This is a genomic window from Halomonas sp. TP35, from assembly GCF_052375975.1.
Classification (GTDB): Bacteria; Pseudomonadota; Gammaproteobacteria; order Pseudomonadales; family Halomonadaceae; genus Vreelandella; species Vreelandella citrativorans.
Genome location: NZ_JBQSUZ010000018.1, coordinates 1 through 57,671, shown reverse-complemented (window position 1 = coordinate 57,671; position 57,671 = coordinate 1). Strand labels below are relative to the sequence as shown.

The window sequence follows — 57,671 nt, the reverse complement described above, 5'->3', positions numbered from 1 at the left end:
GGATGAGTTGCGAGTTCGCTATTTAGGCAAAAAAGGCGAAGTAACGGCTTTGCTAAAAGGGTTAGGCAAGCTAACAGCCGAAGAGCGCCCGGCTGCTGGCGAGCGCATTAACCAGGCCAAGCAAACATTGGCCAATGAAATTGACGCTAAGCGGCAGCAGCTTGAAAACGCGGCGTTGAATGCGCGATTGGCTGCTGAGCGCATCGATGTTACGTTGCCGGGCCGTGGTCAGGCCAGTGGTGGCCTGCATCCAGTGACGCGCACGCTTGAGCGTATTGAAAGCTTGTTTACGCGTATTGGGTATGACGTCGCGGTAGGGCCAGAAATTGAAGATGACTATCACAATTTCGAAGCGCTCAATATTCCTGCGCACCACCCGGCACGTGGCATGGCGGATACGTTCTATTTCGATGCGACGCGTCTGCTAAGAACGCACACATCTCCCGTGCAAGTGCGGACGATGAAAGAGAGCGAGCCGCCCATTCGTATTGTGTGTCCCGGGCGTGTTTATCGTAGCGACTCTGACTTGACGCATACGCCTATGTTTCACCAAGTGGAAGGACTGCTGGTGGACGAAGGAGTTAGCTTTGCCGATCTAAAAGGCACGATCGAAGACTTTCTGCAGGCTTTTTTTGAGCGGGACGATCTTTCTGTTCGCTTCCGCCCTTCGTATTTCCCATTTACCGAGCCTTCTGCTGAAGTCGATATCCAATGCGTTATGTGCAGCGGTTCAGGCTGCCGTGTTTGCTCGCATAGTGGTTGGCTGGAAGTAATGGGTTGCGGCATGGTGCATCCTGAAGTATTCCGTCACTCGGGCATTGATACTGAACGTTATACCGGCTTTGCCTTTGGTATGGGCGCTGAGCGCTTAGCGATGCTACGTTACGGTGTAAACGACTTGCGCCTGTTCTTTGAAAATGACCTGCGCTTCTTGCGCCAATTTGCTTAAGACCGCTGCCGAACACAGGAACGATCATGAAATTCTCAGAACAGTGGCTGCGCGAATGGGTATCACCGCAGCTGGACACGCAGGCGATTGCTGATCAGATCACGATGGCCGGCTTAGAGGTCGATGCAGTTGAAGCCGTAGCCGCTGCGTTTAGCGGCGTTGTCGTTGCTGAGGTGCTTACCAAAGAGAAGCACCCGGATGCCGACAAATTAAACGTATGTACCGTTAGTGATGGCTCGGGTGAGCCGGTGCAGGTGGTGTGCGGTGCAGCAAATGTTGATATCGGCCAAAAGATTCCCTTTGCTCAGGTGGGTGGCGTGCTGCCGGGCGATTTCAAAATCAAGAAAGCCAAGCTGCGCGGTGTAGAGTCACGCGGCATGATTTGTTCAGCATCGGAGCTTGGGCTTGAGGAAGAAACCTCGCCTGGTATTCTGGTGTTGGCTGATTCTGCGCCTGTTGGCGTCGATTTTCGCGAGTATATGCACCTCAATGATATGACTATTGAAGTGGATCTTACGCCTAACCGCGGAGATTGCTTAAGTGTTAAAGGCCTTGCCCGTGAAGTGGGCGTGCTTAATCGGTTAGCCGTAACGCCGCCGGTCATAGAATCTATCCCGGCCGTAATAGATGACACCTTTGCTGTTAGCGTTGAAGCACCCGAGCAGTGTCCTCGATATGTGGGTCGCCTAATCAAGGGCATTAATGTACAAGCGGAAACACCGCTTTGGATGGTAGAGCGCCTGCGTCGTAGCGGTATCCGTTCCATTGATCCTGTGGTGGACGTTACCAATTACGTCATGCTGGAGCTTGGCCAGCCGATGCATGCGTTTGATCGCGATAATCTGAACGGTCGCATCGTTGTACGCATGGCGAAAGAGGGAGAGCAGCTAACCTTGCTGGATGGGCAAGAAGTTGCCCTGCGCCCCGGTACATTAATGATTACCGATGAGGCGGGGCCGCTCGCCATGGCAGGTGTCATGGGTGGAGAGAATTCTGGGGTTAACGAAACTACCCAGACAATTTTTCTGGAGTCGGCATTCTTTACGCCACTGGCGATTGCGGGTAAGGCGCGCTCTTACGGTTTACACACCGATGCGTCACACCGGTTTGAGCGTGGCGTGGACCCTGAGCTTGCTAAAGCGGCCATTGAGCGTGCAACACGCTTGCTGTTGGATATTTGTGGCGGCCAGCCTGGCCCTGTCACTGAATGCGTCAGTGAAGAGCATGTGCCTGCTTCTCGCACTATTTTGCTGCGTGAAGCGCGTTTGGAAAGCGCGCTCTCCAAGAAACTGGCCAATGAAGATGTCACCGACATTCTGACGCGTTTGGGTCTTGAGGTGAGTCAGCAGGCTGAAGGCTGGTCGGCTGTTGCACCCAGTTGGCGTTTCGATGTCGCGATTGAAGAAGACCTAATCGAAGAGATCGCCCGAATTCATGGCTACAATAATCTGCCCGTTCGCCGCCCGGCTGCACGGTTAGCGCTGCGCTCTGCTGATGAAGCAACGCTCACCCAAGCCCAGCTGCGTCGCCAAATGGTCGCTCGTGGTTTCCAAGAGGCGATTACTTATAGCTTTGTTGCTCCCGAGCTTCAGGCCGCTATATTGCCTGATGCCGTCTCTCCGGTACTTGCTAACCCCATTTCAGCTGATCTATCGGTGATGCGGGCCAGTCTTTTCCCGGGGCTGGTGCGGGCCATGGAGCATAACTTAAACCGTCAACAAACCCGCGTTCGCCTGTTCGAAACGGGGCTGGTATTTAATGGCGAGCTGGATCAACTGTCCCAGATTCCCATGATGGGGGCGTTAGTCTGTGGTAGTCGGGAAACGGAAGGCTGGGCAGGTTCTAAAGAGCGTATCGACTTTTACGATCTCAAAGGGGATCTTGAAAGCCTTCTAGCCTTGGGTGGCAATCTTGATGCGTGGCGCTTTGAGCCAGCCGAGCATCCGGCGCTTCACCCCGGCCAGAGTGCTGAAATACAGTACAACGGCGAGCATGCCGGCTGGATTGGAACTTTGCACCCGCAAGTGCGCGCAAAGCTGGGCCTTAAAGTGGATGCGGTACTCTTTGAAGTACGCCTGGATACGTTAAGCCAAGGGCAGATTCCGGCCTTTGAAGCGTTATCACGTTATCCTGAAGTGCGACGCGATCTGGCGTTTATCGTAAAACAAGCGGTGCCCGTTCAGGCTCTACTGGATTGCGCTAAAGAAAAAGCCGGTGATTACTTAAAAGACATTACGCTATTTGATGTCTATGCTGGTAAAGGCGTGGCGGACGACCATAAGAGTATTGCGTTAGGCTTGACCTGGCAGCATCCTTCACGCACGCTAAACGATGAAGAAATCAACCAGTTGGTAGATTCCATCGTGACACAAGTGCGTGTCCAGTTGGAGGCTGAGCTACGCGGCTGACAATAATATGCCACGACACGGCGCTTATCACGTTCTTGGCAATGCGTTTGCTACAAGGAGGGTCCTATGGGTGCGTTGACCAAAGCAGAGCTGGCAGAGCATTTACATACTGAGCTGGCACTGTCTAAACGAGAAGCAAAAACCATGGTCGAAGCTTTTTTCGAAGAGATTCGAGCCTGCTTACGAGAAAATGAACAGGTTAAGCTGTCTGGGTTTGGTAACTTTGATTTGCGTGATAAGCGTGAACGGCCGGGCCGTAACCCAAAAACCGGTGAAGAAATACCTATTTCTGCCCGCCGTGTAGTGACCTTTCGACCAGGTCAAAAATTAAAGCAGCAAGTCGAGCACTATGTGAAAACCAAATAGTCCTTGATGTTAATGGCCTATCCATAGAGTCGTTTTCGCTATATAACGGAGTGCTTTTGGGCGCTCCGTTTTTTTATGCGTCACAGTGTGTACCGTCTTGTCTGTTCATTTTCGAAATGTGCCGTATAAATGAAATATGTTAATATTCCTGCAAATTCAACGGCTATTTATCAACGCCGTGACACTTAATAGGGGATAGCAACAATGCCTCAACTGAACATATTGGTTGGCACCATGTATGGCGGTGCGTTAGATGTGGCTGAGCAGGTAAAACCATTATTCGAGCAAGCGGGCTTTGCCGTTAATATTGTTGAGCAGCCGACGCTTGATGATCTAACGAGCGATGAAGATCTTTCATTATTCGTGCTCTCTACCACTGGCAGTGGTGACTTTCCCGGTAATTTTGTGCCCTTTGTGCGCAGCTTAAAAGATAAAAGCCCAGCACTTACGACATTACGCTACGGCATGATTGCGTTAGGCGACAGCTCCTACGGTGATACTTACTGTGGTGCGGGTAGGGCGCTTGATGCGTTACTCGAAGACCATGGGGCACGCCGTTTGGGTGACCGGTTGGAAATTGATGCCATGGAAACATTTATGGCAGATGATGCCGCAGTGCCGTGGGTCGAGACGTGGATTGAAGAGCAGCAGTTAAAGGTAGCCTAAGCAATGCAACCGATGCCTTTTTCAGCAGAGCGCGTTAGTGTTGCGCTTGGTTTATGCGTGGTGATGTTGGCGTCTTTGCCGCGTTTTATGGTGGGCGGGCACAGCACCCGTCAGACGCTTATCGTGATGGGTGTCGTATTGGTCGCTGGCGCGGCGGTAGCGCAATGGCGTTTACTGCCGCATGATGCGCGCAAGCAATTACCTCGGCTTTGCCTGCGGTTGGTGCTCATGCTGTTAGCGGGTGCTTTAGTCATGGGGGCTTGGCACGCGCTTTTTACCACATGGATCAGCTGGGAAGTCTTTATCTCTCATGCCGCTACCTGTGGTCTTTTAATGCATGCGATAAGTTTATGGTGGCGCCCTAAACGCCATAAATAGCCCATTTAGGTCCAAAACCCTTGGATAAAATCGATAGTATACTCACCCAGTAGGTTCCATTGCTGCTCCGTTTCAACGCCTTCGGCGACCACCTCCATACCTGGCTCACGAGCAAGGCTTGCAATCGCCGCAACGATAGCGCGGCTGTTGTGCTCCTGCGGATGCAAGGCCTCAATAAAACTGCGATCTATTTTTAGGCTTTGGGCCGGAATATAATGCAAGTAGCTCAGTGATGAGTAGGGCCTTACTGAGCAATATTTGATGCGGCGTGGTATGCGCGGGTGATGTCATAAATTCGGCGATCGGCCGCATAAGAATCGAGGGCGTGCTGAAATTGATCATCAAGGCGTCATGCTCTGTCCAGACACCTAACGCTTGGTGGTTCTCCACAATGACAATAGAGCTGCAGAGGCGCTTCGCCATACATTTTGCCGCTTGGCAAAGCGGGATGTCGGGTGTGCAGTGCAAAATGCTGGTTTGCATAATGCGTGAAATAGGTAAGTCTTGCTGAATAGTCATGAGTATCGTTACGATAGCCGGTAAAGGTTGCTAAGTGGCAGGTAGCCTATCGTAATGAGCAAGTAATTCTTTGTCCGAGGTCTAAAAGTAATAAATTAGTCACTTATTCCCTTGTAATTAACCGCTGCGCCCCCATCTTGCGAGCATGGCGCTTGCCACCGTGCGCTAGGGTTCTTAAAATTGCCCCTTGGAATTTATTTAAACACTGTTAATACAACGCCCAGCCGCTAGAGGACAATTCATGCAAGTTTCCGTCGAGACGACCTCCCAGATCGAACGCCGTATTTCTATCCAAGTACCGGCTGCCGAAATCGACGAGGCTGTCAGTGCTCGCCTGATAGACACCGCGAAAAACGTGCGACTGAATGGTTTTCGCCAAGGCCGGGTGCCAATGTCTGTTGTCCGTCAACGCTATAGCGACAGCGTTCGCAGTGAAGTGGTGGGTGAGGTAATGCGTGAGCGTTACGTACGTGCCATCACCGAAGAAGGTCTTAACCCGGCTGGCTACCCTCAGATTGAGCCGCAAATTAATGAAGCCGGTAAAGATCTTGAGTTCGTAGCGGTCATGGAAATTTATCCGCAGATCGAGTTGACCTCTATCGAAGGCACTGACGTTGAGCGCCCGGTAGTTAGCGTAAGCGATGCTGACGTTGATGAAATGATCGAGACGCTGCGTAAACAAAATGCCGATTGGCAAGATGCGGATACACCGGCAGCAGATGGCGATCAGGTAACGATTGATTTTAAAGGTTTCCTGGGCGACGAGCCGTTTGAAGGCGGTAGCGCTGAAGGTCACGAGCTGGTGATTGGCTCCAACAGTTTTATCCCAGGCTTTGAAGAGCAGCTAATCGGTGCCAAGGCTGGCGAAGAGAAAACCATCAAGGTGACTTTCCCGGAAGATTATCAGGCCGAGCATCTGGCAGGAAAGGAAGCCACCTTCAATGTAACGGTGCATAAAGTCAGCACGCAGAAGCTGCCTGAAATTGACGCTGCTTTCATTGAGCGCTTTGGCGTAGACGATGGCGACCAGGATAAATTCCGCGCTGAAATCAAAAAGAACATGACGCGTGAGGCGACCCAAGCCGTTGATAATCGTGTTAAGCAGCAGGTGCTGGACGCGCTTAAAAAAGCCAACGACATTTTGGTGCCAAGCTCGTTAGTTCAGCAAGAAACGGATGCAATGAAGCGTCAGGCCGCTCAACAGTTTGGCCTTGGTGAAGACTTTGATGTTAGCCAGCTGCCCAATGAGCTTTTTGAAGAGCAGGCCAAGGGCCGCGTTCAAGTAGGTCTTTTGCTGGCTGAAGTGATCAAGGTCAATGAGCTTGACGCTGACGATACTGCGATTAAAGCAAAAGTTGAAGAGCTGGCCGAGCAGTACCAGGACCCGTCTGAGGTTGTTGAGTACTACATGGGCGACGACCAACTGAAAACGCAGGTGAAATCTGCCATTCTCGAAGAGAAAGCGGTCGATAAACTGCTTGAGCAAACGAACGTTAAAGACGTTGAAATGTCTTACCAGCAAGCATTGGCTGCCGCTCAGCAGCAGGCTGCACAAGACGAGGGTGCTGAAGAAGGCGAGAAAGCAGACGCCTAAGTATCCCATCAGCGCGGCGCACCGTTTTTGGTGCGCCTTTCCCTTATCGGACGCAAGGAATCACCTAAATGAGTGGATTTGATATTCAAAACGCCGGCGGTTTAGTGCCCATGGTGGTTGAGCAGAGCGCCAAAGGGGAAAGAGCCTACGATATTTACTCGCGTCTGCTAAAAGAGCGTGTCATTTTCCTGGTAGGCCCTGTTGAAGACTACATGGCTAACCTTGTGGTCGCTCAGATGTTGTTCCTTGAGTCGGAAAATCCCGACAAGGATATCCATCTTTATATCAACTCGCCGGGTGGCTCGGTAACGGCAGGCATGTCGATTTATGACACCATGCAGTTTATCAAGCCTGATGTATCAACCGTATGTATTGGCCAGGCGGCCAGTATGGGCGCGCTGCTTTTAACAGCAGGTGCAGAAGGTAAGCGTTACTGCTTACCTAACTCGCGCGTCATGATTCATCAGCCGTTGGGTGGTTATCAAGGTCAGGCATCTGACATTGAAATCCATACCCGTGAGATTCTGGGAATCCGCGAAAAGTTGAATCAGATTCTTGCTCATCATACCGGTCAGGATCTGGAAGCGGTTGCCCGTGATACCGACCGTGACAATTTCATGAGCGCCAATAAAGCTCAAGAGTATGGCTTGATTGACGCAGTGCTGGATAAGCGGCCTACATCCTGATAGCGTGATGAGGTTTTGCTTTTCTAACGAGCTTTTATGGCGGTGCAAGCCGCCGCAGTGACAGAGGTACGCTAATGGCCGACGGCAAAGGCAAGGATGAAGGTGGCAAATTACTTTACTGCTCGTTCTGTGGAAAAAACCAGAACGAAGTACGTAAACTGATTGCTGGCCCGTCCGTATATATCTGCGATGAGTGTGTCGACTTGTGTAATGACATCATTCGCGAGGAAGTTCTCGAAGCCGATGCCGAGAGCGATGAGGAGCGTTTACCTACGCCTCGCGAAATACGTCATACCCTGGACGATTACGTCATTGGACAAGACCGCGCCAAAATGGTGCTGTCCGTAGCGGTTTATAACCACTACAAGCGTCTGAGACCGGACGTACGTGAAGGCGATGTTGAATTAGGTAAATCCAATATTCTGCTCATCGGCCCCACTGGTAGTGGTAAAACATTGCTAGCGGAGACCATGGCACGTTTATTAAACGTACCTTTCACCATTGCGGATGCAACAACGCTGACTGAAGCGGGCTATGTGGGTGAAGATGTTGAAAACATCATCCAGAAGCTGCTTCAAAAGTGTGACTACGATGTAGAGAAAGCCGAGCGTGGCATTGTATATATCGACGAAATCGACAAGATTTCTCGTAAGTCCGACAACCCGTCCATCACGCGTGATGTATCGGGTGAAGGTGTACAGCAGGCGTTACTCAAGCTTATTGAAGGCACTACGGCTTCAGTGCCGCCTCAGGGTGGCCGTAAGCATCCGCAGCAAGAGTTTGTTCAGGTAAATACCGGTAACATACTGTTTATTGTGGGCGGCGCTTTCGCGGGTCTGGACAAGGTTATACGCGACCGGGCTGAAAAGGGCGGAATCGGTTTTAACGCCAGCGTTAAGAGCAAAGAGTCAGCACGTGGTATCGGTGAGCTGCTTGCAGACGTTGAGCCGGAAGACCTGGTGAAGTTCGGTTTGATTCCAGAGTTTGTTGGACGTCTACCGGTCATTGCTACGTTAACTGAGCTTACCGAAGACGCGCTGATCCAGATTTTGACAGAGCCCAAAAACTCGCTCATCAAGCAGTATGGGAAGCTCTTCGAAATGGAAGGCGTGACGCTTGAGTTTAGAGACGAAGCGTTACGAGCGGTTGCTGCGAAGGCGATGGAGCGGAAGACAGGTGCACGTGGTCTGCGCTCTATCCTTGAGTCGGTATTGCTTGACACCATGTATGAAATTCCATCACTGGAAAATGTCAGCAAGGTGGTTATCGATGAATCGGTAATCACAGGTGAAAGCGAGCCGCTTTTGATGTACTCAAAGCAGGAAGACGCTCGCGTTGATGGCACGGATGGCTAGTAATAGGCCAACGGCGTGACTTCAGCCGCTTGCGCTAAACCAAGGGGTCGCCTAGGCGGCCCCTTGTTGTTCATGGGTGTCACTGCGTAGTTTGCTCTACACTGCGTAGTACTTTTCATACAGTGATGTACTTGCCTTGGTGTTCCATCAAGTACTCTTCCGATTTGTTGAGGAACGTCTGCGATGCAGCAGAACGCCGAACAGACTCAATGTCTACCTTTATTGCCGTTGCGGGACGTCGTCGTGTACCCGCAAATGGTTATCCCTCTGTTTGTAGGGCGTGAAAAGTCGATTCAGGCGCTTGAAGCTGCGATGGAAGCTGATAAGCGCGTATTGCTAGTGGCTCAGCGAGAAGCTGCCCAGGATGAGCCGGACAATGCCGACCTCTACGCCATGGGTACTGTGGCGGACATTATGCAACTGCTCAAGCTTCCCGATGGCACTGTAAAAGTGTTGATTGAAGGCAGCTTTCGCGCGGATGTACTGGACATCGAAGAGAACGAAGCGGGCTATACTCAAGCCCATCTTTCTCCTCGAGAGAGCGAGCCATTAACCAGCCGCGAGCAGGAAGCGCTGGTGCGCGTGCTGCTTAATCAGTTCGAACAGTACGTTAAACTGTCGAAAAAAGTGCCCAACGAGGTGCTTAACTCGCTTTTCGGGATTGAGGATCCAAGCCGGCTGGTGGACACCATCTGTGCTCATTTATCGCTAAAAATTGGCGATAAGCAGGAGCTTTTAGAGATGGATCGGGTGCGCGATCGTATTGAGCACCTGATGGCCTTAATCGAATCTGAAATTGATCTGCTTCAAGTAGAAAAGCGCATCCGCTCGCGTGTTAAAGAGCAGATGGAAAAGACTCAGCGCGAGTACTACTTAAACGAGCAGATGAAAGCCATTCAGAAGGAGATGGGCGAGCTCGACAACGTACCAAATGAAGCCGAAAAGTACGAGAAAGCGATCAAAGAGTCGGGCATGCCACAAGAGGCTGCCGATAAAGCGACTCAAGAGCTGAACAAGCTGAAAATGATGGCAGCTAACTCTGCAGAATCGACTGTCGTGCGCTCTTATCTGGACTGGCTGATAGCGGTCCCTTGGAAAAAACGTACGCGCGTGAAGCATGATCTTGTGAAAGCGCAAGAAGTGCTTGATGAGGACCATTACGGCCTTGAAGAGGTAAAAGCGCGCATCCTTGAGTACTTGGCCGTACAAAAGCGCGTACGCAAGATGAAAGGCCCTGTGCTGTGTCTGGTAGGCCCTCCTGGGGTGGGTAAGACCTCGCTGGGCCAGTCTATCGCGCGGGCGACCAATCGCAAGTATGTACGCTTGGCATTGGGCGGTGTGCGTGATGAGTCGGAGATTCGTGGTCATCGACGCACTTATATTGGTTCATTGCCCGGTAAGCTAATGCAGCGCATGAGCCGTGCTGGTGTCAAGAATCCGCTGTTCCTGCTGGATGAAGTTGATAAGCTCGGCATGGATCATCGCGGCGACCCAGCCTCAGCGCTTTTGGAAGTGTTGGATCCTGAGCAAAATAACAGCTTCAGCGATCACTATCTGGAACTGGATTACGATCTTTCAGAGACGCTGTTCATTTGTACGGCCAATTCGATGAATATTCCTGGCCCGCTTTTGGACCGTATGGAAATTATTCGTCTGCCAGGCTATACCGAAGATGAAAAACTGGCGATCGCCAAGCGTTATCTGTTGCCGAAGCAGCTCGCCGCCAATGGGCTGAAGACAGATGAGTTGGCACTTCAGGATGATGCGCTGCTGGAGCTTATTCGCTACTACTCGCGTGAAGCAGGGGTACGTGAACTTGAACGCCAGATTGCTAAAGTCTGCCGTAAAGTGCTTCGCGAACGCCTGGAGCATCAAGACCTTGAAGAAACGCAATTCCTCTCTGCTGAGCAAATTGAAGCCTATGCTGGCGTACGACGCTATAGCTACGGGCTGGCTGAGCAGGACGACCAGATTGGCCGTGTAACAGGGCTTGCGTGGACATCAGTCGGTGGAGAGCTTCTCAGTATTGAGTCTGTGGTTACGCCAGGTAAAGGACGAATTAACAAAACGGGTTCTCTCGGCGATGTAATGAAAGAGTCCGTTAGTGCCGCACAAACCGTTGTTAAGGCACGTGCTCACGGGTTCGGTATTGACCCTGCGCGTTTTGAGAATGAAGACCTGCATATCCATGTGCCAGAAGGCGCTACGCCTAAAGATGGCCCTAGCGCTGGTGTCGCGATGGTAACGGCTATGGTGTCGGCCTATACGCAGCGTGCAGTGCGCTGTGATGTGGCGATGACCGGTGAAGTTAACCTTCGGGGCGAGGTGTTGCCGATAGGCGGCCTGAAGGAGAAATTGCTGGCAGCTCGTCGCGGTGGTATAAAGACAGTCTTGATTCCTGAAGAAAATCGTCGTGATCTCAAGGAAGTACCGGAAAATATCAAGGGTGCGCTTGATATTCGTCCGGTACGTTGGATAGATGATGTGTTGGCGGTGGCGCTAGTGAGCGATGAAAACAATGATGGCACGCCTTTAAAAAGTACTGAAAAGGGTGCTGAAACATCGTTTACTTCCTCCACCGTAGCCAATACACACTAAAATTAAAGCCATTGGTCTTTAATTTTTACTTAAAGAATTTGCCCAAAGCCTTGTGCAGCGGGCATTCCACGGTGTGTTTGCTTGACAGGCGTTTCAAGGCATTGCTATAAAACGCAGCTATGCTTTGAGGTTGTACCTTCTGGTGGCCATGCCGTACAGAGCCATTTTTTTGAAACAGTTAAGGGGTGAAGTGTGAATAAGTCTGAGCTGATTGAAGCCATTGCCGCGTCTGCCGATATTCCTAAAGCAGCGGCAACCCGTGCATTGGATGCCATGGTAGAGTCTGTCACCGATAGCCTCAAAAAAGGTGAAAGCGTTTCACTGGTAGGTTTTGGTACCTTCGCTATTAAAGAGCGTGCTGCACGTACTGGCCGTAACCCGCAGACGGGCCAGCCTATCGAAATTAAAGCGGCGAAAGTACCTGGCTTCAAAGCAGGCAAGGCGCTGAAAGACGCCGTTAATTAATTGTTCTGTGTTTATGTAATCTAATGGGCGCATCGCATCCGCGATGCGCCCATGTTATTTTTTGGCCTGGTATTTAAGGGGTTATCCGAAAACGATTTCGGGCAACGTGAAGGTTTATTTATATGGCTGTGTTTATCTGAGGCTAGCATGCTGCAAAGTATTCGAAATGGCTCCAGAAGCTGGGGCGCCAAAATTATTATCGGTCTCATGGTGGCTGCCATGGCGCTGTTTGGAGTGGAATCACTGTTTAGTGTGTTTGGCAGCGATCCCAATGAAGTCGCAAGTGTCAATGGCCAGCCCATCATGCGTCAGCAGGTTGAGCTTGAGGTGCAGCGAGCGCTTCGGTCAGGCCAGGTTCCGCCGGAACAAGAGCGTGCGTTGCGCAATGATATGCTGGATCAGTTGATCACCCAGCAACTGCTTACTCAGTATGCTGATGACGGCGGGTTCTACGTCTCCGATGCACAGTTAGACCAAATTATTGTAGGCCTCCCCGAGTTTCATGATCAAAACGGTCATTTCTCGGCCGACATTTTCCGTAACCGGCTGGCGGGTGCAGGTTATTCACCTATCTCGTTTCGCCAGGACTTGCGCGTTGACATTAAGCGTCAGCACTTACAGCAAGGCTTGGCATTCAGCGATTTTAGCCTGCCCAGCGAGCAGGCCCGTTTAGCCGAGTTACAAAATCAGCAGCGCAGTTTTCGTTATGTGCTGATGAACAACGATGACGTAGACGTTGATATCAATGTCACAGATGAGCAGATGCAGGCTTACTACGATGCCCACCAGGAGCGTTTCGAGCGGCCTGAGCAGGTACGCGTTGAGTATGTGCTGATTGATCGCCAAGCCATGGCCGCTGAAACTGAAATTGATGAAGAGACGCTTCGCCAGGCGTGGCGTGAACAGAATCAAAATGCGGATCGGCGTATTTCACATATCATGGTGACCTTTGGTGATGAACGTTCCCGTGAAGAAGCACGCAGCATTGCTGACACTGCTTATGATGACCTGGAAGATGGCGAATCCTTTGCTGATACGGTACTTCGCTACTCTGATGACACGACAAGTGCAGAGGAAGGAGGAGACCTAGGCACGATCTCGCGCGGTATTTTTGGCAATGCATTTGATGAGGCTGCATTCTCTCTTGCTGAAGGCGAAACGTCGCAGGTCGTTGAAGTTGATGGTGCCTTCCACATCCTGCGGGTGACCGATGTTGATGCCCCCTCTTTTGAAGAGCAGCGTGACGTACTGCGTCAAAATGTTGCGTTAGGTGATGTTAACGATGCATTTAACGCCAAGGTTCAGCAGTTGATTGATCAGAGTTTTGCAGCGGATGATTTGCAAAGTGTTGCTGATCAGATTGATGTGACGCTAACGCAGACCGATTGGCTCGCGCGAGGTGAAGGTGAAGGTGTCCTGTCGGAGCCGGGCGTGCTGGATGAGGCCTTCAGCGAAGAGGTACTGAATGATGGCTATAACAGTGAAGTGATTGAGCTCGACGATGATCGACGCTTGGTCTTGCGTGTGGCCGAACACCGTGAAGCGACGTTGATAAGCTTGGATGACGTCCGTGATGAGGTAGAGCAGTCTGTTGCCGCACAGCAGCGTCAGCAAGCCATGCTTGAGCAGGCTCAAGCAATGACAGCTTCGCTTAATGCGGGTGAGACGCTCGACGTCAATTGGCTTGAAGCTACTAACGTTAGTCGTCAGCAGAATGGTTCTTTACCTCAAGGGGTGGTGTCGGAAGTCTTCCGTATGCCGAATCCGGATGAAGGTGAAAGCCAGTACCGGGCTGTTACGCTGTCGCAAGATGTTGCGGTCATCGCGTTGGATGACGTATCGGCTGGCGATGATAGTGATCAAATAGCGGGTTTTGTCGCGCAAATGGCTGAGCAGTTAAGAGCCCAGGCGGTGATCCAGGGCTTGATTGACACCCTGTATCAGGATGCGGATATCAAGCGCTAACGTTGTCAGGTATGAATAAAAAAGCCGATCATCAATTGATCGGCTTTTTTTGTGTTTGCTGAAGGCAGTTACGCCGCGGGCGGCGTGGCCAAGGAGAATTGACGCAGCCTGGGTTCAGGGCGGTCAGACTCCTCGATAATAACATCCCAGCCGTGCTGGTTATCCCAGTCACCTAGTACAAAGCGCTTGGCGGGTACGTCCTCCACCGTGAGATCATGAACTTTAGGGCGGTGCGTATGGCCATGAATCATAGTGGCAACGCCATAACGCTCCATTAGTTGCACGACTTCAGCATGGGTCACATCCATAATTGCCTCGGCTTTGTTGGCGTTGGCATCACCTGATTGCAGGCGTAGGCTTTTGGCAAGCTCCAGGCGCTGCTCAAGGGGCAGCGCTAGAATCTGTGCTTGCCATTCAGGATTGCGCGACTGCTGCCTGAATGCCATATAGGCGTCATCCTGGGTGCATAGGCTGTCGCCATGCAACAGTACAAGCGGCACGCCCTCCAACTCCACTTCCTGCACATCGGAGAGTAGTGTTGCCTGGCAGGCATTAACAAACCGTTCGCCCAGCAGAAAGTCACGGTTGCCATGAGACAGATAAATAGCCGTGCCGTCATCGCTCAGCTTGCGTAACCGCTGGATGACCTCAAGCGCTACGGCGCTAAGGGGATGCTGAGTGTCGAGTAAGTCATCGCCAATCCACGCATCAAAAAGATCACCCAAAATATAAAGGGCGCTTGCGCCCTGGGCGGCTTGTTCTAGATAGCGATAAAACCCCTGATTGATCTCAGGGGTGTCGCTGCTTAAGTGCATGTCAGCTACAAGCAGTGTGCGCATGATGCTCCCGAAGAGTTATTCTGCTTCTTTTACATAAGCACGCTCAATGATCACATCTTCCGCAGGCACATCCGCATGCATGCCACGGCGGGTTGTGCTCACACCCTTAATGGCATTGACCACGTCCATACCATCAACTACTTCACCAAAAACGGCGTAACCCCAACCTTGAAGACTTTTTCCGCTGTGATCTAAAAAGCCGTTGTCGCCAACATTAATAAAAAACTGGCCAGTCGCCGAATGGGGGTCTTGCGTTCGAGCCATGGCAAGCGTGCCGATGGTGTTCTTTAAGCCATTATCCGCTTCATTCTCGATTGAATCACGTGTCGGCTTCTGGTTGAAGTCCTGATCAAAGCCACCGCCTTGCACCATAAACCCGTCAATGACGCGGTGAAACAGTGTGCCATCGTAAAATCCATCACGAACATACTGCTCGAAGTTAGCCGCTGTTACCGGCGCTTTTTCATGATTAAGCGCGATAGTAATGTCACCGTGGTTTGTCTGTAATACGATCATGAATAAATTCCTGTTCAATGAAGACGTTCGCCTTGGCGCTGTGCATCGGCGTCACGCTATAATAGCGGTTTTGCTTGGCACCGCGAAGCGCTAACCTGATAGCGTAAGCAGAGGTTGCTTGGCACGCCATCCACCACGAGGTTTTCAACACCACCATGACCAACGAGACCACCCCAGCGCCGAACTTCATTCGCAACCAAGTACGCGACGAGATCGAGGGCGGCCAGGTCACAAAAATCGTGACGCGTTTCCCCCCAGAGCCGAACGGTTTTCTGCACATCGGCCACGCAAAGTCGATCTGCTTAAATTTCGGATTGGCGGAGCAAATGGGTGGTGAGTGTCATCTGCGTTTTGACGACACCAACCCGGCGAAAGAAGAGCAGGCTTATATTGATGCAATCAAAGAAGACGTCAGTTGGTTGGGTTTTAGCTGGGCGGGGCCCGTTCGTTTTGCTTCTGACTACTTTGACCAGCTTTATGCCTGGGCACAGCATTTAATTCGCGAAGGTAAAGCCTATGTGGATGATCTTTCTCCCGATGAGATTCGTGAGTATCGCGGTACGTTAACGGCTCCTGGTAAGCCAAGCCCTTATCGCGAACGTAGCGTTGAGGAGAACCTGGATTTTCTGGAGCGTATGCGCGTTGGCGAATTTGGCGAAAGTGAAAAAGTGCTGCGTGCCAAAATCGATATGGCATCACCTAATATCAACTTGCGTGATCCCATCTTATATCGCATTCGTCATGCGAATCATCACCAAACCGGCGATAAATGGAAGATTTATCCTTCCTACGACTTCACTCATGGGCAGTCGGATGCGATTGAAGGTATCACCCACTCAATCTGTACGCTGGAATTTGAAGACCACCGTCCGCTATATGAGTGGTTCCTGAATAATCTCCCGGTTCCCGCTAAACCACGTCAGATTGAGTTTGCGCGCTTAAATCTGGATTACACGCTGACCTCTAAACGCAAATTGAAACTGTTGGTGGACGAGCAGATCGTAGACGGCTGGGATGATCCACGGATGCCGACGGTTTCCGGCATGCGCCGCCGCGGTTATACCGCCGCCTCTATTCGTAAATTCTGCGAAATGATCGGCGTGACGCGTGCCGATGGCGGACTTGTCGATATCGCCATGCTGACCCACGCTATTCGCTCGGACCTTGAAGATAACGCGCCGCGTGCCATGTGCGTGCTGAAACCACTCAAGGTCGTGCTGACTAACGTGGCAGAAGACTACGAGGAAGTGTACGACGTGCCGGGACACCCCGCGCGTGACGACATGCCGATGCGCAAGGTGCCGTTTGGTCGCGAGCTGTACATCGACCAGGATGACTTCATGGAAGATGCGCCCAAGAAGTTCTTCCGCTTGGCGCCAGGCAAGGAAGTTCGCTTGCGCAACAGCTACGTCATCCGGTGTGACGAGGTGATCAAGAACGACGCCGGTGAAGTGATTGAGCTGCGCTGTTCGGTGGACTTCGACACGCTCGGCAAAAACCCGGAAGGGCGCAAGGTGAAAGGCGTGGTTCACTGGGTCAGCGCCACTCACGGTGTGCCCATAGAAGTGCGTCTGTATGACAACTTGTTCATGGTCGAGCAACCGGACCGTGACAAGGATGTCGATTTCCTTGAGCACCTGAACCCAGAATCATTGGTCATCTGCCAAGCAATCGGCGAGCCAAGTCTGGCCGAAGCCGTGCCGGAAGATCGTTTCCAGTTTGAACGCATGGGTTACTTCTGCGCTGACCGTCATCTCTCCAAGCCGGGGCAACTGGTGTTTAACCGTACCGTAGGGTTGAAAGATAGCTGGGCGAAAATCAAACAGAAAGGTTAAGGATCGTCATATGCAAATTTACAATACGCTGACGCGTCGCAAGGAGCCATTTACGCCGCTGGTCGCGGGTAAGGTAAGCATGTATGTCTGCGGCATGACGGTGTATGACTATTGTCACCTTGGCCACGCCCGCGTCATGGTCGCATTTGATGTCATTACTCGCTATTTGCGCCACCGTGGCTACGACGTTACCTACGTGCGTAACATCACCGATATCGACGATAAAATCCTTAAGCGTGCTGAGGAGAATGGTGAAAGCATTACGGCGCTAACCGAGCGCATGATTGATGCCATGCATGAAGACGAAGCGCGGCTGAACGTGCTGCCACCCAGCCAAGAGCCCCGTGCAACGGGGCATATTGGCGATATCGTCGCCATGATCGAAACGTTGATCGATAAGGGTTTTGCCTATCCCGCTGGAAATGGCGATGTGTACTACCGAGTGCGCAAATTCGCCACGTACGGCAAGCTCAATAACCGTCAGCTAGACGATATGCGTTCAGGTGCGCGGGTTGATGTGGATATTCATAAAGAAGATCCGCTTGATTTTGTGCTTTGGAAAGCGGCAAAACCGGGGGAGGCGCACTGGTCATCACCCTGGGGCGATGGCCGTCCTGGCTGGCATATCGAGTGTTCGGCCATGTCGACCTGCTGTTTGGGTGATACCTTTGATATTCACGGTGGCGGGCCCGATTTGACCTTCCCACACCACGAAAACGAAATTGCTCAGTCAGAAGCCGCGACGGGGAAAACCTACGTTAACACTTGGATGCATGCGGGCGCTGTCCGTGTGGATCAGGAAAAGATGTCGAAGTCGCTAGGCAACTTCTTCACTATCCGAGACGTATTGGCTGAGCATGATCCGGAAGTGGTGCGTTACCTGTTGGTCGCCAGCCACTATCGGAGTGCGATTAACTACTCGGTTGATTCCCTCGTAGAGGCGCGTAAATCGTTAACGCGTCTTTATACCGCGCTGGATGGCGTCGATAGCGCTGCCCGAGTGGAGGAAGTCGCTAGCCCTTATCGTGACCGCTTCACGAAGGTCATGGACGATGACTTCAATACCCCGGAAGCGCTTGCAGTGCTATTTGAGTTGGCGCGAGAGGTTAATCGTGCCAAAAGCGATACACCTGAAAAGGCCGTGGGGCTGGCTGGCGAATTAAAACAGCTCGCTGGTGTGTTGGGGCTTCTTCAACAAACGCCCGCCGTGTTTTTAAAAGGCTCTCAGTCGCAAGGGGTAGCGCTTAGCGAAGCGGCTATTCAGGAAAAAATTGCCCAGCGTCAGGCAGCGAAAGCGAACAAGGATTTTGCTCAGGCAGATGCTGTTCGTGATGAGCTGGCGGCGTTAGGTATCGTTCTAAAAGACTCACGGGAAGGAACCACGTGGGTCATTGAATCTCCTTAGCAAGAGCCGGTGCGCCAGGCGTCGATATAGTGGCGTCTGGCAGCTACTCGAATGCCCCTTATACTAATAATACCTCTCCTCAAAAAGACGTCTACTAAAGGATTGCCAGGATGCGCTTTACTATCAAACCTCTGCTATCTGTCGTTGCCCTGTCGTTGACAGCATTAAGCCAAGCGAATGCCAATGAGCCCGTCGTTGTTGCCTCCAAAATTGACACGGAAGGGGCGGTATTGGGTGAGTTAATCATTCAGACGCTAGAGCGCAACGGCATACCAACGCAAGACCGTCTTCAACTGGGTGCTACGAATGTGGTACGTACCGCGCTAACTGCTGGAGAAATCGATCTATATCCTGAATACACCGGAAACGGTGCTTTCTTTTTCGATATGGCGGATAGCGATGTATGGAAAGATGCTGACCAGGCACATCAAACCGTACGTGAGTTGGATGCGCAAAATGGATTGGTATGGTTAACACCCGCGAGCGCGAATAATACTTGGGCCATGAGTATTCGTCAGGATGTTGCAGATGAGCATAATTTGAAAACACTGGATGATCTTACTGCTTATATTGCCGATGGCGGCGATTTCAAGTTTGCGGCCAGTGCAGAGTTCGTTGAATCCGCTCAGGCATTACCCGCTTTTCAAGATGCGTACGGATTTAAGTTAACGGATGAACAGCTGCTGGTGCTTTCAGGCGGTAATACAGCGGCTACAATGCGTGCCGCGGCTCAACAAACCAGTGGCGTTAACGCAGCGATGACCTATGGAACGGATGGCGGCTTAAGTGCCCTGGGCCTAGTGGTATTGGAAGACTCGAAAGGCGTTCAACCTGTCTATCAGCCCGCACCGGTCGTACGAGAAAGTATTCTTGAAGCCTACCCGGATATTGAACCGCTGCTTCATGATGTATTTACAACCCTGGACGAGGTAACGCTACAAGCGCTTAACGCGGATGTAGCCGTTAACGGTTTATCGGCAAGTCAGGTCGCCAACGACTATCTCGACCGTTTGGATAACTAATAAATGTCGCTTTTGGATGCGCTGCCCACGCCTCGTTTGGGGCGTGGTGGTTACCCTAATGCTGTATTAATCAGTTTAAGTGTGGTGATGCTGGCAGCGGTTTGGGGGTTGGATACCGTCAGCGTTGCACCTAACCGAATTGTGCAAGGAGAGAGTGTCAACGTTCAGAATGCCTTCGGTTGGCCCGGTGCTTTGCTTGTCTCATTACTGGTCATTGCGTTGGGAAGCCTGGCGTACCAGTCCAGCCGTATCCACTATTGGGCGGCCTTGGGCGTAGTGGTATTACTACTGGTGCTGATGCCGTTTGGATTAATGGTCGCCAGCCACTTTTTAATAGACCCAGAGCTTCCTCAAGCGCGATTAGGCATCGGGGGCGGTTATTGGGTTGTCTTGTTTATCTCACTGCTAGGTATCGTTGAACTACGCCTGCGGCTTGGTTTAAAACGTTTATGGCCGGTTTTCATATTGACAGGCGTTGGACTGATTTGGTGGCTTTGCGCGTGGCTCTGGTTAAAAGACTTGGCTCTGGTTCAGGAATTTAAAGCGCGGGATCATCAATTCATACAGGCGATCAGGCAGCATATTATCCTGGTGAGCACCGCTGTGAGCGTGAGTGTAGTGATGGGCACGCTGCTTGCCCTGTTGATGCGTCGCTTTGCCAGGCTGCAAAAGGTTGCTTTTGCGCTGCTTAATTTCCTCCAAACCATCCCTAGCCTGGCACTCTTTGGTCTTTTGCTGGCGCCGCTGGCGTGGCTTGCCGCCAATGTGCCTTTCTTGGCTAAGGTTGGGGTGAGTGGGATTGGTAACACGCCCGCACTTATTGCGCTAGTGGCCTATAGCCTGCTGCCCATGGTGCGCAACACCTACACTGCCTTGGAAGAGGTCAGTCCGGATACTCTGGAAGCCGCAAGCGCCATGGGCATGCACCGTATTCAGCGGTTTTGGCAGGTTCGCCTGCCCTTGGCGCTGCCTGTGCTGTTGGAGGGTGTGCGTATTACGACGGTTCAAGCCATTGGACTCACGGCAGTAGCGGCTTTGATTGGTGCTGGGGGCTTAGGCACCTTCATATTTCAAGGGCTAGGCCAGGCAGCCATGGACATGGTACTGCTGGGTGCACTGCCCATTTTGATATTAGCTTTGTTAGTGGATGCGGGCCTGGGTGCCTTGGCAGAAGCACTGCGCCCAGGAGGCGTTCAATGATCGAACTTTCACACGTCTCAAAGTATTTCGGTACTGAAATGGCAGTTGATGCCATTAATCTAAAGGTGGAAAAAGGGCAGTTTTGCGCTCTGGTAGGTACCTCTGGCTGTGGCAAGTCGACCACGTTGCGAATGATCAATCGCTTAATCGAAAAAAGTGATGGTGAGATTACTCTGGATGGCCAGGCCATTGAAGCGTATGACCCGGTCAAGCTGCGCCGCCGGATTGGATATGTCATTCAAAGCACGGGGTTATTCCCGCACTGGACGGTTGCTCGCAATATTGGGTTGGTGCCACGCCTGCTGAAATGGCCTGCGAAAGATATTCATGCGCGGGTTGAGGAGCTAATGGGCTTGCTTGGCTTGCCCGTTGCTGAGTTCGCACATAAGTATCCGCATCAGCTTTCTGGTGGGCAGGCTCAGCGCGTAGGTGTTGCCCGCGCCCTAGCGGCTGATCCGGATATTTTATTAATGGATGAGCCTTTTGGCGCACTGGACCCTATCACGCGCGTCAAATTGCAGGATGAGCTGGCAGGCCTTCAGGCACGGTTACATAAAACCGTTGTGTTTGTCACACATGATATGGATGAAGCGCTTAAGCTGGCTAATCATCTTGTCGTGATGCGCGATGGCCATATCGTGCAGCAGGGGACACCGCTTTCTCTGTTACAGCATCCCAAGGACCCTTTTGTTGAATCGCTTTTGGGTGGGCTTGAACGAGGTTTAAAACAAGCGGCCTTAACACGAGTCAAGGACCACATGTCTTCGATGGGCCCAACGTTGCCCTCGCAGTTTCGTATACCCGCTGACTTTTCGTTGCGCCAAGCGCTTTCCATGATGCTGCGCGACCATACGGATCGTCTTGCCGTGGTCGATCAGCAGGATGTTCCAATTGGCGAGCTTTCTCTGCGCAAGATAGTAAAAGAGGCCCAGTTGGAAAAAGGAAGCATGCGTGAAGCCTGATGTGAAGCGTGTTATCCGTTCGACCCAAGCCAGCGCAATGACGGTCTGGTTGTGGCCATTCTTATGGTGCATGCTGTTGGCTATCTGTATCGTGGGAATACCGCACGCCCAGGGTATCTTTCAATGGATAGAGCCGGATGTTCGGCAGGTTATCTATCAACGTACGCCTTTTTATGTGTTGCTTGAACGCCATGTACTGGTCGTTGGAGTTGCCGCGGTTGTTACCATAAGCTTGGGTGTGGGCGCAGGTATTGCGGTAACTCGTCGAAAAGGGCAGGATTTTTTGCCGTTAGTGTCGCAACTTGCATCACTTGGACAAACGTTTCCCCCCGTGGCGGTATTGGCATTAGCCGTGCCGGTACTGGGTTTTGGTACCTTGCCCATTATTGTGGCGTTAATGCTTTATGGTCTGCTGCCGATTGTACGCAATACCCTGGCAGGGCTTCAGGATGTTGATAAGGACATTAAAACCGCAGCCCGTGCAGTGGGGCTAACGCCCCTTCAGGTGCTTTACCAGGTAGAGCTGCCTTTGGCTGCGCCCGTCATATTGGCGGGTATTCGTACCTCGGTGACTATCAATATTGCGACCGCTGCACTCGGTGCCACGGTGGGTGCCAGCAACCTGGGGGATCCGATCATTGCCGGCATTATTAATAACAATATGGCTTACGTTATTCAGGGTGCTTTGATGATTGCGCTTCTGGCGCTTACGGTTGATAGCGTGTTTGATGCACTTCAAACCAGGCTGCGCTTACGACTCTCTTCTTCCTAACGCCTTGCTTCTAAACCGCCATCTCCTTGAACCGCTCCAGATTATCTTTTCGTCGTTGGTCTCTTCGTCTTAAGTGGTATGCCTAAAGTCCTTGTGCTGCGTTACTGTCGTAGTCGTTGCGTTGACTGAAACCAGATAAATCCACTGACATAAACAGTCATCTCCGACAATACTGCCTTCAAAAGAGGCATAACAAGGACAATAATGATGATTCGCTACGTACACCAGCCGACGTTTCTGACGGGCGATGAGCTTTCCATCTCCACCTTCAGCTTGCTCGACCCTGAAGGCGAACTTTATAGCGGTGCCGAAGCGCCTGCGCTAGAGCGTGAACACGCACGCAGGCTCTACCAGGCCATGCTATCCACTCGTATTCTTGACGAACGTATGATGGCCGCACAGCGCCAGGGGCGGCTTAGCTTCTACATGCAGTGCGTAGGAGAAGAAGCGGCGGTGGTGGGCGCCACCGCCGCCCTGGACGATGCGGATATGATCATGGCGCAATACCGTGAGCAGGGTGCGCTGATGTATCGCGGTTTTTCCATTGATGAGTTTATGAACCAGCTATTCGGCAATGAGCTGGATTATGGCAAGGGCCGCCAAATGCCGATTCACTATGGCTCGCGTAAACTTCACTACATGACGATTTCGTCACCCTTGGCGACCCAAATCCCCCAGGCAACCGGCTATGCCTACGGTCAAAAACTCGCAGGCGATGGGCAGTGTACGTTGACCTTTTTTGGCGAAGGCGCAGCGTCAGAGGGCGACTTTCATGCGGCGCTTAATATGGCCTCTGTCCATAAAGTGCCCGTCATCTTTTTCTGCCGTAATAATGGCTATGCCATTTCCACTCCCGCCGTTGAGCAGTTTGCCGCGGATGGCATTGCACCGCGTGCGTTTGGTTATCACATGCACGTTATTCGCGTGGATGGTAACGACGTACTTGCCGTATTCGAAGCCACTCGGCAGGCGCGCAAACTGGCGGTTGAGCATAACCACCCGGTACTGATTGAGGCGATGACGTATCGCCTTGCCGCTCACTCATCCTCTGATGATCCTTCTGGCTATCGCTTAAAAAGCGAAGAAGAGACATGGCGCCTCAAGGACCCCGTGCTGCGAATGCAAAAGTGGATGTTGAAGAAAGGTTGGTGGAGCGAAGAGGAGGAAACCCAGCAGCAGGAATCGCTGCGCCGTGATGTGCTTGAAACCATGAAGCGTGCTGAAAAGCGGCCTCCACCCTCATTGGATAGTCTGGTGAGTGATGTTTATGCTGATGTAACCCCAGCACTTCAGCGTCAATTCGACCAACTTAAAAGCCATATTCGTCGCTACCCTGAGGCCTACCCCCAAGGCGCTCGGTCGTTAGACTTGACCGTGAAGACGCCCACTGACTCTAAAGGGGAGGCGTAACATGCCCACGATGAATATGTTGCAGGCCATTAATAATGCGCTGGATATCGCCATGGCGGAGGATGAAAAGGTCATTTGCTTTGGTGAGGACGTCGGCATTTTCGGTGGTGTGTTTCGCGCCACCAGCCATCTACAGGAAAAATACGGTAAAGCGCGGTGTTTTAATACGCCCCTGGTAGAGCAAGGCATTATTGGTTTTGCCAACGGTTTGGCAGCACAGGGTTCGGTGCCTGTCGCCGAAATCCAGTTTGCCGACTATATCTTTCCCGCGTTTGACCAGATTGTTAACGAAACGGCCAAGTATCGTTATCGTTCAGGCGACTTGTTTAACGTCGGCGGACTAACAATTCGTACCCCGTACGGTGGGGGGATATCCGGTGGGCTTTATCACTCTCAGTCTCCGGAAGCCTACTTTACCCATACGCCTGGAATAAAAGTGGTGGTGCCGCGTAATCCCTACCAGGCAAAAGGCCTGTTGCTGGCTTCCATCCGCGATCCAGATCCGGTGCTTTTTTTAGAACCCAAGCGTCTTTACCGCGCTTCAGTGGGCGAGGTGCCGGAAGAGGATTATCAGCTGCAGATAGGTGAAGCAGACATCATCAAAGAGGGCAGCGATATTACCCTGGTAGGATGGGGCGCCCAGATGGAAGTAATTGAGAAAGCAGTAGAGCTTGCTGAAGCGCAAGGCATTGCCTGCGAAGTGATTGACCTGCGCTCCCTGCTTCCCTGGGATGCCGATACCGTTGCTGAGTCTGTACTAAAAACAGGTCGGCTCGTCGTCAGCCATGAAGCACCGCTAACCGGAGGTTTTGCCGGCGAAATAGCGGCGACCATTCAAGAGCGTTGTTTTCTCTATCTCGAATCGCCGATAAAGCGGGTGACCGGGCTGGATACTCCTTTCCCCTTGGTGCTGGAAAAAGAGTATTTTCCCGATCATTTGAAGATTTTTGAAGCGATTCGTGAAAGCGTTAATTTCTAGCGCCCAAGGAGAAGAGCAATGAGCGATTTTAAATTGCCAGATATTGGCGAAGGCATCGTTGAGTGTGAAGTCGTGGAGTGGCGGGTTGCGGAAGGTGATCATATCGAGGAAGACCAGCCCATCGTTGAGGTAATGACCGACAAGGCGCTGGTGGAAATCACCGCCCCTGAAGCGGGTGTGGTAACACGGCTTTATGTGCCACAAGGGCAAATTGCCAAAGTGCATGCTCCACTCTACGCCTACCAAGGCTTGGATGAGAACGAAGGGGAAGGAGGCCGCTCTGTTTCGCATCATGCATCGCCAATAAGCGAGCTACCGGATGTGCCGGATGACGCTGTTGAGTTACCCGTCGCTACGCCGCCCAGTAACCCAACTGCACAGGGAGCTTATGGCAAAGTGCCCGCGAGCCCGGCGGTAAGGCGACTAGTACGAGAGCATGGGTTAACAATTACCGAGGTGGCTGGCAGCGGCAAAGAGGGCCGAGTGCTTAAGGAAGACGTGCTGGAGCATATTCATCACAACGAGGTAGAGCCGACGTCATCTAAGCCAGCGCCTACTATCGGTGAGGCGCACAACCCAGAGCAGGACGCGCCACGTATAGAACCCTTACGCGGCGTGCGTGCCGTGATGGCAAAACGCATGGTTGCCTCTGCAGCGACTATTCCGCATTTTCACTATGGCGAAGAGATTGATGTTACTGAGCTATTGGCGCTACGCGAGCGGCTGAAGCCTCAGGCAGATGCTCAAGGGCAGCGCCTTACGCTGATGCCCTTTTTTATGAAGGCGTTGGCACTCGCCTTGGCCGAGACGCCGATACTTAATGCGCAACTCAATGAAGCCGGTGATGAACTTCACTACTATCCTCAGTGCAATATTGGTATGGCGGTAGATAGCAAAACCGGATTATTAGTGCCAAATGTTAAAGGCGTTGAGCATTTGACGTTGCTTGAAATCGCTCGTGAAGTGGGCCGCTTGACCGTTGCTGCACGTGAAGGCCGCGTCGACCAGGCTGATCTAAAGGGAGGGACGATCAGTATTTCCAATATCGGTGCCTTGGGAGGTACCTATGCCACGCCCATTATTAATGCCCCCGAAGCGGCTATTGTTGCGATAGGAAGAACGCAGTGGCTGCCGCGTTTTGATGAGCAAGGCGCCGTTCAGCGCCGCGCCATTATGACAATTACCTGGGCAGGAGATCATCGGTTTATTGATGGCGGCACCATTGCGCGCTTTTGTAATACGTGGAAAGGCTTTTTGGAAGCGCCTGAAACAATGCTGCTTTATCTGGGATAAACGCACGCTTAGGACACAAGATGCCGCAGGCGCCGTTACAGCAATTTTATATACCTGAAGAGCAGTCGGTCTATCTGCTGAGCCATAATGATGCTCAAAAGCTTAAAGACTGGGTAGCGCTCTGCCAAGCCCAGCTTAGTCAGCTTGGGTATCAGGGTATTGAGCTGATTGGCAAAGGCGCCTACGGTTTTGTGTTTTCTGGCAGCGTGCCCAATGGCGATACGCTGGCGCACTATGTGTTCAAATTTTCTCGCATTACGCTGCCTACACACTTACAGGAACGTCTCGAAGAAGAGGCGTTTATGCTGGATCAAGTGTCGCATGCCCGCATTCCCAAGTTAATCACCTACCAGCGCGCAAGAGGCCAGTCGATTTTAGTCATGGAGCGCGCACCCGGTTGGAATCTGGAACAGATATCCCTCAAAAGAGGACGTTTGTCACCACGCTTGATTATGCGTATAGCGCGTCAGCTTGTTGATATTTTAATCGCGCTTCGCCGCGAGGCTGGGCCCCATGGCCGGCCAGTGGTACATGGTGATATCAAACCCTCCAACTTGGTCTTCGACCCTGACACTGAGTCTATTGCACTGATTGATTGGGGATCGTCTGTTTTTGCTCAATTGGATGCTCAACTACAGTTCGTTGGGGCGAATGTGATGGAGCTGATGTCCGATAACCTACAGCAAACCAATGCACGTTTGGGTGACGTCTATTTTATTGGTGAAGAGCAGCTAAACGGCGCGCTCTCTTCGCCACGTTTTGATGAACAAGGCGTGGCGGGCACGTTGTATGCGCTGGCATCAGCACAGTCGTGCCGGTTTGGCCATCGTGCTATTCCCGCAAGCTCCCTGGGGTTGCCTGTGGAATTTGCCCGTACATTGGATGGTATGCTGGACCCCGACCCGCAGGTTCGCCTTACCGCAGGCAGTTACTTTATCGACACAATGCCGCGCATGGCAAACGTTGTAATGATTGATTTCCCCCCCAGCCCCGAGGTGCCTCTCGTGCCCGTATGGGCTCGCCCTGTGCAGCAGGAAATTGATACCGTGGTGTATAGCTCTCGCAAGGCTTTTCTGCGAGAAGCCAGCGTTGAGGAAACGCTCAACGAGGTTAACGATGTACAGCTGGACCGTTACTATAAACAGTTTATGCAGGGGATGGGCGAGACAGAAAAAGCGTTTTTAGCCTCGGTAAGTCGGCTGGGTAAATATCCGGTGGTAGGAGGGCTGGCCGTACGTTGGGAGCGCGAAGGGGTATATATTGATTCCTCCCTAAACTTGCATGACCCTGACGTGAAGCCCGCCTTTATTGAAGCTGTTAATAATACGGTTCACTTGGCGCGCGCCATTCATCGGCAGGGCGTTTTTAAAAGCTGTTTGTTTAATGCGCGCCAAACGCTGCATTTAGAGCGGGAAACGGAGCGTGAGCCGTTTTACTGCCAGCCTGATATGACGATTAACTACGAAATGAGCGCAGTGCCGGAACTGGAGGATCGGAGTCGTCAGCATAGCTATTTTGAAGATGGGCCCGATCCGGAAGAGCTGTTGATATTGCCTGCCGACATTATGACGATCCTGCAGCAACTTAACGATATTCATCATACCGGAATGATTATCTTCGAGGCGCTCCCTCAGCATCTTAAAATACACAGTTATTACCGACTGCTTGATCCCGCAAGGGAGCGCGAGTTTCAAACATTGCTTACCTATATTTTAGACGCGGTTAACCAGATCCAGGGTTTGGGCGTTTCTGGTTTTATGAAGATGCCCTATAAAGACACCCGCTTTTTTACCCATCTGGAGCGGCAGCCCGAGCGCTACTACCCACAAAATCCACGAGAACACGTTAAAAACATAAAAGCCTGCTGATCTCTTACGGATAGACATCAGCAGGCAACAAGTGGCGTCAGATAGTGGTCTAAAAAGAAGACCTGTTGGCTTGCAGCCATGTGATCAGCTGTTCAACCAGTGTCTCGCTTGCGCGGCCAAAGGCGTCGACCACTGAAGATATATCAACATCGGCTGCCTGGCTGGTCGTGGTAAACGTGCGATAAGCAATAGGCATTCGGTCATGGGTGTTTACAAGCTGGACATCGAGCTGAATAACGGCATTAGGGCGCCCATTTTTATACTCACTTTGAAAACTACGCAGTGAGCTAAGTAGTTGCAGCTGAGAGGGCAGTTGATCGGTTCCGACATTGCCAAAGAGCTGACTTTGCTGCAAACCTTCTATTAACCGTGATTGAACTAGGGCGGGGGCATCTTCATACCAGCGAGCGCCTTCATACACATTAACGATATTTTTTTCCGGATAGACCACTATGCGATTACCGCTCAGCAGATATCCGGCTTCTGGCGTAGCAATGCCCAATGTTTCAGTCGCCGCATTGGAGGTCATGTTTATGCCAGGCACGTTAGTGGAGGGTAGGCGATAAAGCGTCGCCGGATCATTTTTAGGGACGATGGAGCACCCAGTGCTCAACAAGAGTACTGATACAATGAGTACGGCAAAAACAGGGCGTAAGTTCATGGGCTAAATTCCTTTATCTGGTCCCGGCCCAACAAGAATTCAATTGGGTTTTCATCCAGCTCACGGGCGATACGATCCAATGAGTTAAGCGTTGAACGCAGTGAAGAAAGCGCAGGGCCAATATCGCGGGTGCCTTGCAAGGTGCTATCAACTGCGTCAGCATTTTGCTCTATCAGCTGCTCCATCCGCTGCGCTGCGCGGGCGATATCCTGGCTGGCATTGGCAGCATTTTGCATAACGTTTTGTCCATCTTGTTCGAGCAACTGGGTAACTTGCTCGCTCAGTACATTAATGCTTGCCATCGTGGTGGTCGCTTGGCGTGATGCAGTGCCTAATAGGGCTAAGTTCTCTTCAAACGCTTCACGCTGTGACGCTATCATTTCGGTAATTTGGTCTATATTCGTCAGTACGTTACTTGCATTCTGACGATTACTATCATCGAAGAGGTTATTCACATTGGCCAAAATTGAATTAATGTTATCAACCACTTCTTTACCCTCTTCTAAAAAAGTGGAGAGCGGGGAGGGGTCTGCATGAATAACGGGTATTTCATCACCCGCATGATCAATTAACGCAGGACTATCCGGTGTTCCACCGTAGAGCTGTATCGACATGCTGCCAGTAATACTCGCAAACGCTAGCTGCGCGTGAGTATCTTCTTTGACGGGGGTATCTTTTTCGACACGAATTTTGGCAATAACCTGACGAGGATCTGCAGGGTTGAGATTCAGCGTTGTTACATCGCCTACTCTGATGCCGTTATATTGCACTGCACTTCCTACTGTCAGCCCGCTAACGCTGCGTTCAAACAAGACACGGTACGTTTGATAGTCGCGCTGACCCGCTGCATGGCTGATCCAGAGCGTAAATAGCAGAGCCGCTGCCGCCGTTATTACTGTAAATAAACCAATTAGAACGTGATGAGCGCGTGTTTCCATGTGCTACTCACTCCTTAGCTGACGATCATTTGAGTGGGCGGTCTTGTTGGCGGCTCTGCCACGAGGCCCGTTAAAGTAGTTCTGGACCCATTCATCATCCGTCCGGGCAACATTTTGAATGGTATCCGTTACTAAAACACGTTTCTGAGAAAGTACGGCCACTCTATCGCAAGCGGCATAAAGTGTATCCAAGTCGTGTGTTACCAGGAAAACGCTAAAACCGAGCGCATTACGTAAAGTGACCAGCAATTGGTCAAACGCAGCGGCGCCAATAGGATCCAAGCCTGCAGTAGGTTCATCAAGAAACAGAATGTCAGGGTCTAACGCTAGTGCGCGAGCCAAGGCGGCACGCTTAATCATGCCCCCTGAGAGCGACTCTGGATACTGCAATGCAGCTTCGGGCTCAAGCCCCACCAGCGAGAGTTTTACTCGCGCCAGGTATTCCGCATCTTCTCGTGGTAATTTGGCATGCTCAATAATGGGCAGCGCCACATTCTCTTGTAAGCTCAGCGAGCTAAACAGGGCGCCTTGTTGAAAAAGCACGCCAAAGCGTCGCTCAACCTGACTGCGCTCCTTACTGCTTAACTGGTTAAGATCATTACCCAACACATTAATTTTGCCTGCATTAGGGCGTTTTAGCCCCACGATACTGCGCAAAAGAACAGATTTCCCCGTACCTGATCCGCCCACGATTCCGAGAATCTCGCCGTCGAGTAGATCAAGGTCCAGCGATTCATGAACGACGTGGTTACCAAAACGGTTTTCCAGACCGCGAACTTCAATCACCGGTTGTCCAGACGAATGGCTTGGTGATTGGTTTGTGGAGTCAGTAGATTTGCTCACCAGCCCATCTCCATAAAGAACAGGGCGGCAAGTGCATCAATCAAGATAACCATGAAAATACATTGCACGACACTGGACGTGGTATGAGAACCTACTGATTGCGCGCTACCACTAACTTTGAAGCCTTCCAGACAGCCAATGACGGCAATAACAAAGGCGAATATGGGGGCCTTGCTCATCCCTACCAGGAAATTATTCAACGCAACATCTTTTTGCAGTATGTAAAGAAATTGCCCCGTTGATATATCCAAAGAGAGCACTGCAACAAGCGCGCCTCCCATTAAGCCACACATCATTCCTATAAAGGTAAGCAGAGGCAGGCTAACGAGAAGCGCTATGATCCGGGGCAGCACTAATAACTCAATAGGGTCTAGCCCCTGCGTCTGTAGCGCGTCAATTTCTTCATTGGATTTCATCGACCCCAACTGAGCCGTAAATGCACTGGCAGTTCGGCCTGCCAATAAAATCGCTGCCAACAAAACGCCAAATTCACGTAGAAATGAAAATGCCACCAGGTCAATGGTATAAACAGTCGCGCCAAATTGTTCGAGAACGGTGGCACCCAGAAAAGCAACGACCGCACCCACCATGAAGGTTAGCAACGCAACAATGGGAACGGCATTAAGACCGCTTTGCTGTATTTGGGCGACGGTGGCAGTTATTCGCCAACGTTTTGGTTTAAAAACGACCTGTACCAGTGTCGCGATGACGAGCCCGATGAAGGCCAGCAACTGGCGCTGCTGCGACCATAACCCCGCCATGTGCTCCCCAATACTTGCCAGCGCATCAGTGAGACGGTTGGAGCTATGCTGCACGGCTTCTATCGGGGCATCCATCGCTTCAGCGATACGCTTTAAAAGCGCTTGTTGTTCCTGGGGCAGTTCGCCTGCCCAATCGCTTATTGCGCGAGACTTTTCAATACCGATCATGCCAACAATGACAGCGGCTCCTGCGGTATCCAGGCGCTCAATGCCGGTCAGGGATATATCGTTTGGCTGAGAATAGTTTTGAGCCGCATTTTTTAGCTGCTTGTAATTAGAAAGCGTCCATTCGCCCTGTAATACTAATTTTTCGTCCCGCTTTATAATCCACTCACTTGGCATTTTTGCTCCTAAACGCCGTTGGCTCGCTAAAATATTCACATTACTTTAATCGAACCATCTAGAGAAGCCCTCTCAAAACAACGTATTACTTACTCCTTCGTAATTATACTGTAGCTTATTAATCGCCGTTTAGAGTAGCTAGTTATACGCATGTTATCCATCTTATTTAGGAAAACTCTCGCCAGGCCGCGTAGGTACTCAAAAAAACCCGACCTGTTAGAGCGTCCAGAAAGTCGCTCTTTTTAAGCTTGTCCATGACAGGACCTTTCACTTCCGACAAATGAAGTTTGACGTTGGAATCTTTGAGCCGCGCATTGATGGCATCAAGGCTTTCCAGCGCAGAGGCGTCAATCAGGTTAACCGCTGAACAAATCAGTACCACATGCTCAAGTTCAGGATGACTGGCCACCAGGTTATAAACAGTATCTTCCAGGTAGCGAGCATTGGCAAAGTAGAGGCTTTCATCGATACGCAGCAGTGCCACATGGCTAATGGTTTCGACATTATGGCGGTGGGTATTACGAAAATGTTCGGTATCCGGTACCCGGCCAACCAGTGCACTGTGTGGGCGACTGGTACGGTAAAGAAATAGCGCTATAGATAATGTAACACCACTCACAATACCGGCTTCAATCCCCTCGACCAGCGTTAATAAAATGGTCACGGCCATTGCGGAAAAATCGCTGCGCGAATAACACCAGGTTTGACGCAGCATGGGAATATCCACCAGCGTTAAAATAGCCACCGTAATGGTGGCGGCAAGGGTGGCAATGGGCAGGTAATAAAGCCAGCCGGTAAATGATAGGGTGATAAGTGCAATGCCCAGAGCGGCAAACGCCCCGGCCGCTGGGGTTTGGGCTCCGGCATCATAGTTGATCACTGTCCTTGAAAGACCCCCCGTTACCGGCATCCCGCTGGTAACACCCGCTGCCAGATTGGCGGCTCCCAAGCCAATCAGTTCCTGGTTAGGTGAGATGCGCTGGCGTCGTTTTGCCGCCAGCATTTGACCCATGGACACGGACTCGACAAAACCCACCAGGCTAATCAGTAGTGCCGGAATCAACAATGTCCGCCATAAGGAGGCGTCCGCCCACGGAAAGCTAAGCGCTGGCAAGCCGCTTGGAATAGCGCCTACTACTTCAACGCCTGCCTCTGTGAGTTGCCAATGCCAGGTAATGAACGTGGTTGTAACGACGGCAAAAACAGGCCCCGCCTTGGTGATTAAGTCAGTAAGTGCGGCAGGAAGGCCCAGTACGCTAAACGTTTGCTTCCCATAGCGACGCATGGCAATAAGAAATACCAACGTGCCTGTACCAATCGCAAATGTGTAGGGGTTAAATTGAGGCAGGTTGGGGAGTAGCGTTATCACACGCTCAATGAGCGTGAAGCCGCTACTGGAGACGCCTAAGATGCTTCCCAGCTGGCTTGCCGCAATGAGTATTCCAGAGGCGGTTAAAAAGCCAGAAATGACCGGATGGCTTAAAAAGTTGCTAAAAAAGCCCATCCGTAGCGCGCCCATCATGACTAATATAGCGCCAGAAAGTAATGAAAGTACCAAAGCTGCCTGTAAGTAGGCGTCAGTGTCTGGCTGCGCTACTGAAGAGAGCGCAGCACCCGTCATCAGCGCGATAATGGCAACAGGCCCTACGGCGAGCGTGCGACTTGTACCCAACAGGGTATAAAGAAGCTGCGGCAGAATGCTGGCATATAATCCGACAACGGCAGGCAGTCCCGCTAGTAATGCATAAGCAAGCGATTGCGGAATGACCATGATGGTCACAATGATCCCAGCTAGCACATCAGCACCCAGTAGGCGTCTATGATAGTGCGGTAGCCAAGTGAGAATAGGTAAATAACGCTTAAACATGGGCTCCGGGCCATCAGGCATCAATGGTTTTTAAGAACCGTTGGTTCTTTTATTAGTCCTTATATTAACGCGTTATGCCAGTAATTACGGCTCGGCTTCTTAAATAAGCCACCTCTCTTCCCCCAAAGTGTTACTTATTTCATCAGCATAACCCGTTAAGCTCGTTAAGAAAATTGGGCGCCTCTTGGCGTTTTGCTTACCGCTGTCCACAAAAACGCCGACAAACGCAGCTCGATAACCTTAATTACAAAAGAGTCCCTCTATGCGTCTACTTCGTGTGCTGGCACCATTGATATTGTTCGGATTATCGGTTTGGTTGGTTGCCCAAGCGGGTACCTTTAAATACCTGGCACTTATTTGCGCCGCATTAGCGGGGGCAGGGCTGGTTGCTAATGCGCTGCTCAGTGTTTTTATGGCCGACCAGCAGCGTCTTGCCCAGCCTGTTCGTGGGCCAAAGCCACTCAAGGATTATGCGTCGCTTCGTGCGATGGCGTATCGCTTAATGAAACGGGCAAGCAAAACGGCCATTGCTTCGGCGGAGGTCTCTCACTATGCCGACCTTATGGACCAACGTCTTACCAGGCAGGAGGCGATGGCGCATGAAGCATCATCAAGCATGAATGAAATCAATACCGCTATTTTGCAAGTAAGTACGAGCGCGACTCACGTGGCCACACTGGCAGAAAACGCCCGCGATGCCAGCCACCAGAATCATGACGAGCTGACGGATATTGTCAGCGATATGAGCCATGTGGCTGAGCGATCAGATCAGGCGTTAGAAATGTTGACCGCACTTAATGACAAAATAGAGCGGGTGCGCAATGTCACTGAAATGATTGAAGGCATTGCCGAGCAAACCCATTTGTTATCACTTAATGCGTCGATTGAAGCGGCCCGGGCGGGTGAGCATGGCCGGGGGTTTGCCGTGGTGGCGGAAGAGGTACGGAGCTTGGCGCTCAAGACCTCAACCGCGACGCAGAATATAGAAACGCTGGTTAAGGACATGCATCAAAGCGGCCAAGGGGTTGTCTCTACGATGGGCGCAATAATGGTGCGTATTCGAGAGCGCTCCGGGGGGTTGCAACAGGTAGGCAAGCGTTTGGCCACCATTACCCAGCAGTTTGATCAGGTTCAGCACGAGATCACAAGTGTCGCCACCGCCATGGAGAGCACCAAAACCCATAGCCAGACCGTTGCCGAGAGTCTGCGTCAGTTAGAGAGCGACGTAGATGAAGGTAATCGCAATATGCATGATCTGGCTGCACAAGCCCGTTCGTTAATGGAAGCGGCTGAAGGGGTTGATGGTGAGCTGGCTCAGCAGCGTCTTCAGGGGCGGCATCAACAGGTATTTAAAGCGGCTCGCCAAACGGCTAACCGCATTGGCAAGCTGTTGGAAAAGGCCATTTCCCGCGGAGAACTCGTAGAATCAGCCCTTTTTCAGCCAGATTATCAGGCACTCCCGGGCACCCGGCCAACGCTTTATCGTACAGGGTTTGATGACTTCACCGATCAATATTTACCAAGCGTGCAAGAGCCGCTACTGACGGAATATAGCTTGAGTTATGCGATTGCCTGTAATCGTGATGGCTATGTGCCTACTCACAATGAGGCGGTTAGCCGACAGCCCACGGGCGATATGGGGCATGATTTAAAGTACTGCCGCAGCAAGCGTATTTTTGATGACGCGACGGGAAGTCGATGTGGTGCTCATCAACACCCATTATTGCTTCAAACCTATAAACGCGATACGGGCGAGATCATGCATGATCTATCGGTACCGATTTTTATCCATGGCAAACACTGGGGTGGTTTCCGGGTAGGCTATCAGCCAGAGGGGGCAGAAGAGGCGAGCTCTGCCCTGACATTATCGCATTCAGGGCAAAAAACGTTAGCGGATAGGGGGCTGGTGCGGGCGTGATTGCCAAGAGGACCATGAATAGAGCGCAAGCCCGAACCAGATCATAATAAAGGTCGCGAGCTGTATGGTACCTAGCGGTTCACCAAAAATGGTTAAAGCGATTATAAACTGAATCGTAGGGTTGATGTACATCAAAAAGCCCAACGTCGAGAGCCGTAAGCGTCGAGCCGCACCCGCGAAAGCCATCAGCGGCAAAGCGGTTATTACGCCACTTACCGCCAGTAAAACACTCATTGGTACATCAATCATGAAGTGTGAATTACCCTGCCAGCTAAGCCATGTCAGGGCGAGCAGCGCCAGCGGGAACAGCAAAAGGGTTTCTACAAACAGTCCCGATAAACCATCCAGCGGCACTTGCTTGCGAAAAAGCCCGTAGCTACCAAAGCTGAGTGCTAGCATCAGGCTGATCCAGGGCAGCTCACCCAGCAGCGCAAATTGGATGGCAATGGCCAAACCTGCAAGCCCTAACGCCACTAATTGAAGACGTGCCATCACTTCACGCAGTACCAACATGCCCAACGCCACATTAACAAGTGGCGTTAAAAAGTAACCAAGGCTTGCTTGCAGGACCTGGTTGCTTTCCACCGCGTAAATATAAAGCCCCCAATTGAAGCCGATTAACACAGCGCAAATTAGTACACGGCCTAAACGGCGAGGCTGGCTCAACGCCGTTATCACGGGGGACCAACGGCTTAACATCGTGATGAGTACAACAAGAAAAACACACGACCATACTATTCGGTGGATAAGAATTTCAAACGCTGGAATACCGTCAAACAGCGCGAAAAAAAGCGGGAAACATCCCCACATTATATAGGCTGCTAACCCAAATGTGACGCCTTTGACGGCCTGTGGATCACGCGCTGGAGGGAAAAGCATAGCAGCCTCATTATTTAAAAATGCTAATCTACCACATAATTGCAAAAACATACTGGCAAAGGAGACATGACATGAGTCAGCTAAAAACGAGCCTGGTACAGTGCGATTTGCGCTGGGAAGACCCGCAGGCCAACCATGATCATTTGGGCCGTTTGCTGGGAGATCTGGATAGCCGTGACACCGATCTCATCGTATTACCCGAGATGTTTGCAACGGGTTTTACCATGAACTCGCGCGAAATGGCCCAGCCCATGGCGCAAAGCCAAAGCGTTGCCTGGCTGCAGGCGCAAGCTAAAGCGCGTAACTGTGTCATAACAGGGAGTGTGGCCATCGTTGATGACGGGCAGTACTACAACCGTATGATATGGGCCACGCCCGAGGGCGATATCCGCCATTACGATAAACGCCATTTGTTTCGTATGGCGGGCGAGCATGAACGCTATGGCATGGGCAGCCAGCGTGAAATAGTCGAGCTCAAGGGGTTTAAGCTACTGTTAAGCGTTTGCTACGACCTGCGTTTTCCTGTTTGGATGCGTCAACAGCCAGCAGCGCAAGAGCACTTCGAGTATGATGCGCTACTTTGTGTTGCCAACTGGCCAGCACCGCGTCGGCAGCCTTGGCGAACGCTGCTTCAGGCTCGGGCGGTGGAAAACCTTGCGTATGTCGTGGGGGTTAATCGCGTTGGTGAAGATGCCAAAGGTCTTGCTTACAGTGGCGACTCCATGCTGGTCGATTTCAAGGGCGAACCGCTCATCGACCATCCTGAAAATACGCCGTTTATTGAAACGGGGACGCTTGATAAAACGGAGTTAAATGCTTTTCGTGAAAAATTTCCAGCCTGGCAAGATGCCGACCACTTTTCGTTACTGCCAGGAGTGGGCCAATAATGCGCCTTGATCGGTTTTTAAGTGAAACAACACCGCTAACGCGTAGCTTGGCAAAACGAGCGCTTAAAAATGGCGAAGTCACGCTTAATGGTGAGCCTATTAAGCAGTCGGCCACCCAGATTGATACCGAGCAGGATGAAGTGAAATTCAACGGCGAAACGCTTTCGCTGGTCGGGCTTCGCTATTTAATCATGCACAAGCCAACGGGTGTTGAGTGCACTGCCAGGCGCGGGCTGTATCCACGGGTGATTGATTTGATTGATTTGCCCAAGGCAGAGCGTCTTCAGCCAGTAGGGCGGCTGGATGTTGATACCACTGGCCTTTTACTGCTGACTGATGATGGCCAGTGGTCACATCGTGTTACTTCACCGCGCCATCGTTGCGCCAAGGTCTATATCGCCGACTTGGCTGAGCCTATGGAAGGCAGCGATGCGGAGTGGGCAATCAATCAGGTAGCCCAAGGCATCCTGCTGGATGATGAAGAGACGCCAACGCAGCCTGCGTTACTACGGTTTATAACGCCTCTACAAGCGGAACTTACCCTTACCGAAGGGCGCTATCACCAGGTTAAGCGTATGTTTGCCGCGTTGGGTAACCATGTTAATGCGCTGCACCGCCAATCTATTGGTGATGTTGTATTAACGGATGATTTGGGCCCCGGGGAGTGGCGCGAGTTAACGCAGGAAGAAATCGACAGCTTCTAAATTCAGCCGCTAAGCGCACTTGGCCAAAGGGCAGTAGGTCAAGTGCGTATTCAATACTCGGTTTATACCGTTATCTTGCTTCTTTAAACAACGCCTACTATCAGAACCATCTGCTTACATTTTTCAAAGAAACGTTAAGCAAACAAACGTGGCAAATGGGCGGCGGCAATCAGCGATTGAGTATATGCATGCTGAGGCGAGGACAGCACGTCAAGGCAAGGGCCCTGTTCGACCACTTCACCATCCTTTAGCACCATAATACGGTGCGCCATGGCACGTACTACGGCTAAGTCGTGGCTAATAAATAGATAGCTAAGCTGACGACGTTCCTGTAACTGACGAAGTAGCGTCACAAGCTGCTTTTGCACGGTACGGTCCAGCGCTGAGGTCGGCTCGTCCAACACTAGAAGTTCAGGCTCTAAAATAATGGCTCGGGCCACGGCTATTCGCTGGCGCTGCCCGCCGGAGAACTCATGGGGATAGCGCGCCGCACAGCCTTCAGGTAAACCCACCTCAAGCAGCGTTTTTTGTACACGTCGGGTAACTTCATCGAGTGAAAGTGCGGGATAGTGAAAACGTAGCCCCTCACTCACAATATCAAACACCGGCATGCGCGGTGAAAGCGCGCCGTATGGGTCCTGAAATACCATTTGTAAACGATGACGCTGGCGCCGTAGTGCATTGCCTGTAAGCTGGCTCAAGGTGGCATCACCCAAGATAACGTCTCCCTGACTTTGCACCAAGCGCATAATCGCGGATGCCAGCGTCGTTTTACCGGAGCCTGACTCGCCGACAATGCCCAGCGTTTCACCGGGCGAAATACTCAAGTCGGTTGCTTTAAGCGCTTCAAAAGGGGGAGGCTGACGTTTAAATAGTCCGGTTTTGGGGCGCTGAAAACTAACGCTTAGCTGTCGAGCGGTTAATAAGGGCGCCGTATTGGCAGGCGTTGCCGGGCGGCCTTCAGGTTCTGCTGCTAGCAGTGCTTTGGTGTAATCACTTTTAGGGTTTTGAAAAACCTCTTCAACCGGCCCCATTTCCTGAATCTTACCGCGATACATCACGCAAACCCGCTCGGCATAGCGGCTTACAAGATTCAAGTCGTGGCTGATAAACAGCATGCCCATGCCATGCTGATCGCGAAGCTCTTTTAAAAGGCCGAGTATGTCTTGTTGCACGGTGACATCCAGCGCGGTCGTTGGCTCATCGGCGATCAAGAGTGATGGGTTATTGGCAATGGCCATGGCAATCGTGACGCGTTGGCGCTGACCACCGGAGAGTTGATGAGGCCAGGCATCCAACAGCTCATCAACGCGGGGCAGTTTCACTTGCTCAAGCAGTTCTCTGGCCCGCGCTCGCGCCGCTTGCCCACTTAACCCTTGATGCAGGCGCAGGGTTTCACCAATTTGCTTACTGATACGGTGCAAGGGGTTGAGTGATGTCATGGGTTCTTGAAATACAAACCCTACACGGTTGCCACGCACGCCGTTCCAATCGCGCTCGCCAAGTTGATTGAGATCAGTATCCTCTAACCAGCGTTCGCCGCTTATCATGGCATTACGGGGTAAAAGGTTAATAGCCCCCAGTGCTGAAACGGACTTGCCCGAGCCGGATTCACCCACAATAGCCAGCGTTTCGCCTGCATTGACCGTTAATGAAAGCGCATCTACCACTACATTATCATCAAAGGCAATCGTGAAATCCGTTAGCCGAAGTAGTGGTTTAGGCATGTTGGGCGTCCTGCGCAGGCGTTTGGCGCTGATTAATGTGGCGTGGGTCGAAGGCATCGCGCAGCCCTTCACCAATAAAGACAAGCAAGGAGAGCATCACGGCAAGCGTCATGAAGGCGGTAATACCTAGCCATGGCGCGTGCAGGTTATTTTTACCCTGAGCGGCAAGCTCCCCCAGGGATGGGGAACCTGGCGGCAGGCCAAAGCCCAAAAAGTCGAGCGCTGTTAACGTACCAATCGCCCCGGTAAACAGAAAGGGGATAAACGTTAGGGTAGCCACCATGGCATTCGGCAGGACATGGCGCCACATAATCAGCCGAGACGGCAACCCCATGGCTTTTGCTGCGCGTACGTATTCCAAATTGCGTGCTCGTAAAAACTCGGCCCGCACAATATCGACCAGGCCTAGCCATGAAAAGAGCAGCATAATGCCCAGCAGCCACCAAAAACCGGGTTGCACGAAGCTTGCTAAAATAATCAGCAAAAACAGTACCGGTAGCCCCGACCATATTTCAGTGACCCGTTGGCCTATAAGGTCCACCTTGCCGCCAAAATACCCCTGCACACCGCCCGCTAGAACGCCTAACGCCAGCGACCCTGTCGTAAGCACTAACGCAAAAAAGACAGAGAGCCGAAAACCGTAGATAACGCGGGCCAGCACATCGCGCCCTTGGTCATCCGTGCCCAGCCAGTGGCGGCTATCCGGGGGAGCTGGTGAGGGTTGTTGCATCTGCATGTCCAGCGTTTGATAGGAGAACGGAATAAGCGGCCATATGGCCCAGCCGTTGTCGCTAATTTGCTGTTGAATAAACGGGTCCAAATAGTCAGTACGGGTGGGAAGAAAGCCCCCGAAATCTGTTTCCGGATAATCCACCAGTAAAGGTGTATACCACTGCCCGTCGTAGTTCAGAATAAGCGGCTTGTCATTGGCAATCAGCTCGGCAAACAGGCTAATAATGAACAGCACACCAAACAACCAAAGCGATATCCGCGCGCGACGATTTGCTTTAAAGGCGGCTAAACGGCGCTGCGTAATGGGGGATAGCCGTGATGTAAAACCGCTCATTTTCACGACTCCCTCGTTGCAAAGTCGATGCGTGGATCCACCCACACGTAGGTCAAATCGGATATCAGCTTTAGCACAAGCCCGATGACCGTGTACAAAAATAGGGTGCCGAAGATGACCGGATAATCCCGCTGCATAACGGCTTCAAATCCTAGAAGGCCCAGCCCATCAAGCGAGAAAATCACCTCAATCAGCAGGGCGCCGGTAAAGAAAATCCCAATCATCGCGGCCGGCAATCCCGCAATAATGATGAGCATGGCGTTACGAAAAACATGACCGTACAAAATGCGCTGTTCGTTAGCCCCTTTGGCGCGAGCAGTGAGCACGTATTGCTTATGAATTTCGTCTAAAAAGCTGTTCTTGGTCAGCATGGTAAGCGTGGCAAAGCTGCCGATAGCGGCCGCCGTGACGGGCAACGTGATATGCCAGAAGTAGTCTTTTATTTTGCCGCCTAGTGAAAGGTCCGCAAAATCTGGAGAGGTTAGCCCTCTGAGAGGAAACCAGTCCCAATAGGTACCGCCCGCAAACAGCACAATCAACAGGATGGCGAATAGAAAGCCCGGTATCGCATAACCGACAACCACCAGCCCTGAGGTCCACACATCAAAACGTGAGCCGTGGCGCAAGGCTTTACGAATACCCAGTGGAATGGAAATCACATAGACCAACAGGGTGGTCCATAAGCCCAGAGAAATGGATACCGGCAGGCGCTCAATTATCAGCTCGATCACCGGGCGGTCGCGGAAAAAGCTGGTCCCGAAGTCGAGCGTAAGATAATCGGTCATCATGCCTATAAAGCGTTCATGGGCTGGCTTGTCGAACCCAAACTGCTGTTCCAGCTGTTCGATAAAGCGGGGGTCAATACCCCGTGAGCCCCGCGAATCATCGCTTACTTGAACATCTGCGCCGCCCATGTCTAAACGTGTGCTGGCCATGGCATTGGCGCCTTCAAAACGCGCTAGCATCTGATCAATGGGGCCGCCAGGCGCGGCTTGAACGATCATGAAGTTAAGCAGCATGATGCCGAGCAGCGTCGGTATCATCAGTAGCAGTCGGCGTAGGGTGTAACGTGCCACAGAGTGCACTCCAATCGTTATTATTTAGCCTTTCAGCGACCTCGGTGGCGGCGCTGTAATTCTGCTTCACGGTCGGTATCGACCCACCAGGCATCTAAATCCATCGCGTATTCTGGGAAAGGCTCTTGATAGCCGAACTTGTCCCATACCGCAATACGCGCTTCGCCGGAGTGATAGTGGGGGATGGTGTAAAACCCCCAGCGCAGCACCCGGTCGAGCGCGCGCGTAGCCGTATCCAGTTCCTCCCGGTTCTCTGCGCTAATAATGTCCTCGATTAATGCATCCACTGCCGGGTGAGCGAGCGCCATTCGGTTACGGCTTTGCGGCGCTTTGGCGGCCTCACTACTCCAGAAGTCGCGCTGTTCGTTACCGGGGTTATTGGATTGGGGGAAGTGGCTGATCACAATATCGTAATCGTAACTACGCTGGCGATTAAGATATTGGTTAATGTCCACTATCCGCATGGTGGTCTCTACACCGAGACGCGCCATATTGCGCAGCATAGGCTGTACCACACGCTCAAGACTCGCATCATAAAGCAGCACTTCTAACTGTAGGGGCTTGCCTGTTTCAGTATGAACCAGTGTGCCGTCTTCCACCTGGTAGCCCGCTTCGTGCAGCAAGTCGAGCGCCCGGCGTAAGCGTTCGCGCAGATCCGTCGGTTGGTCGATAGGGAGTGCATCGGTAAATATTCGGTCAGAGCGATGAGAGGCTAAAAGCTCCTCCCGGTAAGGCTCAAGCAGGGCGAGCTCTTCCTCTGAGGGCAGGCCATCAGCTTGCATCTCTGAATTCTGGAAATAGCTTTCGGTACGCTGGTAGGCGTTATAAAAAATATTGGTATTCAGCCAGGGAAAGTCGAACGTCAGGCTGAGCGCTTCGCGTACGCGCGGGTCCTGGAACTTCTCCTTACGAAGGTTGAATACGAACGCCTGCATGAGCGAAGGATTTACATCAGGCACGGTGATGCGTTTCACCAATCCTTCGCGATACGCCGGGAAATCGTAGCCAATGGCCCAGGTCGCCGCACGGGCATCGGTCCTGAAATCGGTTAAACCCGCCTTGAATGCTTCCCAGGCAATATCCCTGTCTCGGTAATAGTCGTAAACCACGCGATCAATATTGTAGCGGCCGACATTAACGGGTAGGTCTTTACCCCAGTAGTCGTCGTCCCGTTGATATACGATGCGCCGGCCTGGGTCGACGTCACTGATGCGATAAGGGCCGGAGCCTGGGTGTGCTGCCAGTGTCGGGGCGGTAAAGTCACGGGGTTCCCAGTAGTGGCGGGGGAGGATCGGTAACTGCGTGACGATTAATGGTAATTCACGAGACTCAGTACTGCTAAATTCGAAGCGAACCTGGTGTTCATTTAGCGCAATGGCGTTATCAACATCGGCATAGTAACTGGCGTAAAAAGGATTACCCTCTTCACGCAGCAGGTTAAAGGAGAACACCACATCGTACGCAGTTACCGGCTCGCCATCTTGAAAACGTGCTTCGGGGCGGAGGTCAAACTCAATCCACTCCCGGTCAGGGTCCAAGCGGACGGCCTCCGCCAGTAACCCATACACGCTGAAGGGTTCGCCTGGATTGCTGGTCATTAACGTATCGTATATCTGGCCTACACCGGTGGCAGGCGTGCCACGAATGATAAAGGGGTTGGTGGAATCAAAGCTGCTGCCTACGGCGGTGTGGGTGATGGTGCCGCCCTTGGGAGCCAGTGGATTAACATGAGGGAAGTAGGCGAAGTCGGCAGGTAACTCAGGGCTATCGTAAAGTGACAGCCCGTGCACCGTCTGAATAGAGGTATTGTTGCTTGCGACGCTACCTACAGGCGTTAGGCTATTTCCAGCCATGATCTGCGGTTGAGGTTCAGCCTCTGTCGGTTCTGCAAAGGCTGACATACTCATGATGAAGCAGCTAACGATTAGCAGCGTCTTTACAAACACACCACGTGGCATTGGTTACGTCCCATGTGAGCAGATCTTGTCAACTCATTGCCCTGAAAGTGTCAGGAGTTGGCCTGGTTGTAAAGCATTAGGTCGATCAAGCGCATTCCAGCGTATCAAGTCATTTTGATTAACCTGGTAGCGGCTGGCAATGGCGGATAGATTGTCTCCACGTTCAACACGATGAACATTGGGCGCTTGTGTCGAGGCAAGCTCGCTAGACGTGGTTTGCGAAAGCTGAGCTAATACCTGTGTATCCGCTTCCTCAGGTACTAAAAGCGTTTGTACATTGCGGGGGTCGATGCTGCCGTTAAGCAGCCCCGGGTTTAGCTCCGCTAGCGCTGATTGGCTGACATCTAAAAGCTGTGAGGCTTGAGCAATACTTAAGGGTTGCTCAAGTTTTACTTTGGCAAAGGCCGGATCCATGTGAATGTCTGGCAGGCTAATATCAAAGCGTTCCGGATCATTAATGATGGTCGCGATCGCTTTTAGTTTGGGAATGTACTGCATGGTTTCATGCGGTAACGATAGATCCCAATAGTCACCCGCCAGCCCCTGATTTTGTGCCTTGTGTAGAGCGCGATTAACGGTGCCCGCTCCGGCGTTGTAAGCCGCCAACGAAAGCATGATGCCGCCCTCGTACCACTGATCCGCCTGCATCTCAAGGTAATCAAGCGCCGCTGCGGTTGAAGTGAGTACGTCCAGGCGCCCATCATAATTGCCGTTACGAACCAGACCCAACGCATCACCTGTGTTGGGCATGAATTGCCAGAGCCCCGCTGCACCACGATGGCTACGCGCACTGGGGTCGAAGGAGCTTTCGACAAACGGAATCAAGGCGATTTCGCCGGGTAGGCCGCGATCACTTACCTGTTGAGTGATCCAGGCAAGCCATGGCGTGGCGCGCTCAGTAATCGTGGCTATGTTTTCGGGGCTGGCGCGATAATATTCGATCCACTCATCAACACGGGCCTGAGCGCTGGGGGGCAGTGTTAGCTCCTGCCACTGAAACGTTTGACGCAGCGCTGTCCAGGCATCCTGATGCTGAAGCTCCAGATCTTCCCAGAAACTAGTGTGGAAAGACGTTGGAACCGCCTGCGTTGAAGGCGTGTGCTCTGTGTAGGAAGTATCGCTATTAGAAGGGCTATATGAGATTGCTGAGGCTTGTGAGTTAGCGGCAGCGGCCAATAACAAGCCCATAATTACCGTACTGCCAGCGCTTAATACCAAGCGCTGTCGCATCGTTCGATAGGTCATAGTTTAATTCATTTGGTTTCTGGAGCGTTCTTAAAATCGGTTCTTCCACTCACGTAGAGTGGTGAACGTCGCGAGGTCGTTGTCATTAGCTCCCTGTTCTCCTGCCGCTTGGCGTACGCTTTGGGTACTGACGCGCAGGTAGGGGTTAATTTTTAGCTCGCGTCCTATTGTGCTGGGTAAGGTGGGGCGATTTAATGCCCGAGCCTTTTCACACTCACTTAAGGCATAAGTCACATCGTCATTCTCTGGGTCAGCTGCGTGGGCAAATACAAGATTCGCCTGTGTGTATTCATGAGCAGCAAAGACCAATGTATCGGCAGGTAGTTCCGCGAGTTTGTTCAACGATGTATGCATTTGTTCGGGTGTGCCTTCAAATAAGCGGCCACAGCCTGCACAAAACAGCGTATCTCCACAAAACAGTAGTGCCGGAATACCTGGCGTAAAAAAGCTAATGTGATCAAGCGTGTGTCCGGGGGTTGCCATGACATCAAATTGGCGTCCCATCACACGCACGGTGTCGCCGTCACCGACACGCTGATTAATACCCTGAATATCCGGATTCGCTGGACCAATGACATGGGGGGAGTAGCGCTTGATGAGCGTTGCCAAGCCCCCCGTATGATCATGGTGATGATGCGTAATCAGAATGGTGTCCAGCGTCAGCGATTCACGCTCTAACAGTTTGATGACAGGGTCGGCCTCACCGGGGTCCACCACGCAAACGCTTTGACTGGTATCTTGTCTCAATAGCCAAATATAGTTGTCGCTAAGGGCGGGAATCGGTGTCACGCTCATCATGGGCGAGATCCTTTTAAGGGTTGCAAACCTGCTGTCATTACGCTGATAAATACGTTGAAAAGACACATAGAAAGCGTTAAAAAGCCGTTACTTTGGAGGGAAGCGCTGTCCATGTCAAATTCGACAACGGCCGATAAGGCGATGACCAGCCGCTTGGTAAATAGCCAAGCCTACTGGAAAATGGATGCTGGTCGATCACTTTGGGACGTGCAACGTGCTTGCCTGGGGCCCGTGGTTGAAAGCCGGGCAGGCAGGCATAGCCTGGAGATAGGCATGGGGCCTTCTTTGATGACCATGTCGTCGATACCTCACGCGGTCCGCTGGGTTCCAACGGTTGAATTTGCCACCAGCCCATCAACGTTGGTCTGCCCACCTGACCGCTTGGCGTTACCTGATCGTTGTATGGACGTGGTGATCATTCACCACTGGCTAGAGCAATTGGAAAATCCCCATCACACCCTACAAGAAGCGGCACGAGTGACGGCTGACAACGGAATGCTGGTGCTATTTGGTTTTAATCCTCTGAGCGTTAAGGGCCTGGCACATCAGTGGCGTAAACGCCGGCCCGAATTCCCTTGGAACGGGCAGTGGCACAAGCTTGGGCGACTACGTGACTGGCTAGCATTTGTCGATTTTGAGGTCGAACGCGTAGACTATTGCTGTTTTAGAGGCTTGTTGAATGCGTCTTGCCCCGAAGGGCGAGAGGCGCTGGGGCGTCGGCATAATTTGCCCTGGGGGGAAAGTTACATGATCCGGGCACATCGCCGCCAGCAGTCGGCTTACGTCAAACGCATTAAGTTTGCGCTACAACGCCCTGTTTCCTCTTCATCGCTCGGTGCTACACGCAGAGGTAAGCCGGCGCATAACCAGTCTCATCAGGATACGTAGCGCCAATACCTGTTAATAAAGGATGGAAAGATTGAGTAATCAAGCGGCCGAGCAGCTACCGCAGGTCACGATATATACCGACGGTGCATGCCGGGGAAATCCTGGCCCCGGCGGTTGGGGGGTGGTGCTGTCTAGCGGCGAGCATGAAAAGACCTTAAAAGGTTATGAAGCTGACACCACCAATAACCGGATGGAATTAATGGCCGCCATTATGGCGCTGCGCACGCTCAATAAGCCGTGTGAGATCGCACTATGGACCGACTCTCAGTATGTTCGCCAAGGCATTACTCAGTGGATTCACAACTGGGTTAAACGCGGCTGGAAAACCGCCGCCAAGCAGCCAGTCAAAAACGCCGAGCTGTGGAAAGCGCTGCACGAAGAGACCCACCGACACAAGGTAGAGTGGCACTGGGTAAAAGGGCATAGCGGGCATCCAGGTAATGAGCGCGCTGATGCGCTCGCCAATGAAGCCATTGATGAGCACCAGCAGAGGAGAGCGTGATGCGCCAAATTATTATGGATACCGAAACGACCGGTATCGACCCCAAGGATGGCCATCGCATTGTAGAGATTGGCGCCGTTGAAATGGTGAATCGCCGTTTTACTGGGCGTACCTACCACCAATACATCAACCCTGAGCGGCATATCGACGCAGAAGTCGTGGCGATTCACGGTATTGATGATGAAAAGGTCGCAAACGAGCCAGTGTTTGCTCAAATAGCGGACGAGTTTTGGGCTTTTATCGAAGGCGCAGAGTTGGTTATTCATAATGCCCCCTTCGATGTGGGCTTTATGGATCATGAATTTGGCCGGTTAAATAAGCAGCGCAGTGGAGCGCCATTAGGTCCGGTGCGTGAGCACTGCCGCGTTCTGGATACGCTCACAATGGCCCGGGAACTGCATCCAGGTCAGCGTAATAGCCTGGATGCCCTGTGTAAGCGTTATGACATTGATAACGGCCACCGTGTGCTCCACGGGGCGTTGCTCGACTCCGAGATTCTGGCCGACGTTTATCTGGCCATGACGGGGGGGCAAACGGCATTGACGCTGGATGCTGCCACGTCTTCAGAAGAGCAGCAGGCCGATTCGTCAAATGAAGGCCTATCGGTTCAGCGGCTAACGCTTACACCTGGACAGTTGCGTGTCATCCGCCCAAGCGCACAAGAGCACGCCGCTCATCAGGCAAAATGCCAAGCACATAAGCTGAATTGGTTTGAGGAACGTGATCACAATGCTTAGGCGTGAGATTCCCCACCATGTACGTGAAGGGCGCGTTGTTCGTCTATCGCGCAGCCAACTGGCGCCAGCCCCTTTATCGGGCGACCAGGAGCTGACGCCGCTTCAGCCTTATCAGCCTTGGACTGAACAAATGCAGCCGTTGTGTTATTGGAATGACGAGCCAGTAGCGCTATGGGTTGATAAAGAGCCGGGTGATGGCTGGATTGATGGGCGCCAATGGATGGCAGACCTGCCCAGCGGGTGGTTTAGCTTGATTTCTACCGCGCTTCAGGTTGGCGCATGGCTTGAAAATCACCGTTTTTGCGGACGTTGTGGCGCTGCGGCCACGAGGCTTGAAGCTGAATTCGCCATGCACTGTAATGCGTGTGGGCACCGCAACTATCCACGCATTTCACCGTGTATTATCACTCTGGTCACCAGTGGTGAAGCGATGCTGTTAGCACGAAGCCCACGTTTCCCGCCAGGACGCTACTCGACCCTGGCAGGCTTTATTGAGCCGGGTGAGTCAGCTGAAGAGGCTGTCCATCGTGAAGTGTTTGAGGAAGTGGGTGTACATGTTGATAAGCTGCGCTACTACCAAAGTCAGGCATGGCCATTCCCACATTCACTGATGTTTGGTTTTTTTGCTGAAGCGACCACGCGGCGTATTAATATCGATGGGGTAGAAATTAGCGATGCGGCCTGGTTTTCGCCGCGGCAACTACCCTCGTTGCCGCCGCCGTACTCCATATCACGTGAACTGATTGAAACGCATTTGGCTAAATGGCGTGAGTAAGCCACTAACACCCTTGCTTAAAAAGTTCACAGCGAGCGTTTAGTTGGGAAACAGGCTGGTGAGTTTGGTGGCCAGCATTACGTTGCCGGTTGCTTTTAACTTGCCAGTCATAAAGGCGGTCATGCCATTGATATCACCGGTCATAATACCTTTGAGGGTATCTGTGCCCATGCTCAAACTGACCGAAGGGTCGTCATGTTCGCCTTCTTGAACATCCAGAGCGCGATCCTTGATAACAAGGTAGTGATCACCCGCATCTTCAAAGTGAAATTGAAATACCTCGTCCATACCCTCAGCCGCATCCGGATTAAATCGTGCTTTCAACTTATCAAGCGTGCTGTTTGACATAACTATCTCTCCATAGGCGGTAAAATATATAAATGGGTCATCAATGACCCGATGAATGTGAATGAGAGTATTTTAAACAATCGTTTAGTTCAAGCCGTGTGAACGGATATTGAACGATAGTGCTAAACCTCGGCAGGAGCGTATACGTGAGTGAATGGATAGCAGAGATGGGCACCTTTTTGGTGCAAGCGACGATTGTTTTTGGGTTGCTGGGAGGCGTCGCCTTGCTGATCTTGCGCAGCAAAGCGGCTCAAGAAAGTGATCTTCGGTTGCATATTGAGCCACTCAATGAGCAGCGCCAGTCGCGTAAGCGCCGTCTTCGTATGGCTGCCACTGAGCAGGGCGCGCGCAAAAAGATGCTTAAGGGGTTTCGCCAGGAAGACAAGAGTCGTCAAAAAACAGCGAAAAGCAAAGATGCCACTCCATCAAAAAACAGAGTATGGGTGCTGGATTTCCACGGCGATATCAAAGCTTCTCAAACGGAGCTTTTTGCTCAGGAAGTATCGGCCATTATTGATGTCGCTGAGCCCAATGACGAAGTAGTGGTACGCCTGGAGTCTGCCGGTGGGCTTGTGCATGCCTATGGATTGGCTGCCGCACAACTGGACAGGCTGCAAAGCGCGGGTCTTACTACCACCGTGTGTATCGATAAGGTGGCGGCCAGCGGCGGATATATGATGGCCTGTACGGCTCAGCATATTAAAGCTGCGCCGTTTGCGGTAATCGGCTCAATTGGTGTGGTCGCTCAGGTGCCGAACATTCACCGACTTCTTAAACGTCATGATATTGACGTTGAGCTACTTACGGCGGGTAAGTACAAGCGCACGCTAACGGTGATTGGCGAGAACACTCAAGAAGGTCGTGAAAAATTTGTAGAAAATCTGGAAAATACTCATCGCCTGTTTAAGGACTACGTTAGTAGTCATCGCCCTGAAATGGATATCGATACCTTGGCAACAGGGGAGATTTGGTACGGCAGCGAAGCAGTTTCCAATCAGTTGATCGATAGCCTGGGCACCAGTGAGGCTTATCTGGTTGAACGAATGGTAGACGCCAATGTATACCATGTGCGCCTTGAAGCGCCGAAAACTATTAGCCGCAAAATAGGCTTGGCGGTCTCGGCGGGTGTAGAAAACGCCGCGCTAAAGGCTCTCAGCATGCTGGAGGCCTCCGGCTGGCAGCGTCGGTAGTCTCTAAAAAACAGTGCGTTTTCTTACGTTGTATAGTGCTGCGCCAGGGTGTCTAAAATTGCCTTGGCGCTGTCGCTACGCAAGGAGTAATAAATGGTTTGTGACTCACGTCGTGTATTGACCAGCTCATCCCTGCGTAAAATAGCCAGATGTTGCGAAAGCGCCGATTGGCTCAGTGAAAGCTGCTGATTAATCTGCGTGACCGAAAGCTCCTCCTCGGCCAGTAAGCAGAGTATTTGTAGTCGTTTTTCATTCGCCAAGGCTTTTAATAAATTCGTAGCTGATACAAGATTTTGGCAGTTATTTTCGAGCAGACATGCAGCGGCGCTTGAGGACGCAGACATCATAATCTCCTTGCCTACACTGGACGGGAAGCGGTCATTTTTAGTGTTTATACATGCATTTTTATCAATTGTTATGCCATCGCCGCAGTGCAACGATGATTAATTTAATAATCGGTAATTTAGTGAGTTTTGTCCAAATCTTCATTTAACGGTTAATCAATGATAACGCTGGCTCTTTAACGTCTTCCCTGGCCCATTGTCCGTCTTTAGCCGATAGTATGAGGGTGAGTACGGCAATTACTTTATAAAGTAGAAGCTATTCAGTGTTGCTTCGATAATACAATAAAGACAGGGTCATTATGAGCCGCTACCAAGAAGCCTACCTGCAAGCGAACAGTCAGCCCGAACACTTCTGGGCTGAGCAGGCCAAACGCCTGCCCTGGTTTACGCCACCCACACGGATTCTTTCCTATGATGACCAGCAGCATGCTCACTGGTTTAGCGACGGTGAGATCAACATCTGCTATGCCGCGCTCGACCACCATGTTGAGCAGGGCCGAGCGGATCAGCCCGCTCTTTACTGGGATTCACCCGTAACGCATGCCAAGGCAACGTTAACCTACCGGCAACTGCGTGACCAGGTAGCCTACTTTGCCGGCGCGCTTTCGGCACTTGGCGTAAAAAAAGGGGATCGAGTGGTGATTTATATGCCCATGATCCCTGAAGCCTTGGTCGCGATGTACGCCTGTGCACGGCTTGGGGCCGTCCACTCCGTCGTTTTTGGCGGTTTTGCGCCTCACGAGCTTGCGGCAAGGATCGAGGATGCTGAACCCTGCGTTGTGGTTGCTGCTTCCTGTGGTGTTGAGGTGGATAAGGTCATTCCCTATAAGCCAATCATTGACCAGGCGCTGGCATTAAGTGCTCACCAGCCGAATGCCTGTGTGATTTATCAGCGTGACATAGCACCGGCAACCTTGGGCGAACGTGATTATAACTGGAAGGATTTAGTGGCCAGCGCCGCCTTTGCTGAATGTGTTCCCGTAAAAGGGACCGACGCTCTGTATATCTTGTACACCTCAGGCACTACGGGAAAACCTAAAGGTGTGGTACGAGATACTGGCGGTTATGCGGTTGCGCTTGAATACTCGATGGAGGCAATTTACGCCCTGGAGCCTGGCGACGTATTTTTTACTGCCTCAGATGTGGGGTGGGTGGTAGGCCACTCCTATATCGTTTACGCCCCGCTACTGCGAGGCTGTACCAGCGTTGTTTATGAAGGCAAACCGGTAAATACACCCGACGCGGGTAGCTTCTGGCGCGTTATTGAGGAATACAACGTCAAAAGCTTCTTTACTGCGCCCACGGCTTTTCGGGCAATTAAAAAAGCGGACCCGGATGCCGCGCTGTTTTCCCGGTACGATATCAGTAGCTTGAAGCACGTGTTTGTAGCGGGTGAACGACTTGACCCGCCTACATTTCATTGGCTGGATGATCTGCTGGATGTGCCGGTGATTGATCACTGGTGGCAAACCGAGACAGGCTGGCCGATTGCTGCTAACCAACCAGGCCTGGCAACCATGCCTATTAAAGCGGGGTCGGCGACCTTGCCGGTGCCCGGGTTTAATGTACAGGTGTTAGGCCGCGACGGCGAACCCGCAGCACCCATGGAGCAGGGGAGTGTGGTTATCAAGCAACCGATGCCGCCTGGGTGCCTGGTGGGCATTTGGCGTGACCCCCAGCGTTTTCATAGCGCTTATATGGCGGCGTTTCCGGGTTACTACTTAACCGGCGACGGCGGCTACTTCGATAAAGAAGGTTACCTGTTCATTATGGGACGCACCGATGACGTGATCAATGTGGCAGGGCATCGGCTCTCCACCGGAGAAATGGAGGAGGTGGTGGGGGCGCACCCTGCGGTGGCTGAATGTGCGGTGATTGGCATCCACGATATGCTGAAAGGGCAAATCCCCCTTGGCCTGGTGATTCCCAAGGATGGATTTAACGGCGATGAAATGGCGCTTGAAAATGAGCTGATCGCGCGTGTCCGTGAGTATATTGGTCCTATCGCATGTTTTAAGCAGGTGCTGGTGGTCAACCGTTTGCCGAAAACCCGCTCTGGAAAAATATTGCGAAAGCTATTGCGCACGATTGCAGATGGGAAGGCGTTTGGGATTCCCTCCACCATTGATGATCCGGCAAGCCTGGAGGATGTGCGTATCGCGATGTGTGAACGCGCCATCGGTGATGCTGATAAAGCAACGGCGCTTGATTGAGTCAATTAAGCACTGATAAGCAGGGTGGCGACTTTTAATGCAGTTAAGAACGCGTATAATGCGCGGCCAGCAGCGCTATGCGCTTTCTTATGAGGGTTCCCTAACCCCTCTTGGCTTGTAAAAAAAGGTCATTTTGCATGTTTGCACTAAGTGATACGCAGTACCGCCGTTGCCTCGTGGTAATGGTCGCCTTCCATATCGGTATTATTGCTGCCAGTAACTACCTTGTTCAACTGCCGTTTACGCTCTTTGGGTTCCATACCACCTGGGGAGCGTTTAGTTTTCCGTTTATCTTTCTGGCCACTGACTTAACGGTCCGCCTTTTCGGCAAAAATGCTGCACGCGCCATTATCTTGCGTGTGATGCTGCCCGCTCTGGTCGTGTCGTATGTTGTTTCGGTCGTCTTTCCGCGAGGCAGTTTTGCCGGGTTTGAAGCACTTGGCGAGTGGAATGTGTTTGTGGCGCGCATTGCGTTGGCAAGCTTTCTTGCATACGTCATAGGGCAGTTACTGGACGTGCAAGTATTTGATCGCTTGCGCCAATTGGCCTGGTGGGTAGCGCCGGTATGCTCGACGGTGCTTGGCAATCTTGCTGACACTTACGCGTTCTTCTCAACCGCATTCTATAACAGCCCTGACGCCTTTATGGCCGCAAACTGGTTAGAAATTGCCGCGGTGGACTATGCCATAAAGCTCGCCATCAGCCTGCTGTTCTTTTTACCTTTGTACGGCTTGCTGCTTGCCTGGTTGACGCGTCGCTTGGTGGTTTGGACGGGGCATACCGACCTGTCTCCGCATACGGTTTAATAATGTACGGCTAATCGTTGTTGCTTAACAATGACGGCCTTGTTGACAATCACCTGATTAATCAACGCTTAGGGAGTTTACATGACTGATGCTGCCACGGTGGATCTTCACTATCTTGAAATGGAGAGTGAAGCAGCTCCCGATGCGACACCGCTTGTGGTGATTCATGGCTTAATGGGTAGTGCCGACAACTGGCGCTCCCATTTGAAAGTCTGGCAGCGTTCGCGCCGCGTCATTGCCGTGGATTTACGTAACCATGGTCGTTCACCGCATAGCGATGATATGCGTTATGCCACGATGGCCCAGGACGTCATTGCACTGCTCGATAGTCTCTCTATTACTCAGGCGCATGTGCTTGGCCACTCCATGGGCGGTAAAGTTGCTATCAGCCTTGCAAGGCTGGCGCCCCAGCGCGTAGTGACGTTGACAATAGGCGATATCGCCCCGGTCGTTTATCAGCATGGCCATGATGATATTTTTGCGGCCCTTAAGCGTGTTAGAGAAGGTCGACCAAAAAATCGTCGTGAAGCCGATGAGCTGCTGGCTGAACACGTTGATTCGCGATCTACACGCCTGTTTCTGGCGACCAATTTAGCGCGTACCGAAGAGAGCGAGTTGGGACTGCGTATTGGGCTGGATGAGATTCAGCGAGGGTATGACGATATTATTGACCTGCCTGCTGGAGAGGCCCCTTATGAAGGCCCGACGCTCGTGCTTCGCGGCGCCCAGTCGCACTATGTGACGGACGATATGCTGCCTGCCTTGCGTGAAATGATGCCCCAGGCGCGCGTAGTAACGCTTAAAAATGCGGGTCACTGGCTTCACGCGGAGCAGCCTGAGGCGTTTCAGCAAGCCGTTGAGGCTTTTTTGGAACACCATGAGCGCTAGGCTGCTTGAAAATAGTGCCTGCACTTAACAGGTCTTAATGATAAGCCCCCGCTACGAGTTTCTCCTGAACAATAAGCGCTCCCGGATTAAAGAGTGTAAGGGTCAATGGCCAAACGCGATGTGGGCAGTTCAGCGTCTATTAGCCCTTGCTGTAAAAGATACGTTTCAAACGTTGCATAACGGCGTGCGTTCAAGGTAGCAGGGCTTAATGCGATCCGGCGCAGAATATCCGGCCAAGCGTTGGCATTGGTTGCGTTATCAAGAATGGGGTGAGCACCAATCAGCGTTTCCCAAGCGGACTCCGGATTTTCCACCATCCAGTTGCTGGCTTCTTCTAGCGCCACCAAAAAACGTGACCACGTATCGGCTTTTTTGACTAATGAGTTGCTATTGGCCACTACAATTAGCCCATCATGGCGAGGAATGCCCAGCTCGCTATAGCGCACGGTATGGGTGGCTATACCGTTTGAGGCTAATTGCTCAGGCAGGAAATGATAAAAGCCATCGGCAATGGCATCTACGCTCTCTTCAGTAAACGCATTGACCACATTAAAATGAACGCTTTGAGGTTCTAAAAATGCATCGGTTTGGCGTACGGAGCGCGGCACGAGCTTGGGAACCAGCAAGTTGGCACCTTCTCGGGTGTTGTAGCCATAATGAAGCCCGGCTAGGTGCGTCGCATTTTCCGGTTGAGCGTCGCCAGTGACAATGACGGCGTTAAGCGGCGTTTCAATCAATGTCGCAATGCGCGTGATGGGAGCATCTTCGTGGGCAAGTAGATGCAGCAATGGCTGGCGCGTTAACGCTAAATCCACTTCTCCCGCTGTCAGCAGCTTTATGGCGATCGCAGGGTCCGCCGGTGTTTGAAGCTCCACTTCCAGCCCCTGTGCGCTAAATAGGTCTCTCGTTTGTGCAATGACCAAGGCCGCATGCTGAGGGCTAAGATACCAGTCCAGCATTAAACGTACGCTTTTCAATGGCGGCGGCTCAAGCGGAGCCGGAGGTGCCAGTGCCGTAGTGGGCACTTCATCAACAACATCACTGTCAACTGATGGCCACAGCATGTCAGGAATCATAATGTCACTTTCAAGAGAAAGCGGTGTCTGATCCTTCTTCGGTGTGTCTTGTTCTGCATAAGCTAATGAATATGCGAAAAATAAACAAAAAATCACTATCAAAAAACGTAAGTGCCTATAACCAGAAAGGCAACGTGACATAATCATAACTCCTGATATCGAGATGGCGGAGTTTATCCCTGACAAACGGTGCGTGACTAGCCTTGAACGCGTTGGCCTCCTGAGTTCGCACAGTAAATGTAACGGTAGCATGCAATAATAGTGTGGCATTGATGTAGAGACGGAGAGACATGGACGGAATTTACACCTTCTTTTTAATTGGTGGTTCTCTAATGGCACTGAGCATTTTGGCGAGCCGACTCTCGTCAATGGTTGGTGTGCCACTTCTGCTCATCTTCCTGGGACTAGGTATGCTGGCAGGGGAGGAAGGCGTTCTTGGCGTTGCCTTTGACGACTACTCAATGGCGTTTACAATTGGCCACTTGGCACTGGCCATGATACTGCTTGATGGCGGTTTACGTACGCGCCTTAAAACATTCCGGGTAGGTTTTAAGCCGGCACTTTCGCTGGCGACTTTCGGGGTTTTTATCACCAGTGCGGTCGTGGGCATGATCGCTATGTGGGTGTTTGATTTAACGCTGGTGCAAGGGTTGTTGGTGGGCGCTATTGTGGGCTCTACCGATGCTGCCGCCGTTTTCTCCATGCTCAGTGGTCGTGGCGTGAATCTCAACGAGCGGGTAGGTGCAACGCTTGAGATCGAATCGGGTACCAACGACCCCATGGCGATCTTTCTGACCTTAATGCTGGTAGAGCTTTTGGTTGGTGATATGGGAGGGGTATTTGAAACCCTTACCTTCTTTGTTTCCCAATTTGGTATTGGCTTGATTGTCGGCATTGGTGGTGGTTGGTTAAGTGCCAAGCTGCTCCGCTCGCTCGATTTAGCGCCCGGCCTTTATGCCATGCTGGCATTGGCGCTGGGCTTTAGCGTTTTTGGGCTTACCAGTGTGCTGGGAGGCAGCGGCTTTTTGGCGATTTACCTGGCAGGCCTGATGATCGGTAACCAGCCTGGCCGCCATCTTAACTTTATTCTTCCTGTGCACGATGGCCTGGCGTGGTTAAGCCAGATTGGTCTCTTTCTTGTCCTTGGACTTCTTGTTACACCCAGTGAGCTATGGAATGTTGCGTTGCCTGCAAGTTTGGTAGCGTTGGCGCTTATCTTTATTGCTCGCCCTTTGGCGGTACTAATTACCATTAAGCCATTCTTTAAATTTCGCTGGCGTGAAACTTTTTTTATCGCTTGGGTAGGGTTAAGAGGGGCAGTGCCCATCGTGCTGGCTATTTTCCCCGTCATTGGAGGGGTTGAAAATGCGTCGCTTTACTTTAACGTCGCCTTTGCGGTTGTGTTGTTGTCCCTATTGATACAAGGCGGCTCGCTCACGCTGGCAGCCCGATTATTAAAAGTAGAAGTGCCGGTAGGTACAACGCCTAACCGCCGTGGACCGCTGGGGATTTTGCCAGATAACGACTTTGAGATGTTTGTTTATGTTGTCGAAAACCGGGACCTCGAAGATGTGCCCATTCGGCTGTTACGCTTCCCATCGGGTGCGCTGATTTCAGCGCTGTTTCGTAATCACACCATGCTTCATCCCAAGGGCAGCACACGGCTAAAATTAGAGGATGTCATCTGTGTGATAGGACGCACAGAAGATCTTTCCGCGCTAAACCGCTTATTCAATGGTGATGCTGGCCTCAAGCATGAGCGTGCGTTCTTCGGTACCTTCACGCTAGAGGGCGACGCACTCATGCAGGACGTTGCTCAAGCATATGGCTTAACGCTAAGCCCGGGTGAGCATAGTATGACCCTTGCCGAGTTCGTCGCACTGCGCGTGGGTGGGCATCCTGTAGTGGGTGATGATGTGGATTGGCATGGTATTCACTGGGTCGTCAGCGAAATGGAAAAAGGCACGATTACCCGTGTAGGCCTGCGATTGTATTAATTGGGCTAGAAGGTGTTGACTTCCAAGGGAATACTGCTATTATACGCACCCATAAGCCGGAGGGATGGCAGAGCGGTTGAATGCACCGGTCTTGAAAACCGGCATAGGTTAATAGCCTATCTAGGGTTCGAATCCCTATCCCTCCGCCACCTCGATTCTAAAGCCCCGTTTTTACGGGGCTTTTTTC

The 57,671-nt window shown here is 51.9% G+C and carries 52 protein-coding genes and 1 tRNA gene (1 of these 53 running past the window's edge); 34 read left to right on the top strand and 19 right to left on the bottom strand.

All coding sequences use genetic code 11. The features are described 5' to 3' along the window. From pheS to ACT3RU_RS15945, 5 genes are all read left to right on the top strand, one after another. A protein-coding gene (gene pheS, locus ACT3RU_RS15965) for a phenylalanine--tRNA ligase subunit alpha (RefSeq protein WP_192527091.1) crosses the window boundary here: on the top strand, nt 1-949 show its 3' portion. It extends 71 nt beyond the left edge of the window; the window shows 949 of its 1,020 coding nt (coding positions 72-1,020); its start codon lies off the left edge, out of view; the stop codon is at nt 947-949. Between the two features lie 26 nt (nt 950-975). Continuing rightward, the gene (gene pheT / locus ACT3RU_RS15960; protein ID WP_192527090.1) at nt 976-3,357 is read left to right on the top strand and encodes a phenylalanine--tRNA ligase subunit beta; all 2,382 of its coding nucleotides are present in this window, start codon (nt 976-978) and stop codon (nt 3,355-3,357) included. Nucleotides 3,358-3,423: 66 nt separating this feature from the next. After that, entirely contained in the window at nt 3,424-3,723 is a 300-nt protein-coding gene (locus ACT3RU_RS15955) for an integration host factor subunit alpha (RefSeq protein WP_087111483.1), read from the top strand. Nucleotides 3,724-3,927: 204 nt separating this feature from the next. Beyond that, entirely contained in the window at nt 3,928-4,389 is a 462-nt protein-coding gene (locus tag ACT3RU_RS15950) for a flavodoxin (protein ID WP_192527089.1), read from the top strand. A gap of 3 nt (nt 4,390-4,392) precedes the next feature. Further along, nucleotides 4,393-4,767 carry a hypothetical protein gene (locus ACT3RU_RS15945; RefSeq protein ID WP_087111479.1) on the top strand — a complete coding sequence of 125 codons (375 nt, stop codon included), beginning with the start codon at nt 4,393-4,395 and terminating at the stop codon, nt 4,765-4,767. Between the two features lie 5 nt (nt 4,768-4,772). Here the strand turns inward: ACT3RU_RS15945 and ACT3RU_RS15940 are convergent, their stop codons facing one another. Together ACT3RU_RS15940 and ACT3RU_RS15935 are read right to left on the bottom strand one after the other, a co-directional pair. Next, entirely contained in the window at nt 4,773-4,997 is a 225-nt protein-coding gene (locus ACT3RU_RS15940) for an EAL domain-containing protein (protein WP_225733758.1), read from the bottom strand. After that, nucleotides 4,939-5,250 carry a CBS domain-containing protein gene (locus ACT3RU_RS15935; RefSeq protein WP_225733757.1) on the bottom strand — a complete coding sequence of 104 codons (312 nt, stop codon included), beginning with the start codon at nt 5,248-5,250 and terminating at the stop codon, nt 4,939-4,941. Before ACT3RU_RS15935 ends, ACT3RU_RS15940 begins: the two co-directional genes overlap by 59 nt. Before the next feature lie 277 nt (nt 5,251-5,527). Between ACT3RU_RS15935 and tig the strand changes: the two genes are divergently transcribed. From tig to ACT3RU_RS15905, 6 genes are all read left to right on the top strand, one after another. Further along, nucleotides 5,528-6,880 (top strand): trigger factor, encoded by a 1,353-nt coding sequence (gene tig / locus ACT3RU_RS15930; protein WP_192527087.1) that lies wholly within the window; start codon nt 5,528-5,530, stop codon nt 6,878-6,880. A 68-nt stretch (nt 6,881-6,948) separates the two neighbouring features. Further along, entirely contained in the window at nt 6,949-7,566 is a 618-nt protein-coding gene (clpP, locus tag ACT3RU_RS15925) for an ATP-dependent Clp endopeptidase proteolytic subunit ClpP (protein ID WP_087111471.1), read from the top strand. A gap of 74 nt (nt 7,567-7,640) precedes the next feature. Then, a complete protein-coding gene (gene clpX / locus ACT3RU_RS15920; RefSeq protein WP_087111469.1) occupies nt 7,641-8,921 on the top strand; it encodes an ATP-dependent Clp protease ATP-binding subunit ClpX in 1,281 nt (426 codons plus the stop codon). 183 nt (nt 8,922-9,104) lie between these two features. After that, nucleotides 9,105-11,519 carry an endopeptidase La gene (gene lon / locus ACT3RU_RS15915; RefSeq protein WP_192527086.1) on the top strand — a complete coding sequence of 805 codons (2,415 nt, stop codon included), beginning with the start codon at nt 9,105-9,107 and terminating at the stop codon, nt 11,517-11,519. 192 nt (nt 11,520-11,711) lie between these two features. After that, entirely contained in the window at nt 11,712-11,984 is a 273-nt protein-coding gene (locus tag ACT3RU_RS15910; protein WP_087111465.1) for an HU family DNA-binding protein, read from the top strand. Between the two features lie 147 nt (nt 11,985-12,131). After that, nucleotides 12,132-13,949, top strand: coding sequence for a SurA N-terminal domain-containing protein (locus tag ACT3RU_RS15905; protein WP_192527085.1), 1,818 nt, complete (start codon nt 12,132-12,134; stop codon nt 13,947-13,949). A 68-nt stretch (nt 13,950-14,017) separates the two neighbouring features. On the opposite strand, the gene ACT3RU_RS15900 is transcribed toward ACT3RU_RS15905, so the two are convergent. Both ACT3RU_RS15900 and ACT3RU_RS15895 read right to left on the bottom strand, forming a co-directional pair. After that, complete coding sequence (locus ACT3RU_RS15900) at nt 14,018-14,788, bottom strand: UDP-2,3-diacylglucosamine diphosphatase (protein WP_192527084.1); 771 nt, start codon at nt 14,786-14,788, stop codon at nt 14,018-14,020. A 15-nt stretch (nt 14,789-14,803) separates the two neighbouring features. After that, a complete protein-coding gene (locus ACT3RU_RS15895) occupies nt 14,804-15,304 on the bottom strand; it encodes a peptidylprolyl isomerase (protein ID WP_087111461.1) in 501 nt (166 codons plus the stop codon). Nucleotides 15,305-15,459: 155 nt separating this feature from the next. On the opposite strand from ACT3RU_RS15895, the gene ACT3RU_RS15890 reads away from it, so the two are divergent. The 10 genes from ACT3RU_RS15890 to ACT3RU_RS15845 all read left to right on the top strand — a co-directional run bounded on the left by ACT3RU_RS15890 (nt 15,460) and on the right by ACT3RU_RS15845 (nt 28,050). Further along, nucleotides 15,460-17,139 (top strand): glutamine--tRNA ligase/YqeY domain fusion protein, encoded by a 1,680-nt coding sequence (locus ACT3RU_RS15890; protein WP_192527083.1) that lies wholly within the window; start codon nt 15,460-15,462, stop codon nt 17,137-17,139. 10 nt (nt 17,140-17,149) lie between these two features. Then, complete coding sequence (gene cysS, locus ACT3RU_RS15885) at nt 17,150-18,544, top strand: cysteine--tRNA ligase (RefSeq protein ID WP_192527082.1); 1,395 nt, start codon at nt 17,150-17,152, stop codon at nt 18,542-18,544. A 110-nt stretch (nt 18,545-18,654) separates the two neighbouring features. Then, nucleotides 18,655-19,566, top strand: a complete 912-nt coding sequence (osmF, locus tag ACT3RU_RS15880) for a glycine betaine ABC transporter substrate-binding protein OsmF (RefSeq protein WP_192527081.1) — start codon at nt 18,655-18,657, stop codon at nt 19,564-19,566. A 3-nt stretch (nt 19,567-19,569) separates the two neighbouring features. Further along, nucleotides 19,570-20,766 carry an ABC transporter permease gene (locus ACT3RU_RS15875; protein ID WP_192527080.1) on the top strand — a complete coding sequence of 399 codons (1,197 nt, stop codon included), beginning with the start codon at nt 19,570-19,572 and terminating at the stop codon, nt 20,764-20,766. Continuing rightward, nucleotides 20,763-21,728, top strand: a complete 966-nt coding sequence (locus ACT3RU_RS15870; protein ID WP_192527079.1) for an ABC transporter ATP-binding protein — start codon at nt 20,763-20,765, stop codon at nt 21,726-21,728. Before ACT3RU_RS15875 ends, ACT3RU_RS15870 begins: the two co-directional genes overlap by 4 nt. Then, nucleotides 21,718-22,500 (top strand): ABC transporter permease, encoded by a 783-nt coding sequence (locus ACT3RU_RS15865; protein WP_412767828.1) that lies wholly within the window; start codon nt 21,718-21,720, stop codon nt 22,498-22,500. The genes ACT3RU_RS15870 and ACT3RU_RS15865 overlap by 11 nt, the downstream gene beginning before the upstream one ends. Before the next feature lie 207 nt (nt 22,501-22,707). Further along, the gene (locus ACT3RU_RS15860) at nt 22,708-23,910 is read left to right on the top strand and encodes a thiamine pyrophosphate-dependent dehydrogenase E1 component subunit alpha (RefSeq protein WP_192527106.1); all 1,203 of its coding nucleotides are present in this window, start codon (nt 22,708-22,710) and stop codon (nt 23,908-23,910) included. Between the two features lies 1 nt (nt 23,911). Beyond that, nucleotides 23,912-24,889, top strand: coding sequence for an alpha-ketoacid dehydrogenase subunit beta (locus ACT3RU_RS15855; protein WP_087111445.1), 978 nt, complete (start codon nt 23,912-23,914; stop codon nt 24,887-24,889). Between the two features lie 18 nt (nt 24,890-24,907). Further along, on the top strand, nt 24,908-26,182 hold the full coding sequence (locus tag ACT3RU_RS15850) for a 2-oxo acid dehydrogenase subunit E2 (protein WP_192527078.1): 1,275 nt from the start codon (nt 24,908-24,910) through the stop codon (nt 26,180-26,182). 20 nt (nt 26,183-26,202) lie between these two features. After that, a complete protein-coding gene (locus ACT3RU_RS15845) occupies nt 26,203-28,050 on the top strand; it encodes a protein kinase domain-containing protein (RefSeq protein WP_192527077.1) in 1,848 nt (615 codons plus the stop codon). A 49-nt stretch (nt 28,051-28,099) separates the two neighbouring features. Here ACT3RU_RS15845 and ACT3RU_RS15840 read toward each other — a convergent pair whose 3' ends face one another. From ACT3RU_RS15840 to ACT3RU_RS15820, 5 genes are all read right to left on the bottom strand, one after another. Next, on the bottom strand, nt 28,100-28,711 hold the full coding sequence (locus ACT3RU_RS15840; protein ID WP_192527076.1) for an ABC-type transport auxiliary lipoprotein family protein: 612 nt from the start codon (nt 28,709-28,711) through the stop codon (nt 28,100-28,102). Next, on the bottom strand, nt 28,708-29,649 hold the full coding sequence (locus tag ACT3RU_RS15835; protein ID WP_172118784.1) for an MlaD family protein: 942 nt from the start codon (nt 29,647-29,649) through the stop codon (nt 28,708-28,710). The genes ACT3RU_RS15840 and ACT3RU_RS15835 overlap by 4 nt, the downstream gene beginning before the upstream one ends. A gap of 3 nt (nt 29,650-29,652) precedes the next feature. Further along, nucleotides 29,653-30,492 carry an ABC transporter ATP-binding protein gene (locus ACT3RU_RS15830; RefSeq protein WP_192527075.1) on the bottom strand — a complete coding sequence of 280 codons (840 nt, stop codon included), beginning with the start codon at nt 30,490-30,492 and terminating at the stop codon, nt 29,653-29,655. Further along, on the bottom strand, nt 30,489-31,595 hold the full coding sequence (locus ACT3RU_RS15825) for an MlaE family ABC transporter permease (RefSeq protein WP_192527074.1): 1,107 nt from the start codon (nt 31,593-31,595) through the stop codon (nt 30,489-30,491). Before ACT3RU_RS15825 ends, ACT3RU_RS15830 begins: the two co-directional genes overlap by 4 nt. A 166-nt stretch (nt 31,596-31,761) precedes the next feature. Continuing rightward, nucleotides 31,762-33,462 carry a SulP family inorganic anion transporter gene (locus ACT3RU_RS15820; RefSeq protein ID WP_192527073.1) on the bottom strand — a complete coding sequence of 567 codons (1,701 nt, stop codon included), beginning with the start codon at nt 33,460-33,462 and terminating at the stop codon, nt 31,762-31,764. A 262-nt stretch (nt 33,463-33,724) separates the two neighbouring features. Between ACT3RU_RS15820 and ACT3RU_RS15815 the strand changes: the two genes are divergently transcribed. Next, nucleotides 33,725-35,380, top strand: a complete 1,656-nt coding sequence (locus ACT3RU_RS15815) for a methyl-accepting chemotaxis protein (protein WP_192527072.1) — start codon at nt 33,725-33,727, stop codon at nt 35,378-35,380. Here ACT3RU_RS15815 and rarD read toward each other — a convergent pair. Continuing rightward, nucleotides 35,351-36,259, bottom strand: a complete 909-nt coding sequence (gene rarD, locus ACT3RU_RS15810; RefSeq protein WP_192527071.1) for an EamA family transporter RarD — start codon at nt 36,257-36,259, stop codon at nt 35,351-35,353. The two genes, ACT3RU_RS15815 and rarD, sit on opposite strands and share 30 nt — an antisense overlap. 71 nt (nt 36,260-36,330) lie before the next feature. Between rarD and ACT3RU_RS15805 the strand changes: the two genes are divergently transcribed. Next, nucleotides 36,331-37,146, top strand: a complete 816-nt coding sequence (locus ACT3RU_RS15805) for an amidohydrolase (RefSeq protein WP_087111396.1) — start codon at nt 36,331-36,333, stop codon at nt 37,144-37,146. Then, nucleotides 37,146-37,850 carry a pseudouridine synthase gene (locus ACT3RU_RS15800; RefSeq protein WP_192527070.1) on the top strand — a complete coding sequence of 235 codons (705 nt, stop codon included), beginning with the start codon at nt 37,146-37,148 and terminating at the stop codon, nt 37,848-37,850. Before ACT3RU_RS15805 ends, ACT3RU_RS15800 begins: the two co-directional genes overlap by 1 nt. Before the next feature lie 134 nt (nt 37,851-37,984). On the opposite strand, the gene ACT3RU_RS15795 is transcribed toward ACT3RU_RS15800, so the two are convergent. The 6 genes from ACT3RU_RS15795 to gloB all read right to left on the bottom strand — a co-directional run bounded on the left by ACT3RU_RS15795 (nt 37,985) and on the right by gloB (nt 45,720). After that, entirely contained in the window at nt 37,985-39,577 is a 1,593-nt protein-coding gene (locus ACT3RU_RS15795; RefSeq protein ID WP_263974281.1) for an ABC transporter ATP-binding protein, read from the bottom strand. Next, nucleotides 39,570-40,643 (bottom strand): ABC transporter permease, encoded by a 1,074-nt coding sequence (locus ACT3RU_RS15790; RefSeq protein WP_192527068.1) that lies wholly within the window; start codon nt 40,641-40,643, stop codon nt 39,570-39,572. The genes ACT3RU_RS15795 and ACT3RU_RS15790 overlap by 8 nt, the downstream gene beginning before the upstream one ends. Nucleotides 40,644-40,645: 2 nt before the next feature. After that, nucleotides 40,646-41,719: a microcin C ABC transporter permease YejB gene (locus ACT3RU_RS15785; protein ID WP_087111388.1), complete on the bottom strand. Its 1,074-nt coding sequence runs from the start codon at nt 41,717-41,719 to the stop codon at nt 40,646-40,648. Nucleotides 41,720-41,751: 32 nt separating this feature from the next. Then, nucleotides 41,752-43,572, bottom strand: a complete 1,821-nt coding sequence (locus ACT3RU_RS15780; RefSeq protein WP_412767829.1) for an extracellular solute-binding protein — start codon at nt 43,570-43,572, stop codon at nt 41,752-41,754. Nucleotides 43,573-43,710: 138 nt separating this feature from the next. Then, nucleotides 43,711-44,922, bottom strand: coding sequence for a transglycosylase SLT domain-containing protein (locus tag ACT3RU_RS15775; protein WP_192527066.1), 1,212 nt, complete (start codon nt 44,920-44,922; stop codon nt 43,711-43,713). 30 nt (nt 44,923-44,952) lie between these two features. Continuing rightward, the gene (gene gloB / locus ACT3RU_RS15770) at nt 44,953-45,720 is read right to left on the bottom strand and encodes a hydroxyacylglutathione hydrolase (protein WP_192527065.1); all 768 of its coding nucleotides are present in this window, start codon (nt 45,718-45,720) and stop codon (nt 44,953-44,955) included. 111 nt (nt 45,721-45,831) lie between these two features. On the opposite strand from gloB, the gene ACT3RU_RS15765 reads away from it, so the two are divergent. The 4 genes from ACT3RU_RS15765 to nudC are packed head-to-tail and all read left to right on the top strand — an operon-like array spanning nt 45,832 to nt 48,622. Next, complete coding sequence (locus tag ACT3RU_RS15765; protein ID WP_087111380.1) at nt 45,832-46,608, top strand: class I SAM-dependent methyltransferase; 777 nt, start codon at nt 45,832-45,834, stop codon at nt 46,606-46,608. 22 nt (nt 46,609-46,630) lie between these two features. Continuing rightward, the gene (rnhA, locus tag ACT3RU_RS15760) at nt 46,631-47,110 is read left to right on the top strand and encodes a ribonuclease HI (RefSeq protein WP_412767827.1); all 480 of its coding nucleotides are present in this window, start codon (nt 46,631-46,633) and stop codon (nt 47,108-47,110) included. Further along, nucleotides 47,110-47,847: a DNA polymerase III subunit epsilon gene (dnaQ, locus tag ACT3RU_RS15755; protein WP_172118769.1), complete on the top strand. Its 738-nt coding sequence runs from the start codon at nt 47,110-47,112 to the stop codon at nt 47,845-47,847. Before rnhA ends, dnaQ begins: the two co-directional genes overlap by 1 nt. Further along, complete coding sequence (gene nudC, locus ACT3RU_RS15750; RefSeq protein ID WP_192527063.1) at nt 47,840-48,622, top strand: NAD(+) diphosphatase; 783 nt, start codon at nt 47,840-47,842, stop codon at nt 48,620-48,622. The genes dnaQ and nudC overlap by 8 nt, the downstream gene beginning before the upstream one ends. Nucleotides 48,623-48,661: 39 nt before the next feature. Here nudC and ACT3RU_RS15745 read toward each other — a convergent pair whose 3' ends face one another. Beyond that, nucleotides 48,662-48,970 carry an SCP2 sterol-binding domain-containing protein gene (locus ACT3RU_RS15745; protein ID WP_172118767.1) on the bottom strand — a complete coding sequence of 103 codons (309 nt, stop codon included), beginning with the start codon at nt 48,968-48,970 and terminating at the stop codon, nt 48,662-48,664. Nucleotides 48,971-49,116: 146 nt separating this feature from the next. Between ACT3RU_RS15745 and sohB the strand changes: the two genes are divergently transcribed. Continuing rightward, nucleotides 49,117-50,160, top strand: coding sequence for a protease SohB (gene sohB / locus ACT3RU_RS15740; RefSeq protein ID WP_192527062.1), 1,044 nt, complete (start codon nt 49,117-49,119; stop codon nt 50,158-50,160). Between the two features lie 23 nt (nt 50,161-50,183). Here the strand turns inward: sohB and ACT3RU_RS15735 are convergent, their stop codons facing one another. Beyond that, complete coding sequence (locus tag ACT3RU_RS15735; RefSeq protein WP_087111368.1) at nt 50,184-50,504, bottom strand: ArsR/SmtB family transcription factor; 321 nt, start codon at nt 50,502-50,504, stop codon at nt 50,184-50,186. 299 nt (nt 50,505-50,803) lie between these two features. On the opposite strand from ACT3RU_RS15735, the gene ACT3RU_RS15730 reads away from it, so the two are divergent. From ACT3RU_RS15730 to ACT3RU_RS15720, 3 genes are all read left to right on the top strand, one after another. After that, nucleotides 50,804-52,717, top strand: a complete 1,914-nt coding sequence (locus tag ACT3RU_RS15730) for a propionyl-CoA synthetase (RefSeq protein WP_192527061.1) — start codon at nt 50,804-50,806, stop codon at nt 52,715-52,717. Nucleotides 52,718-52,854: 137 nt separating this feature from the next. Then, complete coding sequence (locus ACT3RU_RS15725; protein WP_087111364.1) at nt 52,855-53,523, top strand: 7-cyano-7-deazaguanine/7-aminomethyl-7-deazaguanine transporter; 669 nt, start codon at nt 52,855-52,857, stop codon at nt 53,521-53,523. An 81-nt stretch (nt 53,524-53,604) separates the two neighbouring features. Next, the gene (locus tag ACT3RU_RS15720; RefSeq protein WP_192527060.1) at nt 53,605-54,411 is read left to right on the top strand and encodes an alpha/beta fold hydrolase; all 807 of its coding nucleotides are present in this window, start codon (nt 53,605-53,607) and stop codon (nt 54,409-54,411) included. An 86-nt stretch (nt 54,412-54,497) separates the two neighbouring features. On the opposite strand, the gene ACT3RU_RS15715 is transcribed toward ACT3RU_RS15720, so the two are convergent. Continuing rightward, on the bottom strand, nt 54,498-55,475 hold the full coding sequence (locus tag ACT3RU_RS15715) for an ABC transporter substrate-binding protein (RefSeq protein WP_225733742.1): 978 nt from the start codon (nt 55,473-55,475) through the stop codon (nt 54,498-54,500). 302 nt (nt 55,476-55,777) lie between these two features. Here ACT3RU_RS15715 and ACT3RU_RS15710 point away from each other — a divergent pair, with 302 nt between their 5' ends. Then, nucleotides 55,778-57,484, top strand: a complete 1,707-nt coding sequence (locus ACT3RU_RS15710; protein WP_192527058.1) for a potassium/proton antiporter — start codon at nt 55,778-55,780, stop codon at nt 57,482-57,484. A gap of 58 nt (nt 57,485-57,542) precedes the next feature. Next, nucleotides 57,543-57,633 (top strand) — tRNA-Ser (locus ACT3RU_RS15705). The last annotated feature ends 38 nt before the right edge of the window (nt 57,634-57,671 follow it).

Coding starts and splice junctions, on each gene's coding strand:
- pheT (WP_192527090.1), top strand. CDS start 976: ATGAAATTCTCAGAACAGTGGCTGCGCGAATGGGTATCACCGCAGCTG.
- ACT3RU_RS15955 (WP_087111483.1), top strand. CDS start 3,424: ATGGGTGCGTTGACCAAAGCAGAGCTGGCAGAGCATTTACATACTGAG.
- ACT3RU_RS15950 (WP_192527089.1), top strand. CDS start 3,928: ATGCCTCAACTGAACATATTGGTTGGCACCATGTATGGCGGTGCGTTA.
- ACT3RU_RS15945 (WP_087111479.1), top strand. CDS start 4,393: ATGCAACCGATGCCTTTTTCAGCAGAGCGCGTTAGTGTTGCGCTTGGT.
- ACT3RU_RS15935 (WP_225733757.1), bottom strand. CDS start 5,250: ATGCAAACCAGCATTTTGCACTGCACACCCGACATCCCGCTTTGCCAA.
- tig (WP_192527087.1), top strand. CDS start 5,528: ATGCAAGTTTCCGTCGAGACGACCTCCCAGATCGAACGCCGTATTTCT.
- clpP (WP_087111471.1), top strand. CDS start 6,949: ATGAGTGGATTTGATATTCAAAACGCCGGCGGTTTAGTGCCCATGGTG.
- clpX (WP_087111469.1), top strand. CDS start 7,641: ATGGCCGACGGCAAAGGCAAGGATGAAGGTGGCAAATTACTTTACTGC.
- lon (WP_192527086.1), top strand. CDS start 9,105: ATGCAGCAGAACGCCGAACAGACTCAATGTCTACCTTTATTGCCGTTG.
- ACT3RU_RS15905 (WP_192527085.1), top strand. CDS start 12,132: ATGCTGCAAAGTATTCGAAATGGCTCCAGAAGCTGGGGCGCCAAAATT.
- ACT3RU_RS15900 (WP_192527084.1), bottom strand. CDS start 14,788: ATGCGCACACTGCTTGTAGCTGACATGCACTTAAGCAGCGACACCCCT.
- ACT3RU_RS15895 (WP_087111461.1), bottom strand. CDS start 15,304: ATGATCGTATTACAGACAAACCACGGTGACATTACTATCGCGCTTAAT.
- ACT3RU_RS15890 (WP_192527083.1), top strand. CDS start 15,460: ATGACCAACGAGACCACCCCAGCGCCGAACTTCATTCGCAACCAAGTA.
- cysS (WP_192527082.1), top strand. CDS start 17,150: ATGCAAATTTACAATACGCTGACGCGTCGCAAGGAGCCATTTACGCCG.
- osmF (WP_192527081.1), top strand. CDS start 18,655: ATGCGCTTTACTATCAAACCTCTGCTATCTGTCGTTGCCCTGTCGTTG.
- ACT3RU_RS15875 (WP_192527080.1), top strand. CDS start 19,570: ATGTCGCTTTTGGATGCGCTGCCCACGCCTCGTTTGGGGCGTGGTGGT.
- ACT3RU_RS15870 (WP_192527079.1), top strand. CDS start 20,763: ATGATCGAACTTTCACACGTCTCAAAGTATTTCGGTACTGAAATGGCA.
- ACT3RU_RS15860 (WP_192527106.1), top strand. CDS start 22,708: ATGATTCGCTACGTACACCAGCCGACGTTTCTGACGGGCGATGAGCTT.
- ACT3RU_RS15855 (WP_087111445.1), top strand. CDS start 23,912: ATGCCCACGATGAATATGTTGCAGGCCATTAATAATGCGCTGGATATC.
- ACT3RU_RS15850 (WP_192527078.1), top strand. CDS start 24,908: ATGAGCGATTTTAAATTGCCAGATATTGGCGAAGGCATCGTTGAGTGT.
- ACT3RU_RS15845 (WP_192527077.1), top strand. CDS start 26,203: ATGCCGCAGGCGCCGTTACAGCAATTTTATATACCTGAAGAGCAGTCG.
- ACT3RU_RS15840 (WP_192527076.1), bottom strand. CDS start 28,711: ATGAACTTACGCCCTGTTTTTGCCGTACTCATTGTATCAGTACTCTTG.
- ACT3RU_RS15835 (WP_172118784.1), bottom strand. CDS start 29,649: ATGGAAACACGCGCTCATCACGTTCTAATTGGTTTATTTACAGTAATA.
- ACT3RU_RS15825 (WP_192527074.1), bottom strand. CDS start 31,595: ATGCCAAGTGAGTGGATTATAAAGCGGGACGAAAAATTAGTATTACAG.
- ACT3RU_RS15820 (WP_192527073.1), bottom strand. CDS start 33,462: ATGTTTAAGCGTTATTTACCTATTCTCACTTGGCTACCGCACTATCAT.
- ACT3RU_RS15815 (WP_192527072.1), top strand. CDS start 33,725: ATGCGTCTACTTCGTGTGCTGGCACCATTGATATTGTTCGGATTATCG.
- rarD (WP_192527071.1), bottom strand. CDS start 36,259: ATGCTTTTCCCTCCAGCGCGTGATCCACAGGCCGTCAAAGGCGTCACA.
- ACT3RU_RS15805 (WP_087111396.1), top strand. CDS start 36,331: ATGAGTCAGCTAAAAACGAGCCTGGTACAGTGCGATTTGCGCTGGGAA.
- ACT3RU_RS15800 (WP_192527070.1), top strand. CDS start 37,146: ATGCGCCTTGATCGGTTTTTAAGTGAAACAACACCGCTAACGCGTAGC.
- ACT3RU_RS15795 (WP_263974281.1), bottom strand. CDS start 39,577: ATGCCTAAACCACTACTTCGGCTAACGGATTTCACGATTGCCTTTGAT.
- ACT3RU_RS15790 (WP_192527068.1), bottom strand. CDS start 40,643: ATGAGCGGTTTTACATCACGGCTATCCCCCATTACGCAGCGCCGTTTA.
- ACT3RU_RS15780 (WP_412767829.1), bottom strand. CDS start 43,572: ATGGCTGGAAATAGCCTAACGCCTGTAGGTAGCGTCGCAAGCAACAAT.
- ACT3RU_RS15775 (WP_192527066.1), bottom strand. CDS start 44,922: ATGACCTATCGAACGATGCGACAGCGCTTGGTATTAAGCGCTGGCAGT.
- gloB (WP_192527065.1), bottom strand. CDS start 45,720: ATGATGAGCGTGACACCGATTCCCGCCCTTAGCGACAACTATATTTGG.
- ACT3RU_RS15765 (WP_087111380.1), top strand. CDS start 45,832: ATGTCAAATTCGACAACGGCCGATAAGGCGATGACCAGCCGCTTGGTA.
- rnhA (WP_412767827.1), top strand. CDS start 46,631: ATGGAAAGATTGAGTAATCAAGCGGCCGAGCAGCTACCGCAGGTCACG.
- dnaQ (WP_172118769.1), top strand. CDS start 47,110: ATGCGCCAAATTATTATGGATACCGAAACGACCGGTATCGACCCCAAG.
- nudC (WP_192527063.1), top strand. CDS start 47,840: ATGCTTAGGCGTGAGATTCCCCACCATGTACGTGAAGGGCGCGTTGTT.
- ACT3RU_RS15745 (WP_172118767.1), bottom strand. CDS start 48,970: ATGTCAAACAGCACGCTTGATAAGTTGAAAGCACGATTTAATCCGGAT.
- ACT3RU_RS15735 (WP_087111368.1), bottom strand. CDS start 50,504: ATGTCTGCGTCCTCAAGCGCCGCTGCATGTCTGCTCGAAAATAACTGC.
- ACT3RU_RS15730 (WP_192527061.1), top strand. CDS start 50,804: ATGAGCCGCTACCAAGAAGCCTACCTGCAAGCGAACAGTCAGCCCGAA.
- ACT3RU_RS15725 (WP_087111364.1), top strand. CDS start 52,855: ATGTTTGCACTAAGTGATACGCAGTACCGCCGTTGCCTCGTGGTAATG.
- ACT3RU_RS15720 (WP_192527060.1), top strand. CDS start 53,605: ATGACTGATGCTGCCACGGTGGATCTTCACTATCTTGAAATGGAGAGT.
- ACT3RU_RS15715 (WP_225733742.1), bottom strand. CDS start 55,475: ATGCTGTGGCCATCAGTTGACAGTGATGTTGTTGATGAAGTGCCCACT.
- ACT3RU_RS15710 (WP_192527058.1), top strand. CDS start 55,778: ATGGACGGAATTTACACCTTCTTTTTAATTGGTGGTTCTCTAATGGCA.